General features: G+C 70.1%; 41 protein-coding genes and 1 pseudogene. 19 read left to right on the top strand and 23 right to left on the bottom strand.

Annotation, left to right across the window (positions count from 1 at the left end; genetic code table 11):
- Nucleotides 1–533: 533 nt before the first annotated feature.
- From V6U90_RS25210 to V6U90_RS25235, 6 genes are all read left to right on the top strand, one after another.
- Nucleotides 534–1,604 carry a LacI family DNA-binding transcriptional regulator gene (locus tag V6U90_RS25210; RefSeq protein WP_334441442.1) on the top strand — a complete coding sequence of 357 codons (1,071 nt, stop codon included), beginning with the start codon at nt 534–536 and terminating at the stop codon, nt 1,602–1,604.
- Between the two features lie 35 nt (nt 1,605–1,639).
- Complete coding sequence (locus tag V6U90_RS25215; protein ID WP_334441444.1) at nt 1,640–2,911, top strand: sugar ABC transporter substrate-binding protein; 1,272 nt, start codon at nt 1,640–1,642, stop codon at nt 2,909–2,911.
- Nucleotide 2,912: 1 nt separating this feature from the next.
- A complete protein-coding gene (locus V6U90_RS25220; RefSeq protein WP_334441446.1) occupies nt 2,913–3,842 on the top strand; it encodes a carbohydrate ABC transporter permease in 930 nt (309 codons plus the stop codon).
- 10 nt (nt 3,843–3,852) lie between these two features.
- Entirely contained in the window at nt 3,853–4,749 is an 897-nt protein-coding gene (locus V6U90_RS25225) for a carbohydrate ABC transporter permease (protein WP_334441449.1), read from the top strand.
- A gap of 11 nt (nt 4,750–4,760) precedes the next feature.
- Complete coding sequence (locus V6U90_RS25230; protein WP_334441452.1) at nt 4,761–6,305, top strand: glucoamylase family protein; 1,545 nt, start codon at nt 4,761–4,763, stop codon at nt 6,303–6,305.
- 138 nt (nt 6,306–6,443) lie between these two features.
- Nucleotides 6,444–8,294 (top strand): GH39 family glycosyl hydrolase, encoded by a 1,851-nt coding sequence (locus V6U90_RS25235; protein ID WP_334441454.1) that lies wholly within the window; start codon nt 6,444–6,446, stop codon nt 8,292–8,294.
- Nucleotides 8,295–8,426: 132 nt separating this feature from the next.
- Here V6U90_RS25235 and V6U90_RS25240 read toward each other — a convergent pair whose 3' ends face one another.
- The 6 genes from V6U90_RS25240 to V6U90_RS25265 all read right to left on the bottom strand — a co-directional run bounded on the left by V6U90_RS25240 (nt 8,427) and on the right by V6U90_RS25265 (nt 11,945).
- Nucleotides 8,427–8,831 carry a hypothetical protein gene (locus tag V6U90_RS25240; RefSeq protein WP_334441457.1) on the bottom strand — a complete coding sequence of 135 codons (405 nt, stop codon included), beginning with the start codon at nt 8,829–8,831 and terminating at the stop codon, nt 8,427–8,429.
- Between the two features lie 180 nt (nt 8,832–9,011).
- Nucleotides 9,012–9,185 carry a hypothetical protein gene (locus tag V6U90_RS25245; protein WP_334441459.1) on the bottom strand — a complete coding sequence of 58 codons (174 nt, stop codon included), beginning with the start codon at nt 9,183–9,185 and terminating at the stop codon, nt 9,012–9,014.
- Nucleotides 9,182–10,117 carry a peptidoglycan-binding domain-containing protein gene (locus V6U90_RS25250; RefSeq protein ID WP_334441461.1) on the bottom strand — a complete coding sequence of 312 codons (936 nt, stop codon included), beginning with the start codon at nt 10,115–10,117 and terminating at the stop codon, nt 9,182–9,184. Before V6U90_RS25250 ends, V6U90_RS25245 begins: the two co-directional genes overlap by 4 nt.
- Nucleotides 10,114–10,665 carry a hypothetical protein gene (locus V6U90_RS25255; protein ID WP_334441463.1) on the bottom strand — a complete coding sequence of 184 codons (552 nt, stop codon included), beginning with the start codon at nt 10,663–10,665 and terminating at the stop codon, nt 10,114–10,116. Before V6U90_RS25255 ends, V6U90_RS25250 begins: the two co-directional genes overlap by 4 nt.
- Nucleotides 10,662–11,252 (bottom strand): MauE/DoxX family redox-associated membrane protein, encoded by a 591-nt coding sequence (locus V6U90_RS25260; protein WP_334441466.1) that lies wholly within the window; start codon nt 11,250–11,252, stop codon nt 10,662–10,664. The genes V6U90_RS25255 and V6U90_RS25260 overlap by 4 nt, the downstream gene beginning before the upstream one ends.
- Before the next feature lie 6 nt (nt 11,253–11,258).
- Nucleotides 11,259–11,945 carry a hypothetical protein gene (locus tag V6U90_RS25265; RefSeq protein WP_334441469.1) on the bottom strand — a complete coding sequence of 229 codons (687 nt, stop codon included), beginning with the start codon at nt 11,943–11,945 and terminating at the stop codon, nt 11,259–11,261.
- A 152-nt stretch (nt 11,946–12,097) separates the two neighbouring features.
- Between V6U90_RS25265 and V6U90_RS25270 the strand changes: the two genes are divergently transcribed.
- A complete protein-coding gene (locus tag V6U90_RS25270) occupies nt 12,098–12,730 on the top strand; it encodes a hypothetical protein (RefSeq protein WP_334441471.1) in 633 nt (210 codons plus the stop codon).
- Nucleotides 12,731–12,842: 112 nt separating this feature from the next.
- Here the strand turns inward: V6U90_RS25270 and V6U90_RS25275 are convergent, their stop codons facing one another.
- The 3 genes from V6U90_RS25275 to V6U90_RS25285 form a co-directional block, all read right to left on the bottom strand.
- A complete protein-coding gene (locus tag V6U90_RS25275; RefSeq protein WP_334441474.1) occupies nt 12,843–14,321 on the bottom strand; it encodes a hypothetical protein in 1,479 nt (492 codons plus the stop codon).
- Between the two features lie 88 nt (nt 14,322–14,409).
- Nucleotides 14,410–15,408 (bottom strand): glycoside hydrolase family 25 protein, encoded by a 999-nt coding sequence (locus tag V6U90_RS25280; protein ID WP_334441476.1) that lies wholly within the window; start codon nt 15,406–15,408, stop codon nt 14,410–14,412.
- 266 nt (nt 15,409–15,674) lie between these two features.
- Entirely contained in the window at nt 15,675–16,652 is a 978-nt protein-coding gene (locus V6U90_RS25285) for a DUF2804 domain-containing protein (protein ID WP_334441479.1), read from the bottom strand.
- A 711-nt stretch (nt 16,653–17,363) separates the two neighbouring features.
- Here V6U90_RS25285 and fmdA point away from each other — a divergent pair.
- Nucleotides 17,364–18,620 (top strand): formamidase, encoded by a 1,257-nt coding sequence (gene fmdA / locus V6U90_RS25290; RefSeq protein ID WP_334441482.1) that lies wholly within the window; start codon nt 17,364–17,366, stop codon nt 18,618–18,620.
- Between the two features lie 266 nt (nt 18,621–18,886).
- Here the strand turns inward: fmdA and V6U90_RS25295 are convergent, their stop codons facing one another.
- Both V6U90_RS25295 and V6U90_RS25300 read right to left on the bottom strand, forming a co-directional pair.
- The gene (locus tag V6U90_RS25295; protein WP_334441485.1) at nt 18,887–19,498 is read right to left on the bottom strand and encodes a TetR/AcrR family transcriptional regulator; all 612 of its coding nucleotides are present in this window, start codon (nt 19,496–19,498) and stop codon (nt 18,887–18,889) included.
- Nucleotides 19,479–20,015, bottom strand: coding sequence for a sugar O-acetyltransferase (locus tag V6U90_RS25300; protein WP_334441487.1), 537 nt, complete (start codon nt 20,013–20,015; stop codon nt 19,479–19,481). Before V6U90_RS25300 ends, V6U90_RS25295 begins: the two co-directional genes overlap by 20 nt.
- 294 nt (nt 20,016–20,309) lie before the next feature.
- Between V6U90_RS25300 and V6U90_RS25305 the strand changes: the two genes are divergently transcribed.
- Nucleotides 20,310–21,482, top strand: a complete 1,173-nt coding sequence (locus V6U90_RS25305) for an ROK family transcriptional regulator (RefSeq protein ID WP_334441489.1) — start codon at nt 20,310–20,312, stop codon at nt 21,480–21,482.
- A gap of 126 nt (nt 21,483–21,608) precedes the next feature.
- Nucleotides 21,609–22,067: an SRPBCC family protein gene (locus tag V6U90_RS25310; RefSeq protein WP_334441492.1), complete on the top strand. Its 459-nt coding sequence runs from the start codon at nt 21,609–21,611 to the stop codon at nt 22,065–22,067.
- A gap of 20 nt (nt 22,068–22,087) precedes the next feature.
- On the opposite strand, the gene V6U90_RS25315 is transcribed toward V6U90_RS25310, so the two are convergent.
- On the bottom strand, nt 22,088–22,495 hold the full coding sequence (locus V6U90_RS25315) for a hypothetical protein (protein WP_334441495.1): 408 nt from the start codon (nt 22,493–22,495) through the stop codon (nt 22,088–22,090).
- A 164-nt stretch (nt 22,496–22,659) separates the two neighbouring features.
- Between V6U90_RS25315 and V6U90_RS25320 the strand changes: the two genes are divergently transcribed.
- The 3 genes from V6U90_RS25320 to V6U90_RS25330 all read left to right on the top strand — a co-directional run bounded on the left by V6U90_RS25320 (nt 22,660) and on the right by V6U90_RS25330 (nt 27,637).
- Entirely contained in the window at nt 22,660–23,385 is a 726-nt protein-coding gene (locus V6U90_RS25320) for a YsnF/AvaK domain-containing protein (protein ID WP_334441498.1), read from the top strand.
- Between the two features lie 863 nt (nt 23,386–24,248).
- On the top strand, nt 24,249–26,225 hold the full coding sequence (locus V6U90_RS25325; protein ID WP_334441501.1) for a hypothetical protein: 1,977 nt from the start codon (nt 24,249–24,251) through the stop codon (nt 26,223–26,225).
- 185 nt (nt 26,226–26,410) lie between these two features.
- Nucleotides 26,411–27,637 carry a cytochrome P450 family protein gene (locus V6U90_RS25330; RefSeq protein ID WP_334441503.1) on the top strand — a complete coding sequence of 409 codons (1,227 nt, stop codon included), beginning with the start codon at nt 26,411–26,413 and terminating at the stop codon, nt 27,635–27,637.
- 5 nt (nt 27,638–27,642) lie between these two features.
- On the opposite strand, the gene prfH is transcribed toward V6U90_RS25330, so the two are convergent.
- The 5 genes from prfH to V6U90_RS25355 all read right to left on the bottom strand — a co-directional run bounded on the left by prfH (nt 27,643) and on the right by V6U90_RS25355 (nt 32,745).
- A complete protein-coding gene (prfH, locus tag V6U90_RS25335) occupies nt 27,643–28,347 on the bottom strand; it encodes a peptide chain release factor H (protein ID WP_334441505.1) in 705 nt (234 codons plus the stop codon).
- Nucleotides 28,344–29,543: an RNA ligase RtcB family protein gene (locus tag V6U90_RS25340; RefSeq protein ID WP_334441508.1), complete on the bottom strand. Its 1,200-nt coding sequence runs from the start codon at nt 29,541–29,543 to the stop codon at nt 28,344–28,346. The genes prfH and V6U90_RS25340 overlap by 4 nt, the downstream gene beginning before the upstream one ends.
- 197 nt (nt 29,544–29,740) lie before the next feature.
- Nucleotides 29,741–30,526 (bottom strand): SIR2 family NAD-dependent protein deacylase, encoded by a 786-nt coding sequence (locus V6U90_RS25345; RefSeq protein WP_334441510.1) that lies wholly within the window; start codon nt 30,524–30,526, stop codon nt 29,741–29,743.
- A gap of 133 nt (nt 30,527–30,659) precedes the next feature.
- Complete coding sequence (locus V6U90_RS25350) at nt 30,660–31,976, bottom strand: family 43 glycosylhydrolase (protein WP_334441513.1); 1,317 nt, start codon at nt 31,974–31,976, stop codon at nt 30,660–30,662.
- 214 nt (nt 31,977–32,190) lie between these two features.
- Entirely contained in the window at nt 32,191–32,745 is a 555-nt protein-coding gene (locus V6U90_RS25355; protein ID WP_334441516.1) for a GlcG/HbpS family heme-binding protein, read from the bottom strand.
- Between the two features lie 165 nt (nt 32,746–32,910).
- Between V6U90_RS25355 and V6U90_RS25360 the strand changes: the two genes are divergently transcribed.
- The 3 genes from V6U90_RS25360 to V6U90_RS25370 are packed head-to-tail and all read left to right on the top strand — an operon-like array spanning nt 32,911 to nt 35,356.
- Nucleotides 32,911–34,053, top strand: a complete 1,143-nt coding sequence (locus V6U90_RS25360) for a sensor histidine kinase (protein WP_334441518.1) — start codon at nt 32,911–32,913, stop codon at nt 34,051–34,053.
- A complete protein-coding gene (locus tag V6U90_RS25365) occupies nt 34,050–34,682 on the top strand; it encodes a response regulator transcription factor (protein ID WP_334441521.1) in 633 nt (210 codons plus the stop codon). The genes V6U90_RS25360 and V6U90_RS25365 overlap by 4 nt, the downstream gene beginning before the upstream one ends.
- Nucleotides 34,679–35,356 carry an ankyrin repeat domain-containing protein gene (locus V6U90_RS25370; RefSeq protein ID WP_334441524.1) on the top strand — a complete coding sequence of 226 codons (678 nt, stop codon included), beginning with the start codon at nt 34,679–34,681 and terminating at the stop codon, nt 35,354–35,356. The genes V6U90_RS25365 and V6U90_RS25370 overlap by 4 nt, the downstream gene beginning before the upstream one ends.
- Here the strand turns inward: V6U90_RS25370 and V6U90_RS25375 are convergent.
- From V6U90_RS25375 to V6U90_RS25395, 5 genes are all read right to left on the bottom strand, one after another.
- Nucleotides 35,323–35,592, bottom strand: coding sequence for a hypothetical protein (locus V6U90_RS25375; RefSeq protein WP_334441527.1), 270 nt, complete (start codon nt 35,590–35,592; stop codon nt 35,323–35,325). The genes V6U90_RS25370 and V6U90_RS25375 overlap by 34 nt on opposite strands.
- A gap of 64 nt (nt 35,593–35,656) precedes the next feature.
- On the bottom strand, nt 35,657–38,146 hold the full coding sequence (locus V6U90_RS25380; RefSeq protein ID WP_334441543.1) for an ABC transporter permease: 2,490 nt from the start codon (nt 38,144–38,146) through the stop codon (nt 35,657–35,659).
- 5 nt (nt 38,147–38,151) lie between these two features.
- On the bottom strand, nt 38,152–38,931 hold the full coding sequence (locus tag V6U90_RS25385; protein WP_334441530.1) for an ABC transporter ATP-binding protein: 780 nt from the start codon (nt 38,929–38,931) through the stop codon (nt 38,152–38,154).
- Between the two features lie 195 nt (nt 38,932–39,126).
- Nucleotides 39,127–39,792, bottom strand: coding sequence for a response regulator transcription factor (locus tag V6U90_RS25390; RefSeq protein ID WP_334441532.1), 666 nt, complete (start codon nt 39,790–39,792; stop codon nt 39,127–39,129).
- Nucleotides 39,789–41,015: a sensor histidine kinase gene (locus V6U90_RS25395; RefSeq protein ID WP_334441533.1), complete on the bottom strand. Its 1,227-nt coding sequence runs from the start codon at nt 41,013–41,015 to the stop codon at nt 39,789–39,791. The genes V6U90_RS25390 and V6U90_RS25395 overlap by 4 nt, the downstream gene beginning before the upstream one ends.
- A 254-nt stretch (nt 41,016–41,269) precedes the next feature.
- Here V6U90_RS25395 and V6U90_RS25400 point away from each other — a divergent pair, with 254 nt between their 5' ends.
- Both V6U90_RS25400 and V6U90_RS25405 read left to right on the top strand, forming a co-directional pair.
- The gene (locus V6U90_RS25400) at nt 41,270–41,521 is read left to right on the top strand and encodes a helix-turn-helix domain-containing protein (RefSeq protein ID WP_334441535.1); all 252 of its coding nucleotides are present in this window, start codon (nt 41,270–41,272) and stop codon (nt 41,519–41,521) included.
- A complete protein-coding gene (locus tag V6U90_RS25405; RefSeq protein WP_334441537.1) occupies nt 41,518–42,015 on the top strand; it encodes a Clp protease N-terminal domain-containing protein in 498 nt (165 codons plus the stop codon). The genes V6U90_RS25400 and V6U90_RS25405 overlap by 4 nt, the downstream gene beginning before the upstream one ends.
- A 31-nt stretch (nt 42,016–42,046) precedes the next feature.
- Here the strand turns inward: V6U90_RS25405 and V6U90_RS25410 are convergent, their stop codons facing one another.
- Nucleotides 42,047–42,256 carry a hypothetical protein gene (locus V6U90_RS25410; protein ID WP_334441540.1) on the bottom strand — a complete coding sequence of 70 codons (210 nt, stop codon included), beginning with the start codon at nt 42,254–42,256 and terminating at the stop codon, nt 42,047–42,049.
- Nucleotides 42,257–42,336: 80 nt separating this feature from the next.
- Between V6U90_RS25410 and V6U90_RS34010 the strand changes: the two are divergent.
- Nucleotides 42,337–42,552 (top strand): annotated as a pseudogene (locus V6U90_RS34010) (hypothetical protein); the annotation flags it as partial.
- Nucleotides 42,553–42,588: the final 36 nt, after the last annotated feature.

Here is a 42,588-nt window from a genome sequence, read left to right on the forward strand (position 1 = left end):
TCAACTTTTACCGATCACCACCACGCCGGACATCCATCACAACCGGGCACCTTCAGCCCATACGAAACACGGCCTAGGTCCCGGTGGCCCTGCCCGCCGCAGAGCAGTTGGCCGACCTGGACCGGGGCCGCCGGCAGGGAGTGAGCTCGATCAGTGCGCGGCGACCGTGCGCCGCGTTATCCGTGGGTGCATGAGCATCTCCTCGACAAGGATCCGCAAGCAGATTGCGCCCGCAGTGGACTGGTCGTTCGGCTTGACGAGGCGACCGGTCCACTGCCGCCGCCGATGGACCCGGCGAGGCACGAGCCCGACCGGAGCTTGTCGGCTCGACAGTGGTGGCGGGCCAGGTCGGGCATCGGCGCTGTGCTGGTCGAGCTAGCGCAGGCGCGGGCTGGCGCAGCCGGCGGTGGACGTCGGGGACAGCTCCTCGTCGTCGGAACGTTTCGGGCCGTGTGGTTGTGAAGTACGGGCGGGCTGCCTATGGTGCTGCTGTAACCGGTTTCAGTGACCGAGACGAATGAATCGGTGGTGGCATGGGCAACAGGCGCCTGACGGTTCGGGAGATCGCGCGGCTGGCCGGGGTCTCGGTCGCGACAGTGTCCCGGGTCTCCAACGGCACCGGGCAGGTGTCCGAGGAGACCCGCCGCCGGGTGCTGCGGGCCATTGAGGAGCACGGCTACCGGCCGCACCATCTCGGTCGTGCCCTGGCGGCGCGCCGGCACGGCGCGGTCGGCCTGGTCTTTCCGGGGCTGTCCGGCCCGTACTTCTCCGAGCTGATCCAGGGCTTCGAGTCGGAGGCGGTGAAGACCCGGACCAGCGTCCACATCCTCTGCACCCATCTGCGCGCCGACTCCGATGCCGAGGTCATCGAGATGGCTCACCGGGTCGACGGTCTGGCCGTGCTCGGCGGCACCGTCTCCCACGACACGATCTCCGAACTCGCCGCCATGCTCCCGATCGTCGTACTGGCTGGCGACGGACCTGCCGCCGTGCCGGCCGTACGGATAGACAACACCGCTGCGGCGGCCCTGTTGACCCGGCATCTGCTGGCCGACCACGGGTTGCGCCGCCTGGAGTTCGTCGGTGACCCGAGTGGCTCGCCGGATGTGACCGAGCGCTGGGAGGGATTCCGTCAGGCGCACCGGCAGTTGGAGCTGCCGCTGCCCCGGGCTCCGATCCGGGTTGGGCTGCAACAGCCCGACGGCGTCTTCGCCGCCGAGCAGGTGCTGCGCCGGGCGATCCCCCCGCAGGGCGTGGTGTGCGCCAACGACGAAACCGCGCTCGGGGTCCTCGTCGGCGCCACCGGGCGTGGTGTGCGGGTGCCGGAGGACCTGGTGATCACCGGCTTCGACGACATTCCGATGGCTGCGTTGGTCACTCCGCCGCTGACGACCGTACGGCAGCCGGTGCGGGAACTGGCCGCGCGGACCGCGCGGCTGCTGCTGCAGGTCACCGCAGGCGAGCCCGGGCAACCCGAGACCGGGCTGGTGCTTCCCACCGGACTCGTCATCCGGGGCAGTTGCGGCTGTCCCACGAGTACCGACTCCCCAACCACCGGTCGCCACCGCACCACCTCCACATCGCGGCGCAGCCGCGCGATGTGAACGAGCGGCGGCGGTCACTCCTCGAAGGAGAGGTCATGAAGCACTGGAGGTACCTGACAGCTATGGTGGTCGCCCTCGCGCTGGGCGTGACCGGCTGCGGCCGGGACGAGGGCGGCTCGGGTTCCGGCGGCCAGCCGGCCGGCAGGGCGATCGCGGAGGGCAAAGCCAAGGGCGAGATCACGGTCTGGGCCATGGGCGCCGAGGGTGAGAAGCTGACCCAGTTGGCCGCCGACTTCACCAGGGAGAACCCGGAGGCCAAGGTCAACGTGACGTCGTTCCCGTTCGACGCGGCCCACGACAAGATCGCCACGGCCATCGCCGGCCGGCAGACGCCGGACGTCAGCATGATGGGTACGACCTGGATGGGCGAGTTCGCCAAGACGGGCGCGTTCGACCCCGCCCCCACCGGGCTGTTCGACAAGAGCAGGTTCTTCGAGGGCGCCTGGAACACCACGGTGGTCGACGGCACCTCCTACGGGGTCCCGTGGTACGTCGAGACGCGGCTGATCTTTCACCGCAGCGACCTCGCCGCGAAGGCGGGCGTGCAGAAGCCGACCAGCTGGCAGGGGCTCACCGACTTCGCCAAGGGGATGAAGGACAGGGGCGGTGCCACGTGGGGCCTCTACCTGCAGCCCGGCGGGACCGGCGCGTGGCAGACCTTCATGCCCTTCGCCTGGCAGTCCGGCGCCGACATCATGCGGGACGGCAAGTTCACCCTCGACACCCCGGAGATGCAGAAGGCGCTGGAGTACTACGCCTCGTTCTTCAAGCAGGGACTCGCGTCGGCGCAGCTGGCCCCCGAAGCCGTGGGACCCGGCTTCATCAAGGGTGAGGTGGGTTCCTTCGTGTCCGGCCCGTGGCACATGGGCATCCTGCGCGAGGACGGCGGCGCGGCGCTCGAGGGTAAGTGGGACGTCGCGCAGATGCCCCGGGAGAAGGCCGGCACCTCCTTCATCGGCGGCTCCGACCTGGTGGTCTACAAGGACTCCAAGAACCGCGACACGGCCTGGAAGTTCGTCCAGTTCCTCACCACGCCCGCGGCGCAGCAGAAGCTGTACGACCTGGTCGGCAGTCTCCCGTCGGTGCAGGAGACCTGGCAGTCCGGCAAGCTGGCCGACGACCCGTTCCTGAAGGCGTTCGGCCAGCAGCTCAAGGACGCGAAGTCGGCCCCGGCGATCGCCACCTGGGAGCAGGTCGCCGACGTCATCGACGACGGCATCGAGCGGGTGGTCCGCGGTGTCTCCGATCCCGCCACCGCCAGCAAGGAGATGCAGGCCAAGGCGTCCTCGATCGGCACCGGGAGCTGAGATGACCTCCGCCACCGTGCGACCCACGTGCACCGGCGGCAACCGGACGACCACGGGCAGACGCCGGGAGGGCATGGCGGGTTGGGGCTTCGCGCTCCCGTTCCTGCTCGTGTTCACGGTGTTCATGGCGGGCCCGGTGCTGGCCTCGCTCGCCATGAGCTTCACCGACCTGCGCAGCGCCGACCTGCGCGACCCGCTCGGGGTCAACCCGGTCGGCCTGGACAACTACGTCAAGCTGTTCGGTGACGACACGTTCCGGCAGGCCGCCCTCAACACGGCGTACTTCGTGCTGGTCGGGATCCCGCTGACGATGGTGCTCGGGCTCGCGGCCGCGGTCGGCCTGGACGCGGGGATCACCAGGTTCCGGACGTTCTTCCGGGTCGGCTACTACCTGCCCGTCGTCACCAGTATCGTGGCCATCGCCGTTGTCTGGCGCTTCGTGCTCGAGCCGGACAGCGGTCTGGTCAACACGCTGCTGGGCTACGTCGGCATCGACGGCCCGAGCTGGCTGACCGACCCCACGACGGCCATGCCCGCGCTCATCCTGATGGCGGCCTGGCGGAACATGGGGTACCTGATGGTGATCTTCCTGGCCGGGCTGCAGGCGATTCCCGGGGAGCTGTACGAGGCGGCGGCCATGGACGGCAGCGGCGCGTGGTCGCGGTTCCGCCACGTCACCCTGCCGCTGATGCGGCCCACGCTGCTCTTCGGCGGCGTCATCACCGGCATCGGCTACCTGCAGTTCTTCGAGGAGCCGTTCGTGATGACCAACGGTGGACCGCTGGACAAGACGCTGTCCGTGGCCTTCTACATCTACAACCAGTTCGGCTTCGGCAACTACAGCTACGCCGCGGCCGTCAGCTACGTCCTCTTCCTCGCCATCCTCGTCCTCACCCTGGTGCAGTTCCGGCTGCTCCGCTCGAAGACGTGAGGGAGCCGTCATGACCACGTCCGTACATACACCGGCCCCGTCCGCACCGCGCCGTACCGGCAGAAGGCGCCGGGTCGTGGGTGGCACGCCGGAGGCCCGGGGCCACCTGTGGGTGTACGCGGTGCTCGCCGGTGGGCTCGTCCTTCTCGTGGGGCCGTTCGTGTGGATGCTGCTCGGCTCGTTCAAGACCAACGCCGAGGTCCGCCGGGTGCCACCCACCTGGCTGCCCGAGTCCCCAACGGTGGAGAACTACCGGCACCTGTTCACGCAGTTGGACTTCCCGCAGTTCTTCCTCAACAGCACGGTGGTGGCCGTCGCCATCACCCTGGGCAATCTCGTCTTCTGCTCGATGCTCGGCTATGCCCTGGCGAAGCTGCGGTTCCCCGGCAAGCGGGTGGTGTTCGCGCTCGTGCTCGGGATGCTGATGGTGCCGGGCATGGTCACCTTCGTCCCGCTGTTCATGCTGGTCAGCAAGCTCGGCATGGTGAACAGCTATGCCGGGCTCATCCTGCCGTGGCTGGCCCAGCCGCTCGGGGTGTTCCTGATGCGCCAGTTCATCCTGGGCCTGCCCGACGACCTGATCCAGGCGGCCCGGGTGGACGGTGCCGGAGAGTTGCGAATCTTCGCCAGGGTGATCCTGCCGCTGTGCGGACCGGCCCTGGCCACGCTCGGGATCCTGCAGTTCCTGGCCACCTGGAACAACTTCCTCTGGCCGCTGGTCGTCGCCCAGTCCGAGGACAGGTACACCCTCCCCGTGGCGCTGGCGCTCTACGCCATCGGGGAAAACAACACCCGGTACGGCCTGCTGATGGCGGGTGCTGTGGTGACCATCCTGCCGATCCTGCTCATCTTCGTGCTGCTGCAACGCTACTTCGTGCAGGGCATCGCCATGACCGGCCTCAAGTAAGGAGTCCTGACATGCGATCCAGAAACCGTCTGACTGCCGCCGCCGGCGTGATCATGTCCGTTGGACTGGTCGTCGCCGCCGCCCCCGCCGCCGCTACACCCCTCTCCCCCGCTGCACAGGCCACCGCAGGACGTAACGCCGTCCTGCACCAGTACCTCACCGACACGTGGCGATCGTTCGCCGCCATGGTGGATCCGGCTACCGGCCTGGTTGCCGACAACATCGGCGGTGACCTCGACCCGGCCGACCGGTCGGCGTACACCTCGCCGACCAACATCGGCGCGTACCTGTGGAGCACCGTCGTCGCCCGGGAGACGAAGCTGATCTCGGCCGACGAGGCCCGCGCCCGTATCGCCCCGACCCTGCGGACGCTGGCCGGGCTGGAGATCCACGAACCGTCGGGCATGTACTACAACTGGTACGACCCGTCCACCGGTGCGAAGCTCACCAGCTGGCCGGTCGACGGCAGCGCCGTGCATCCGTTCCTGTCCAGCGTCGACAACGGCTGGCTCGCCACCGCCCTGACCATCGTCTCCGACCAGGTACCCGAGCTGGCGGCGCCGGCCGGCGCACTGCTGCGCCGGATGGACTTCGGGTACTACTACAACCCGGCCGAGCGACAGATCCGCGGCGGCTTCTGGGTCGAGCCGCCGCCGGGATGCGCGGTGGCCGGCAACTACCGCGGCGACCCCGACGTCTACTACACCTGTCACCACTACGGCGCCCTCAACACCGAGCCGCGCATCGCCAGCTACCTGGGCATCGCCGCCGGCCAGATCCCGCCCGAGCACTACTTCGGCATGTTCCGGACCTTCGCGCCGGAGGGCTGTGACTGGTCGTGGTCGGAGCAGCGGGCGGTCGGGCAGTGGCGCACCTACCTCGGGGTGCGGCTGTTCGAGGGCGCCTACCGCTACCGCGGCATGCAGCTGGTGCCCACCTGGGGCGGGTCGATGTTCGAGGCGCTGCTGGTGCCGCTGTTCGTACCGGAGGAGAGGTGGGGCACGCGCAGCTGGGCGATCAACCACCCGACGTACGTGCGGGCGCAGATCGAGCACGGGATGCGCGAGGCCGGTTACGGCTACTGGGGATTCTCGCCGTCGAACAACCCGGCGGGCGGATACCGGGAGTACGGTGTGGACCCGATCGGGATGGACGCCGGCGGATACACCTCCGACCAGGAGCGCACGACCGTCGACTACGGGTACGGCGAGTGCCGGCCCGCGCAGCCGCTGCCCACGGCGTACGGACAGGGTGTGGTCACCCCGCACGCCTCGTTCCTGGCGCTGCGCTACGCCGAGGACGAGGCCCTACGGAACCTCGCCAACCTGCGGCGGGACTTCGACGCGTACGGCCCGGGCGGCTTCTACGACGCCGTCAACGTGACCAGCGGGCAGGTGTCGAAGCGCTACCTGGCGCTGGACCAGGGCATGGTCATGGCGGCGCTGGGCAACACGCTCGCACACGACGTGCTCCGCAAGCCGTTCAGCCACGGTGCCATGAAGCAGCACGTGGCCCCGCTGCTGCGGATGGAGGAGTTCTCCCTGCCGCGCCCCTGACCGGAGTCGACGGCCCTGCGGTGCAGGAAGCGCCGGCACCGCAGGGCCGGTCCACGATGCCTCGGCTGTTCCGTCGACCGACGTGAAACCGGTTACAGCCCGCTCACGGATTCGCTGAAACACCAGGAGGTAACCTCGGTGACCCGCGCAACCGGCCCATCCCCGAGCAACGACGCCCGCTCCGACTGGGAGGCCCGTATCTCCCGGCGCAGCGACGACCGCGAACGCCCGGGCACACCCGACCTCCCCCCACCCGCCGACCTGCGCGCCGAGGCCGGGGTCGGCCACGTCCGGCTGTCCTGGTCGCCGGTAGACGGCGCGGTCGGCTACCTCGTCCATCGCGCACCGGCCGAGGCCACCGGGGTGCTCACTCCCGTGGACCACCTGGGCGGTGACGTACTCGCCATCCCCGACCCGTGGTACGTGGACACCACCGGCGAACCCGGGCGCGCCTACACCTACGCCGTGGCCTGCGTACCGGAAGTAACCGTGACCGGTCCGCTCTGCGAGCCGGTGACCGCCACCGCACTGTCCACGACCGGTGAGCCCCCGACCGTGTCCCTCCGGGTGGACGCGACCGCCCCCGGCACCGTCCTGCACCGGCCGTGGCAGCCGATGATCGGCAGCGAGCGGCTGTCCCAGCTGCTGTGCCGGGACCGCACGGGCGGGCGGGAACTCGGCACCGAACTGCTCGCGGCGTTGCGCCGGGTACGCGACGAGATCGGTGTCGAGACGGTACGGGCACACTCGATCCTGCACGACGACCTCGGCGTCTACCGCGAGGTCGACGGGGAGCCCGTGCACGACTTCACCCGCGTCGACGACACGTACGACCTGCTGCTCTCCACCGGGCTGCGGCCAGTGGTGGAGATCGGTTTCATGCCACGCGACCTGGCCCGGGACCCCGAGCGCACGGTGTTCGAATACCAGGGCATCATCTCGCCCCCCAGGGACTGGCAGCGGTGGGCCGACCTGGTCCGGGCGCTGGTGCGTCACCTGCTCGACCGGTACGGCGACGAGGTGCTCGGCTGGGACTTCGAGGTCTGGAACGAGGCCAACCTGGAGGTGTTCTGGTCCGGCACCCGAGCGGAGTGGCTGCGGCTGTACGACGTCACCGCCCAGGCGGTCAAGGACGTCGACCCGCGCATCCCGGTGGGCGGGCCGTCGTCGGCCGCCGCCGGCTGGGTGGACGCCCTGCTCGACCACGCCGCCGTCAGCGGCGCGCCGGTCGACTTCGTCTCCACCCACACCTACGGCAGCCCGCCGCTGGACCTGCGCCCCACGCTGCGTCGCCTCGGCTTCCCCGACGCGCGCATCCTGTGGACCGAGTGGGGTGTCACCCCCACCCACTTCCATCCGGTCAACGACGGCACGTTCGCCGCGACGTTCCTGCTCACCGGTATGCGGTCGGCGGCTGGCCGGGTGGACGCGCTGTCGTACTGGGTCGCCAGCGACCACTTCGAGGAACTCGGCCGCCCGCCGCGGCTGCTGCACGGCGGGTTCGGACTGATCACCGTCGGTGGAATCGCCAAGCCCCGCTATCACGCACTGTGGATGCTGTCCCGCCTCGGCGACACCGAGCTGCCGGTGCGGGCGGGCGGTGACGGCGCCGAAGGGCTCGTGCAGACCTGGGCCAGCCGGCACGACGATGGCTCGCTCGCCGTGCTGGTGTGGACATCCACGCTGGACCAGTCGAAGCGGGACGGGGATCCGGCGTTGGCCCGCCGGGTGGCACTGACCGTCGACGGCGCGGCCGGGCGGCCGGTACGTCTCACCCGGCTCGACCGACACCATGGCGACATCACGACGCTGGCCGAACGGCTCGGCGTGGACGGATGGCCCGATGCGGCGCAGTCGGAGGCGCTGCGCGAGGTGGACACCCTGGACGCCGAGCCGGTGGACGTCGTCGAACGCAACGGGAGCATGGTGCTGGAGCTGGAGGTGCCACAGCCGGGAGCGGTGCTGGTCGAGGTGGGACCGCCGTGGTGACGGCCCCGCTCGGCTGCGCCGGCTGACGTGGGTCAGGCAGACTCGTGGCTGCCGCCCTTCGTCGACCTGATCCGCCGTCGACGAACGTGGACATCGTCGAACAGAAAACGGCAATGGCGCGGAGTTGAGGTTCTACAGCTGCCGCACGGCTAACACGCTGAAGGCAGCCACAAGCACGACGCCCGCTGTGACGGTAATCGTCCGAAGCCGTACCCGGAGATCCGCATCCCACCTGTCGCCGGTGCCAGCGGCGCGGCGGGCCAGCGGAGTCAGCGCGCGCCCGGCGCCGAATCCGACCCCGGCGAGCATCGCGACGTGCAGGCGTTGGCCGCCGAGCAGGAGAGCAACGGCCAGCACATACGGGGCACTCGCGGAGACGTAGGTGCGGACTCCGGTGCCGAGTTCGAAGCCGAACTGCAGTGCCCCGCGCGGCAGGCTGCGCTGAAGCACGTCCTGCGGTACCTGCCGGGCATTCTGCGGCAGCCGGATCGGTACCAGGCCGAGCTCGCGGAGTAATCCCAGCACCGCTACCGCCACGATTCCCGCATACCGCCACCGGCCGGGCAGGGGTGCGGACAGCCCGGAGAGCAACCCCAGTGTCAGCCCGCTGAGCAGACCACCGGCGATCAGCCCTGTGACGAACAGGGCGAGGACGACGCTCTGCCGATCTCGATCTCGCCACCCGGGCGAGGCCAGCGCGTGCGCGCTGTTGTGCGTTCAAACCGAGCCGGAGAGTGTGTAGCCGGCGAGCCCACCGATCATCGCCCAGGTCAGCACGTGCCCGTACGCGGCTGCGGCGAGCGCGCCGACGGTGAGCAGCAGGAGGGGTACGAGCGGGTCGGCGCCCCGGCGGCGGGCTGCCCGGACGGGCCAGGGCAGCGTTCGGGTCATACGGCGGCGCCGGTCAGGGTCCGCCAGGTGTTCTGCCCGATGACACCGTCGGCGGTGAGCCCGTTCTGCCGCTGGAAGTCCCGCGTCGCGCTGTCGGTACCCGCGCCGAAGACCCCGTCGACCACCAGCCCGTAGGCGTGCCGGTTGAGCTGGCGCTGTGCGCCGCGGACGGCGTGGCCGGTGTCCCCGGAGCGGACCGTGAGCACGAGCGCCGGCCAGGTGGTCGCGTCGACGATACCGGTGGCCGCGATACCAGCCGCCGCCTGGAAGCTCTTCACCTTCGCTTCGGTGTCGCTACCGAAGATCCCATCGACCGTGGTCGCGTGGCCCCGGGCGGTCAGCAGGTGCTGCACCGTGTAGACGTTCACCCCGGTGTTGCTCCGCCGGGTGGTGGGCCAGCTGATCGTGCTCAGGCATCCGCACCGGGTGTTCCAGCGGCAGATCGACTTCACCCATCCCGAGCTTGTCTTTCGGTATCCGTCGTGGCACCGGCGTTCGACAGAGCAGGCACAGGCGCCGCACGCCCCCTGGTAGAGCCACAGCCAACCGTCGTACGTGCCGGCGTAGCACTCGTTCGGCCGCAGGATCCAGGTGACGCCGTCGTTCTTGTGGAACCCCGTGTACGTCCCGCTGGTGTTGCAGGCGTCGGCGAAGATCGCGCTCGGCCCGCACCCCGGCGAGCAGTTGTGATCGCTGGCGTACGTCGGGCAGCCGCCGTAGATCGTGTATCCGTCGGCGTACGCGCGGCGGGCAGCCGGAAAGACGCTGAGTGCGGCCATACCCACCGCGGTGCCCGCCCGGAACAGGGCGCGGCGGGACAGTTCCCAGCCCATGCGTTTACGGCCAACCGAATGCACCGGCACACGCCGGACGGCGGACCCGGTCCCCGGGTCGGCTCCGCGCAGCCAGGGCACAGCGTCGAGAGCGGTCATGCCCGACCTTCCCGTTGATTCGTGGCGACCGCAGGTCCGGAGCCGCCGGGTGGGTTGTCGAACTCGTCGAGCAGGTGGCGCAGTGCCGCGCGGGAGCCGAGCGGCGCGGAGCGGAGCACCCGTCCGGCCCGGTCGACAACGGTGGCGAACGGGGTGGCGAGGGCGTCGTACCGCTCGAACAGCTCCGCCTGCCCGCCGAGCACGGTGATCGGCGGTCCCGCAGCCCGCGCTGGCGCGCTGTCCCGGTAGAGGATCCGGAACTCCAGGCCGCGACGGTCGGCCTGGTCGTTCGCCTCGGCCAGCACCTCGGTGCAGGTCCCGCAGTCGGGGTCCAGGAAGAGCAGCACCAACGGAACCGCCGGCACCGCCGGCGCCAACTGGGCGAATCCGGGGGCTGGCGCTCCCGGCCGTAGGCCGACCGACTCCGGGCGACGCGGGACCATCCCGCTCGACAGCGCGTGCACCTGGCGTACCAGGCCCGACACCACGAGAGCCAGCAGGAGGATCGCGATCCAGCTCAGGATCAGCGCACTGGTCTGGAAGCTCATCCGGGTAGGCCCCCCTCTGCCGTGCCGATGGACCGACCGGTCGGGGACCGTCCGGTTGTCGCCGTACCCGGATCGTTCATCGCGGCAGGCAGATGCCACAGCAGCGCGGTGAACGTGGCGGAGGCCAGCAGCACGACGGCGAGCGGGGCATCGGTGCGCTCCGGCGGAATGGTCGAACCGGACAGGAACAGTCCGATCAGTGCCAGGCCGGCGAGGACGGACGCGCGCGCCACCACCCAACCGGTCATCGGCAGTTCCATCCGGGAGCACCCGCACGACCCGGTGCGCCCGGTCGATATCAGGTACAGGCCGTAGCCGGCGTACAGGCCGAGTAGCGCGAAGCTACCGACCAGGACCGCGCTGAGCAGGCCCTTGCCGTTGTCGTGGAGCAGTGCCACGATCCCGGTGCCGGCGAGCACACTCTCGCTTGCGATGACGAGAGCGGCGACCGTGACCGGCGCCGGAAGAACCCGGTGCGCGGCCAGTGCCCCGGCGAGCGCCGCCGGTCGTGACAGGTGCTCGGCGCTGGCGACGAGCAGGGTGAACAGGACGGTGCACGTCGCCACGCCGCCCAGCAGTCCGGACATCACGACCTACCCGGCTGTCTGGACGCGGAGCCGGTTGACCAGAGCGGGCACCTCTGCCACGTCCGTGTCGGCGAACGGCACCAGACTGAGCCAGGTGTCCGCCGTGGCGAGTACGAAGTAGGGCTTCCCGTCGGGGAGTACGTCCCGGAAGAGTTCACCCGCCTGCGTCTGCAGGCCCCGCCAGGACGGCAACTGCCCGGCACGCTGCTTGGTGAGCGGCGCCATCTCCAGCAGACCGAGTCCGGGGACCTCTTTGAGCACGGTGGCCGGTGCGACGAACTCGGCGCCGACCTTCGAGGTCGGGTGCAGGGTGAGGCCGTCGTCGTGCTCCTCGACACGCAGGGTCCGCAACACCCCGAGGAGGTCGGTGGTCGACGACCCGTACATCTCGGTGAAGAAGCAGTGTCGCCGCCCCCGCCAGACCGCCACGAGCCGGTCCTCGGTCAGTTGGATCTGCCGGTCGTAGGGTCGGGTACGCGCGGTCAGCAGCGCACCGCCCTGGTAGGTGAGTTCCTCGTCGAACGTGTCCACGCCGAGTGCCCGGGCCACGTCGTCGGCGAGCCCGATCGAGCCGGCCGTGAACTCGTGCAGCCGGCCGCTGATCGTCACGTCGGCCACGGACGTGAACGGTGCGCTGAGATCGAGCGAACCGTCGAGCAGGAAACGACGCCCGTCGACTGCTCGATGTGCCACCGGTAACCCTGCGGCTGCCATCCGACCAACCTCCGCTCGGGTCCGGTGTTCCACCAGCGGAATGGTATCGGGAAATGTCGATATTCGACAAGGTTGTCGTGCCCCGCAGCCGCTTGACGATCCCGCGCAGTCCATGTGACATCCTCGCCGTCATGCCGGAGATCCCCGTTCCACCCTTCACCGGGCACGACGACGCACGCCGCTTCCACCAGTTGCTGATGCTGCATCTGTCACAACTGAAACGGCCGGGCGAGCCGGTCGGTGTGCACCAGTTCCTGCTCGGCCAGGTACTCGCACCGCACGAACCGCGCGGGGACGCCGGCACGTCCTGCGCCGAGTGTGAGCGCCCCTACCCGTGCCGGACCGTCCTGCGCGTAGCGCTCGTCAGTCGCTTCGGCGCCGACTGGAGCCCGCTCGGGCTGGTCCGGCTGCTGCGCGACACCCGCATCTGGGGCGCCCGTTTCGACGAGGTCGAGTTGGGCGAGGAGGGGTTCGCCTGGGAGTTCGAACCGAGATTCACCGCCGAGCGCCGGCCCGGTGGGGGCTGGGTCGTCACCTCGACCGAGCGCGGCTCGTCCCGCGTGCGGGCCGAACCGGCCGATGACCGGGCGATGGTCGAGTTCATCGCCGACCAGGTGCGGGAGCGCCCGTTCCCGTTCGGCTGGCGGGTGCCGGAGGAGTTTCCGGCGATGGTGGCCGACGGTGCCCGCGCCGCAGCCGGCTGGTGGTCGGAGCACGGCCGCCTGCCGTACCTGTCCCGGCACGACGAGAGCGGCAGCTGGTGATCCGCTGATCAGCACAGGGTGGGCGCGCGTCGAGCGCCCGGCGGGCCCCGGAGCGGATGAGGTCGTGGGCGAAAACAGGGCGCATGGGGAATCGACGCCCGGCTACCGAGTGTTACGGCGGTGGCATGTACATGGCCCGGACCGTGACCCGCGGGCTGGGTGCCGACTCCTGGCCGGCCGCGTCGACAGCGACGACCACGTACTCGTGGGTGGTGGCCGCACCCACCGAAAGGGTCAGCGAGGTACCGACGGTCTCGCCAACCGTTTTGGCTCCCTCGTACACCCGGTATCCGGTGGGTGGCTCCCCGACTGGCGACGGGGACCAGGCCAGGGTCACCTGTGCCGCGGACGGCCAGACACCCGGGACGTTGCCGGAGACGACGAGGGAGGCGGGCGCCGCCGGGCGCGCCGCCGGGCCGTCCGGGGTGGTCACTTCGACGCGTCGGCTGCGCGGGCTCTCGCCGCACTCCTGCGCGAGGGTTGCGACGACCCGGTACGCGTGCTCCGACGCGGAGGGCAGCCCGGTCAGGACCACCTCCGGGTACCGCGTGGTGACAACCGGGGTGTCCCCATCGAAGACGGTGTACGAGGCGGCGGCGGATTCGAAGGTCCAGGAGAGTCGCACCGAGGAGGGGGACGACCCGACGACCGTCATTGCCGCCGGCCGGGGTGGCTCGGTCAGGCAGTTCTCGGTCCTGGCTGTCACGGCGGGACTGTGTGCGGACTCGTTGCCTGCGGCGTCCAGGGCGGCGACCGTGAACCGGTGCCCGGTGGCGTGGTAGAGCCGATCCACCACCGCCGTCGGGTCAGCGGTGACGGCGACCAGCGTCGCGCCGTCATAGATCACGTAACGGGCCGGCGGCGGCCCGGGCGGAGCAGTCCAGGACAGGCCGACGGTGGAGTCGGTCCGGCCGGCCACGGTGAGCCCGGAGGGGGCCTCCAGGCGTACGTTGTCGCCAGGTGCGGTGGTGGCGGTGATGGATGCGACGCGGTAGAGGCCGCCCGTAGCGCACCGGTTGTAGCGGTAGAGGGCGATCTGGTGGGCCGTTCCGGGCGTCAGGCCACCGACGCGGGCGCTGGTCGATGACATCCAGCCCAGGCTGCGGTCATCGACCCGCAACTCCAGGTCGCCGCCGAGTGGGTGCCGCGTCCACGCGAGCGCGACCGCCGACGCGGTGACCTCGGTGACCGTGATCGAAACTCCCGGATCCGGCATGCACTCAGGGTTGTAGCCGTACAGCCAGGACCGCCCGGTCACCGGGCCGGTGCGGACGGACTCCCGGCCTCGGCGGTCGACCGCCACGACGGTATAGGTGTGCGACGAGCCGAACGGAACCTCCAGGTACGTAGCAGTGGTGCTCGTCCGTGCTGCCACCTCGTCGTTTTCGTACACGCGGAAGGAGGTGGCCCGGGAGCCCGTGCGCGGCTGTTCCCAGGCGAGCGAGATGCCGGTACCGATCGTGCTCGCCCACAGGCCGGTGGGCGTGGCAGGACCGGTTGATCCGGCCGAGGCGGAGGGTGCGGTGGTGACGACGGTGGCCAGCACGGCGGCTACGAAGACCGCGGCACGGCGGCGGAACGGTGGACTCACAGACATCCCTCCAGATTCGCGGCTATCAATAAGCTCATCGAATCTGCGCGGTGACGCACTGTCAAACCAGGTAAACGCCACGGGAGTGTCAGTCCCACTGGTCCTGGTTGAGGAACCGGGCGAAGCCCCGCCAGGAGTTCGGCCCCATGACACCGTCGATCGGGCCGGTGTAGCCCCAACCGGAGGCGAGTCGCTGCACAGCCTTCCAGGTGTTCGGACCGGGTACACCGTCGATCGGGCCGGTGTAGCCGGAGGTGATCCGCAGCCAGTTCTGTGCCCGCATCCACATGATCGGCCCGGGAATGCCGTCCTGTTCGGTTGTGGTCTTGGGCAGCGGGTCGTCTGCGGGCGGGTCGGTCGGTACACCCTTGACGATCTCGAAGGCTTCCGGCTTGGCCACGTTCAGGTCCACCCGTGCGATACCGCCGGTCGATCCCGACGAGGTGTACTGGTGCGCGCTCCATGTCGGGTAGGCGCCACCGAGATTCGGCTCGCCGGGGTAGCTGCCGTTGTTGGCGCCCCACATCGCCACCCAGAGCTTCACACCGGCTGCGATCGTCCGCAGCCACGTTCCGGCGCGCAGGTCGGCCACGCCCATGTACAGCCAGGGAACATGGTCGCCGATCCGGTCGCGCATCCGCTGGAAGAACGCCGCGACCTCGGTGTCGTTCCACAACCTCGTCGAGTCGTCGAGCACCTCGTTGTCCAGCGCGATCACGTCACCGGGCCGGTAGTCCTGCAGGTGACCGGCAAAATAATCGGCGGCCTGCACGGGGGTCTGGAAGTCTCCGGCCAGCCAGTAGTGGCCGACCCTGAGTCCTGCCGCCCGCGCGCCGTTCACCTGGGTCGTGTACTGCGGCGCGACATACGGGCCCTCTGACAGCTGGGAGCCGCCGGCCTTCACGATCACGAACTGGTGGCCATCGGCACGGACGTCGGCGAAGTCTATGCCGGCCTGCCAGGTGGAGACATCGATGCCCGACACCGTGCCGGCCGGCGCCGCCGCAGCGGGTGTCGCCGCAATGCTCACCGGCAACGCGAGGGCAACTGCAGCTACCAACGCGAGTCGCCCAAGGAAACGGGTCATGTCGAGTCTCCTTCTGAAGATCCTTCATCGGAGCGTAGCGATGAAACCGACGTATTGATATCGTCTGCCGTCAATTTGGCCTGAAGGTGCCAGACAGATACACGTCGCTCCGTTGATCGATCCCCCGGTCACCGGCGGGCGCATCCCGCACCGAGCACAAGGAAGCACAGTGCGATCGGGGTGCTGGCCCGCTCGGACCCCTCGCGGTTCGTCGTCGGTCGGCAACTCCTGTCCGCCCGCTTGCGTCCTTCGAGTGGTCGGCAGTACTACCAGCGGTTGCGTGCCTCTTCCGCCCAGCCGACAAGACCGTCGAGGTCGACCATTTCACCGCCGTCTGTGCACGCCCAGCCGGAGAATTGCCCGAAGCACTGGTGGGTCTCGTTCGCCAGCACGACCAGGTTGGTACGCGCGACCCGCTCGTGGAACGGATGGAACGTCACGTCCACACGGTCGCCGGTGATCCGCCACGGCCGCAGCCAGTCGGCGCGGTCGTAGCTCCAGGCCAGGTCGGCGCCGATCTTGTGCAGCCGCCCGTCGACGAACAGCGCGTTCTCGGTCGAGCCGGTCCCGTCGGTCCACCTGCCGCCGAGTTGGATCGCCCGGCCGGGTCCGCTACCGGCCGCCCAGTTCCACCGGATGGCGTACGGCCACCTGCCACGACCGTGATCGAGTACGGCGAACGAGTCCTCCTCAGTGATCGGATACACCGTGCCTTTGACCCGCAGCGTGCCCCGCACCGGCCGGCCGACGTCCTTGACCGTGTACTGGAACCGGCGGGTGCTCCACGGCACCACGACGCCGAGCGACTCGTGACCCGGCCGCAGCGGTATCTCCAGGCCGATCTCGACGCCGGGCGCGGTGGCCCGGATCGTGCTGCCGTCCGGGCGCTGGTCGATGTCGATCGCCAGTCCGCGTCCGCGTGCCCGCACCAGGCCCGCGCCACTGACCGGTGGAAACGCCTCGCGGGCGAACGGCACCACCACCTCGGAGTTGATCTCGACACGGGTTCGGCGATCGAGGACGTAGACGCTGTGCACGCCGGCGTAGTCCAACGACGACGCGACCAGACCCAGGATGTGCGTCGAGGTGACGATCCCCCAGTACTCCCACCGCTTGGTGCGTCCCCAACCGCGCAGGTTGGCCCGGTGCAGCGGCCGGCGGCTCCAGCCCACCGCCGCCGGGTTCAGCCGCCCGCTCGGCAGACACAGGTCAACCGGCTCGGTGATCTCGCGCTCGTGCGTCACGGTGGCAGGCTACGGCTCACCGCTGACGCTCGACCCGGTAGGCCGAGCGTCAGCCGGACGCGTCCACCAGCTCGGGATCGGTTGAGGTCCGCACGGACGGCGCATCAACCGCAGCCCGGCGACTGATCAAGGTGAATTGACGTTCTCTCCACCTTCGAGGGCGGAGAAGACGTCAAGGCTGGGGTGCTGCCCCTCCCGTCGTTGGCCGAGGAGCGAGAAGTTTCGGTTCGTACGGGGAGCTACCGGTCCGACTGCTGCGGATTTGTCGTTTTGGGCTATTTTATGCTGATAGTCGCTCACAATTGAGGGGTCAGGGCGAGCCGGATTCAGGCCGGCCGCCGTCGGTACGGGAGGCGGTGACAGAGGGCGGCGATGGCCACCTACGAGTATCGGTGCCAGCAGGACGGCATTTTCGACACCACGCTCCCGATCGGGACGGCCGGCGGGTCGATGCGCTGCCCGTACTGCGGGGCCTGGGCCGAACGCGTGTTCTCCGCGCCGGGGCTCGTCCGTACACCAACGGCGCTGCGCCGGGCGATCGACCGGGCGGAGCGCAGTGCGGAGACACCGGGCGTGGTAAGGCGGGTGCCAGGCGGCCCGCCCCGCCGATCGCCGAATCCCGCCCACGCCGCACTGCCCCGATGGTGACCGGACTCGCCCGGTCGGGCCCACCTGCCCCGGCCCGCCGGGACGAACGAAAGGCAAAACGCCATGCCCGAACTGTTGTTCGGCCTCGACTCCGCCAGAAGTTTCACCGATCAGGAGAAGATCGGGCACAACCGGTGGCACCCCGACATCCCCCCTGTGGCAACCGTACGACCCGGCCAGTCGTTTCGCGTTCACTGCCGGGAGTGGTTCGACGGAGCGATCCACAACGACGACTCGGCCGAAGACGTCCGTGACGCCCCGCTGACCAGGGTCCACGCCCTCAGTGGCCCCTTCGCCGTCGAGGGCGCCGAGCCGGGCGACCTGCTCATCGTCGACATCCTCGATCTGGGCCCGATCCCACAGGAGGACTCCGGTCCACTGGCCGGGCAGGGCTGGGGTTACACCGGTATCTTTCCCACCGGCAACGGCGGCGGCTTCCTCACCGAACAGTTCCCCGACGCCTACAAGGCCATCTGGGACTTCACCGGTCAACGAGCCACCTCCCGGCACATCCCCGGGGTCTCGTTCACCGGCATAGCGCATCCGGGCCTGATGGGCACCGCCCCGTCCGCAGCACTGCTGGCCACCTGGAACCAGCGCGAAGCGGCCCTCCGCGCCACCGCACCGGATCGGGTGCCACCCCTGTCCCTACCGCCCGAGCCCCAGGACGCGATCCTCGGCACGCTGACGGGCGCCGCATTCGACCGGGCAGCCGCGGAAGCCGCGCGCACCGCTCCACCCCGAGAGAACGGCGGCAACCAGGACATCAAGAACCTGACCACCGGATCCCGGGTCTTCTACCCGGTCTACGTACCCGGCGCCAACCTGTCCGTCGGCGACCTGCACTTCTCACAAGGCGACGGGGAGATCACCTTCTGCGGCGCCATCGAGATGGGCGGCTTCATCGACCTGCACGTCGACCTGATCAAGAATGGCATGCAGACATACGCTGTCACCGAAAACGCCATCTTCCTACCAGGAAACACCCCACCACAGTTCAGCCAGTGGCTGGCCTTCTCCGGCGTCTCGGTCACCCTCGACGGCCAGCAGCGATACCTCGACTCACAACTGGCCTACCAACGCGCCTGCCTACACGCCATCGACTACCTGACCCGCTTCGGATACCAACCCGAACAGGCATACCTCCTGCTCGGCGCCGCACCGATCGAAGGCCGATTCTCAGGCGTGGTAGACATCCCCAACTCCTGCGCCACCGTCTACCTACCCACCGAGATCTTCGACATCGACATACGCCCTTCCACCACCGGCCCCACCACAATCGACCCAGGCCCCGGAGCCCCGAAAGCCAGCATGGCCTGATACTCCAGCCAGTGCTGCTCGACCTGGAGTTTCAGCAGTTCCAGAACGCCGACTTCGTCCACCTGCGTGCCGACGATGATGCCGAGGTCCCGTGCCCGGGATCACCCACCTACCAGTTGCCCTCTGCCGCCAACGGGCCTGTCGGGTGGGCCGCCAGCACGTTCTTCAGATCGCTTCGGCGGGGACCGGCCATCCTGCGGGGCGGCACAGGACAGTACCTGCGCATCGATCCGCAGATCCAGCCCTCAGGTGTCGTGCATGCAGCGTCAACGCGCGGCGGTGGTGATCCTCTTGACCGCTACGGCGACCACCGCCGGGTCGTGGGGTTCGGTGTCGAGGGCACGGTGGATGGTCAATCCCTCGATGAGAGCGTCGAGCAGACGGGCGGTGACCGGGTCGAAGTGGTGTTCGAGTGCGCGGCGGCTACAAGCCATCCAGACGTTGGTGATGTCACGGTAGGCAGGGTGGCGCGCGGCCAGCGTGTACAGCTCGTGAGTCAGGACGAGGTCGCGTCGCGTGCCGAAGACGTCGTTGGTGATGATCGCGATGACGGCCTGCGCTGCGGCTTCGCGGCTGGTCGCCTCCGCCATCCGCCGTTCGAACTGGTCACTGACCGTACGCGCGAAACGCGTGAAGGCTTCGCACAGCAGCTCGTCCATGCCGGCGAAGTGGTAGGTCATGGACCCGAGCGGGACATCGGCGGCTGCGGCGACCCTGCGGTGCGACGTACCAGCGACGCCGGCCTCGGCGATGACGTCCAGGCAGACGTCGATGATCCGATCGCGACGCTCGGGATCGGTCCGACGGCCGGCGCCAGCGTCCCGCCCCTGGGGTCTGCGCACAGTTGGCACGCTGGTCTCAGATGTCCCGGATAACACGGGCGGGATTGCCCACGGCCACGACGTTGGCCGGGATGTCTCGGGTGACGACCGAGCCGGCGCCGATGACGCTGTTGTCGCCGATCGTCACGCCGGGGCCGACGATCACGCCACCGCCGAGCCAGACATTGTCTCCGATGGTGATCGCCTTGGCGGCCTCCAGCTTGTCCCTGCGGGGCTGCGGCTCGATCGGATGCGTGGGGGTCAGGAGTTGAACGTTCGGGCCGATCTGACAGTCGGCGCCGATCGTGATGGGCGCGACGTCCAGGGCCATGAGGTTGTAGTTGACGAAGGTACGGGCACCGATGTGGATGTGCTCACCGTAGTCGACGAACAACGGCGGCTTGACGAACGCGTCCTCCCCCAGGCTCCCCAGCAGTTCGGCCAGGATCGCGCGGGCCGCCGCAGGCTCATCGTCAACCGTCGCCCGGTAGTAGGCGTCCGCGAGCCGGACCGCCTGTTTGGCGCGCCGTTCGTTCTCCGGGTCGTCGGCGATGTAGAAGTCGCCGGCGAGCATCCGCTCGCGGTTCGTACGCGGATCACCTGCGAAGTAGTCCATTGACATGCGCATGATCATACGGGAATAGTGTACAGTCGTACGCATCTAACCGCCGAGAAAGACGCGGGCATACCGATGCAGCGCAAGCGGCCGCCCTCCACCCCGCCAGTCCTCGGCCGACGAAGCAGGCGCACGCCCTGCCTCGCAACGACGGGTTCTGTGCCGCTGCGGAACCGGACGACGCCGGAGGTCATTGTGTTCCCGGGGGAGATCCGCCGACGCCATCTCGGCACCCTGCTCCGGCATGTCCACATGGACGGATCCGTGTCCCGTACGGCGTTGGGTGAGCGGATGGGTGTGAACCGCAGCACCATCATGGCGCTGACGGCGGAGCTCACCGCTGCGGGCCTGGTCCGTGAGGAGGCGCCGACGGACACGGGGCGGGCAGGCCGGCCGTCGCTGGTGGTGCGGCCCGAGGCCACCGGGGTGTACGTGCTGGCGTTCGATGTCGCCGTGGACTGGCTGGTCGCCGCCCGGGTCGGGTTGGGTGGCGTCATTCTGGACCGCCGCCGGACGGCCCGGCCACGCGCCGGAGCCGACCTCGACCGGGTGGTCGAGGTACTCGCCGGTTTCGGTCGTCAACTGCGCGAGGCGGCGCCACCTCAGGCGGTGTGCGTCGGGGTCAGTGCGTCGTACTGCGGAATGATCCGGCCGGGCGACGGTATGGTCCGTTTCGGGCCGGACATGGGCTGGGTGGACCAGGCGTTCGGCACCGAGCTCGGCCGTCGGCTGGGGTTCGGTCTGCCGGTGACGGTCGGCAACGAGGCGCACCTCGGGGCATTGGCCGAGCAGCAGCGCGGGGCGGGCGGCGGCTTCCAGAACCTGATCTACCTGCATGGTGACGTCGGCGTGGGCGGCGGGATCATCGTCGGCGGCAAACTGCTCAACGGTGACGGCGGGTACGGCTGCGAGCTGGGGCACATGGTGGTAAACCCCTACCACGGGCGGCCGTGCGGGTGCGGCTCCCGCGGTTGCCTGGAGGCTGAGGTCGGCGAGCGGGCCCTGCTCGATGCTGCCGGACGGCCGGCCGAGCTGTACGGCCGCGACGCCCTGCAGGATGTGGTGACCGACGTCGACCACGGCGACCCGGTAGCTCAGGGCGCGCTGCACCGCATCGGCGACTGGCTCGGCATCGGGGTGGCAAACCTGATCAACCTGTTCAACCCGGGCATCGTGATCTTCGGCGGGATGCTGCGCGACGTGTATCCCGCCGCGGCGGACCAGGTCCGGGCCCGCATCGTCAGCAATGTGCTACCCGTGGCGAAGGAACGGGTGCGGCTGCGCACCTCTGCGCTCGGCGACGATGCCACCCTCGTCGGCGCCGCGGAACTCGGCTTCTCGGAACTGCTGGCCGATCCGTTGGGCGTACTCGCGTCGAGGGCAACGTCCCGCGCGAGGGCGGCGACAGCCCGGACGGGATCCTGACGACGAGGCCATGTTCGTGGCCTCGGCCTGATGTCCGCCGGTGCGGCCCTGGCGGCAACGGAGACCATCGGTGCGAGCCGAGCCAGGTGCGGAACCACCGGGCGTGTGCGCAGGAGTGGAGTGAAGATGGCAGTCACGTACCGCCGCATGGTTCAGGTGGCCGCGCCGGCCGAGGTGGTTGCGCGGGTGTTGCTCGACGTGGCGGAATGGCCGCGCTGGAACGCGTCCGTGGCCTGGGTTGATCGACCCGGCACGGGTCCGCTCGCGGTCGGGGAGAAGATCCGACTCAAACAGCACCGCCTGCCCACGAACACCTGGACGGTCACCGACCTGGACCCGACCGGTTTCGCCTGGACAGCGATCAGTACGGGCGTACGCAGCACCGGCGACCACCGGGTACGGCCGGTCGGCGCGGACCAGGCCGAGGTCACCCTGCAGTTGACCCTGGACGGGCCGTTGGCCCGGCTCACCGCTGTCGTCGGCGCCCGGCTGATCCGGCGTTACCTCGGCATGGAGGCTGAAGGCCTACGTCGTACGGTCGAGCGCAGTGACGTGGGCTCCGCAGACCGGACACCTCCTGGCTAGGCATCCGCCGAGGAGGAGCTTCATCGAGGCAGCTTGTCGCGGAGATCCTCGACCTGGCGTTCAAGTCGGTTCACGGCGTCCTCGTTGTTGAGGAAGGTCGTGACGCCGGCAGCGAAAGCGAGGGCAATCAGAACGGCCAGCAGGCTCAGTACCAGGCCGCCGATCGCGACGCCGCGACCGGTCACGCCGGGCCGTCGAGCCATCCGCATACCCACGATGCCCAGGATGAGGCCGATGATCCCCAGGAGCAGGCCTACTGATGACAGGATCACGGTCAGCACGCTGATGAGAGCCGCTACCCCGAACACCAGGGCGAACGCGGCGGCGGCGCTGGTCTTCGCCGCCGGAGCGGCTCTGCCCGATGCGGGCCGGATCGGATGATCAGGGGCTTGACGGGAGACCCCGCCCGGGGGGTTGGACGCCGTCATGTTTCCACCTTTCCTCGCAGCCACCAAAGTCTGTGCGCGAATCCCCACTGAATCCGACTTCATGCCCCCGAGTGCTCCCGCGTGCGCGGCAGGTCGGCCACGGCGCGGGGAATGGTCGGGATCTCGTCGGGTAGGCGTCAGGTGACACACGAGAGGAGACGATCGTGCAACTCACTGATCAGCAGGTGCGTTCGCTGCCCGGCCAGGCCGTGCAGGACCGGTCAGGCGCCAAGATCGGCAGTGTGGGCCAGGTATGGGCCGACGCTGCGGGTTCTCCTACCTGGGTCAGCGTGAAGACCGGCGTCAAGGGTCACCACGAGTCGATGGCACCGCTGGGCAACGCCCGCCTGCAGGACGGCAGTTTGACGGTCGCCTACGACAAGGCGACGATCACGAGCGCCCCGGCCGTGCAGGCGGACGCGGACACCCCGCTCAACGCCGAGGAAACCGCACAGTTGTACGCGCACTATCAGATGCAGCCGCAGCAGCAGGCACCCAAGCGCACTTCCAAGGGCGGCGAGGACCTCATCCGCTCGGAGGAGCGGCTGCGGGTGGGTACGGAAAGCCGACCTGCGGGAGCCGCGGTGCTGCGCAAGTACGTGGTCACCGAGGACGTGCACACCACCGTGCCGGTCGAGCACGACGAGGTGTTCGTCGAGCGGGAACCGATCACCGCCGCGAACGCGGGCAGCGTCCGCTGGGACATCGGTGAGGCGCAGCAGGAGATGCCCCTGCGTGCCGAGCGCCCGGTGGTGGCCAAGGACCAGGTGCCCGTCGAACGGGTCCACCTGGCCAAGAACGAGGTGATCGACAACCAGCCGATCGACGAGCAGATCCGCCACGACGAGATCGAGGCCAACATTCCCGAAAGTGGCCGCCGCCGGCGGTGACCGGGTGAGTTCCCTACCGCCAGCAGGGCGTGTCGCTGAAGGGGTGGCGGGTCAGTTGACCCGCCACCCCGCACGCGGGCTGGCGCGGATGTGACGCTCCGCAGTACATCCCGATGGCGATCAGCCCGGAGGTATTCGAGGCCGTAGAACCAGGCGTGACCGGGAGCGGCCCCCACCGATCGTCGTCGCCGCGGTACTCCCGGTCCTTGGCGAAGTGCCGGCCCCCGTCCCGGCCCACCAGCAGGGACGAGATGAGGGTCGGCGATATGTTGCCCGGCTGGGCGACCGGCAGGGAGCCGTCCGAGCCGACGGGCCCTTGACCTGCCTCCGCAGCCACGCCTCCGGATTCTCCAGCCGGGCGAACCGCCGGGGCGCAGCCAATCCCCTGGTGAAGGCCTCCTGGACCGCCTCCTGTGCCTCGTTGACGTCCCCGCTCACCGCGTTCGGTTGGACGACCAGCCGTCGGAAACAGCCTGCGTACACCTCGGAGATCAGTTCACCGTCGGACACCGTCACCTCCCTTCTCCACCACTTTCACTCACGAGCGGGAGGAGAGGTTCCGCGGGTGCGGTCAGAAGATGTCGACGGACGGCAGCGCGAGTAGACCCGTCACGCCGTACGCACGTGCGGCGGAGCGGTCACACCCGTACCGGCCTCCCTGCACGGCTGAACCCAACCGACGACGGGGTACGTGAATGGCCGTACCGAGCCCCCCGGCACCCATCACCACAATGGGTCCCGCCCGAAAGCCAGTACCTGACGGTGACACCTGCGGTCCTCCGGCAACTTCTTCCTTGACCTGGGCAGACACCCGACAATAAGGTCCAGTCCGTAATCAGAAGGAACAGTGGACGGAGACAACCATGCCCCTGAGCCGCCGATCACTCCTGGCAGGCACCGGCCTCGCCGGCACGGCACTCGCGCTGGGACAGGGCCCGGGTGGCACGCCGGCCTTCGCCGAGGTCCAGGAAACCCAGAACGACGCCCTCGTCCCGGTCAACTACGGTCCGGCGGCGCTGACCGCTGCGGTACGCGGTGCGGCGATCATCGGGGACAGCATCTTCATCACGTCGCGGTTCAACACGCCCGAAGGCAGGATGCGCCTGGGGCAGTTCGACATCCACACCGGCGAGATGCGCTCGGTCGACGATCTGGCCATCCCCAGCAACGGCGGACAGAAGCTCGCCGCAGACGGTCGGTACATCTACATCGGCCCGGCCGGCAGCGCCCACGTCTGGCGCTTCGACCCGCAGACCAAGGAACTAATCGCCTGGTCCCAGGCCGGTGGCACCACCACCTGGTACTACGACATGGTGGTGCACGGCGAGTACCTCTACATCGGCACGTACCCGGACTGCACCGTCAAGCGCATCCGGCTGGCCGACGGCACCGTCCAGACGTACGGTCGGATCTCCACCTCGCAGTACGCGGCGGCCGTCGCGGTCGACGACGAGTACGTCTACGGCGGATCTGCCGCACCGGGCACCCTGCTGATGTGGCCGAAGGACGGCGGCACCCCGACGAACCTCACGCCGTACCTCAGTGCCTCGCCGGTCGGCATCCTCGACATGACCGTCAAGGACGGCACGCTCTACGTCGCGAGCGGCCGCCAGCTCATCTCGTTCCAGCGGGACGGCTCCGGACGGGTGTCCCGGGACATCCCCGTCGAGGACCGCTACATCGACCAAATCACCATCGGCAGTGACGGCAAGGTCTACGCGCTGACCCGGCTCACCACCAACCTGTACGAGGTGACCGCCGACGCCCTGGTCAAGGTCGGTCAGCCGCTGGCGGACGTGGAGAACCAGTTCCTCGCCCCGCTGCCCGGCGGCGACCTGTTCGGCGTCAGCGGGCTCGGGCACATCTGGAAGGCGACCCCGGGTGGGGCGGCCAGCGTGTGGCAGACGGCGACCCGTGGCTTCGGCTACCCGGAGACGGTCCAGTCGATGATGCGGCACGGGCGGGGCACTGTCTGGGTCGGCGGGCACTACGCGATGACCGTGCACCGGCCGGAGGCAGGTACCAGTACCCGGTTCGACATCAACGGTGAAGTGAAGGCGATGGCCGAGGGGAAGGCCGGCACGGTCTACGCCGGCCTGTACCCGAGCACACAGATCGTCTCGGTCGACCCGGACAGTCACCAGATCACCCTGCTCGGGCTGCTCGGCAACGAGCAGCTACGCACCAAGCGGATCCACTTCGACGGCCCACGCAACCAGCTCCTGGTGGCCTCCAGCCCGCAGACCACGAAGCACACCGGCGCGCTGACCTTCATCGACCTGGCCACCAACACCTTCGACACGCACCGGGAGTACCTGCCGGAGCAGAGCGTGATGGACGTGGCGGTGCAGGGCAGCACGGCCTACCTTGTCGGTGACACCTACGGCGAGGGCACCAGTGGCCCGATCCGCAAGACGGCACAGGTCGCGGCGGTGGACATCGTCACCCGCCAACTCCTGTGGCGCGAGGAGATCAAGCCCACCTGGCTGTCGTACGAGAGTGTCTACATCGTCGGCAACCTGCTGTACGCGGTCGGCCGGCGTCCACGCGGCGCCTGGTTCGCCTACGACCTGCACACCCGCACCATCGTGATGGAGGGCGACCTCGGCGGGTACGGCGGACTCAGCGGTGTCGACGGCCGGGTCTTCTCCTGGGTGCACTGGACCAACGACATCACCGAGCTGCCCACGGTCCCGGGCGGCGAGGTGACCACGCTGTACGACAACGTGCCGCGCGGCTGGTACAACAACCCGTGCTTCAACTTCACCCCCGAGGACAAGGCCACCTGGGGCATGCTCGGCACCGATCTGGCCCGCTTCCCGCTGCCGAAGGCCAAGTAGCCACTGATCCACCGAGCGTCACCGGGTGCCCCGGCTGGATGTACCAGCCGGGGCACCCGGCGCCTGGGGTCCCACAGGCGCTGCGCCAGGGTGGCGCCGCCGAACTCGTCTCGCTTCCGATCCGAGCCTTGTCAGGCCATAGCGCTCCGTGTCGTACTGGAGTTCGGACTGTGATGGAGGTGCTGATGGACGACCAGAGCCGCCTGGTGATAGATCCGAAGGGCCACGACATCCACGGAGAGGCCGCCCGTCTACGCGAGAAGGGACCGGTGGTCCGCGTCGAACTCCCCGATGGGGTCGAGGCCTGGGCGGTCAGCAGTCCCGATCTGCTGCGGCAACTGCTCACCGATCCACGGGTCTCCAAGGATCCGCGTCGGCACTGGCCGGCCTGGATCAACGGGGACATTTCCCCACAGTGGCCGCTGTTCACCTGGGTAGCGGTGCAGAACATGTTCACCGCGTACGGGGTGGAACACAAGCGGCTGCGGACGCTGGTGGCCAAAGCGTTCACCGCGCGCAGGACAGCCGCCCTGCGGCCGCGCATCGAGGAGATCACCGTGGACCTGCTGAACCAGGTCGCGGAGGCGGGGCAGCGCGCCGGCGTGGTGGACCTACGGGAGGAGTTCGCCCGTCCCCTGCCGGTTCAGGTGATCAGCGAACTGCTCGGCCTTCCCGATGACAAGCGCGAGGAGCTGCGGTCCATCGTCGACAGCGTCTTCCACACCTCCGCCGACCCGGAGGAGGTCACCGCCACCTATGCCCGGCTGTACGCCGTCCTCGGGGAACTCGTCGCCATCAAGCGGACGTCACCCGGCGACGACATGACCAGTGGCCTCATAGCCGCGCACGAGGACGAGGGCGGCACCCGGCTGAGCGAGCAGGAACTGCTCGACACCCTGCTACTCATGATCAGCGCCGGCCACGAGACCACGGTGAATCTGATCGACAACGCCATCCACGCACTGCTCACCCACCCCGAACAGCGTGCGCACGTAGTGGAGGGCCGCGCCTCGTGGGACGACGTGATCGAGGAGACGCTACGACGGGACGCACCGGTCGCCAGCCTGCCGCTGCGGTACGCGGTGGAGGACATCACGCTGGACGACACCGTCATCCGCAAGGGCGAGGCCATCCTGGCCGCGTACGCCGCTGCGGGTCGCCATCCCGAACGGTACGGCGCGGACGCCGACCGCTTCGACGTCACCCGGGCCGACAAGGAACACCTGGCCTTCGGGTACGGCGTACACCACTGCCTCGGCGCTCCGCTGGGCCGTCTGGAGGCGCGTATCGCGCTGCCGGCGCTCTTCGAGAGGTTTCCCGGCCTCACCCTGGCGGTGCCGCCGCAGGAGTTGCAGCCCGTCGAGTCCTTCATCTCCAACGGACACCGCGCACTGCCCGTACGTCTCTACTGAGTCGGTCACCGACCACGGGGACTGGTCCCTGGCCCTGCCTGCCGGCCAGGCTGTCGCCGCTGCTGGCGCCCCTTCTCCTGCGGCGGGTCCTGATCCGACGTGGCCGGACGTTCGATGCGGGTGGGGTTGCCGCGTACCAGCTCATCGTGGAGGCGCCAGCGGGCGGTGGTGACGGCACGTCCCGCCGCCTCGTCGCCGTGCTCGAGGCGCTGTCGCAGCAGTTGCAGGGCGATGCGGCGGTTGAGGCTGAACTGCCGCTCGGTGTCGACCACGACGACGATCCCGGAGGGGCGGTGGGTTGCCCGGACGGCCGTGCTCGCCTTGTTCCGGTGTTGGCCGCCGGGCCCCCCGGTGCGGCAGGCGACGATGTCGACGTCGGCTTCGGTGAACGTCGTACGCGGGGTGTCGACCTGGCAGGGCTGGGCGGTCACGTACCAGTTCTTGCGGCCGGCGCCGGCCCGGTAGGGGCTGGGGGCCTGCCAGCACAGGGTTCCGGTCCACGAGGCGGCGAACGCCTCGGCGCCGGCTCCGGTGATCCGGACCAGGACCGACCGGTAGGTGCCGGGCCGGTCACCGGCAACGGTCTCGACCCGGTGGGTCGCCAGACCCTGCCGGTGGGCGTCGGCTTCCAGGCGGCGCAGCAGCCGCGCCAGCGCCCACGCGCACTCCTGCGGGCCCCGCCCGGCCGACAGGAGCAGGTGGACGGTCACGGCCGGCCACGCCGGGGACGGTGGTCCCGACGGTCCCGCCGGGGCGCCGGCCCGAGGTCGGGCGTCTTGTAGGTGACCAGGGGGACGGTGGTGGCCACGGGCGCGGCCAGGTCGTGGTCGACGAGGTCGGCGATGACCTGCTCGATGCGCTTGTAGGCCGTCGGTGCCTCCTCGAACAGCAACTGGCGGTCTCCGCACACCACCAGCGACCCCACGGGTGTGCGGCGCAGTTCCTCGACCGTGTGCTTGGCCCGGCCCCGGCGCAGGGCGTCGGCGCGCGACATTTTGCGGCCCGCGCCGTGCGCGACCGAATGGTTGGCGTCCGGGCCGGCGTGGGCGGCGACGAGGTAGGAGTGGGTGCCCCGGGTACCGGCGATGAGCACGTCACGGCCGTCGCCCGGTGCCGCCCCCTTACGGTGCAGGTAGACCCCGTCGCGGACCTCGACCAGGTTGTGGCACTGGTCGACGATCGGCGCGGTGGGCTCGGCTCCGAGGGCGTGGGCGACGCGGGCGGCCATCAGCCGCCGGTTGAGTGATCCCCAGCGTACGGCGTCGTCGTGCATCGCCAGGTAGGCGGCGGGGTCAGGGGCGGGGCCGGCGCCGTGGACGGCGGTGTGCGCGCGCAGGATCTGTTCACCCAGTCCTCGGGATCCGCTGTGCACGATAAGGACGAGGTCGCCGGTGGTGAGACCGAGACGGCTGGCGTGGTCCGGTTCGAAGACCGTCTCGATCCGCGCCAGCTCGACGAAGTGGTTCCCCCGGCCGACCGTCCCGAGGCCCTCGACGTGACCGGCGGGAATGTCGCCCTCCACGACGGCCCAGGCGGGGTCGTCGGCATCCTGCTCGGGGCAGAGCGCGCGGTCGAGGTCGGGGAACCGGGCGGCGAGCTTCTCGGGTACGGCGCGCTTGAGCCTGATGGGGAACACGGCTATGCCGCAACCGATGTCGGAGCCCACCAGGAGGGGGTACAGCACGGTCGACGACATGGCGGCGCCGATCGGGGCGCCCTTGCCGGGGTGCAGGTCCGGCATGGCGGCGACGTGGATCATGCCGTCGAGGGCGGCCACCTGGTGGCACTGCGTGAGGGCATCGGACTCGATCCAGCTCGTCGGGGAGGCGAAGACACTGACGGTGGCCGGACCCGTGGTCGGGGTGGGCTGTGGCAGGGGCTCCTGCCGGGTGGGTTGCGCAGACAAGGACGCTCTCTTCGCTGAAAAAGGGGTACGGGCGGACGGCATCGCGGCGCGGTCGGCGCCGTGGGGCCTCACCGGGGCGGGGTGCGGTCCGTCAGAACGTCATGGGCACCACGGTGCCGAAGCCCGCCTTGTGCAGCAACCGGTTTTCGACCGACCGGGCCCGGGTGCATTCACGCACCGCTGTCGACGGACGGGTGTCAGCGGCTGACCGGGGTGGCGTCCGGTGGGGCAGCGGCGAGGGCTGCGGTGATCCGGGGCAGGGCGACGCCGATGGGTTCCCGTACCAGCCCGACCGCCAGGTGGTCGTACGGCGTGGGATCCCGGTTGACGATGACGAGCCGGGCGCCGGCGTTGACCGCGACGGCACACAGTGACGCGGCCGGCTCGACCTGGAGGGAACTGCCGACGGCGAGCATGAGCTGGCACGCCTGGGCGACCTTCTCCGCCAGGGCAACCGTGTTCGGGTCAAGGTTCTCACCGAACAGGACCACGCCCAGTTTGAGGATCCCGCCGCACGCGGTGCACCGTGGGTCCGCCTCCCCCGCCGCGACCCGTTCCAGGGTGTCGGCCGTGGGTGTTCGGGTGCGGCAGCCGGTGCAGACCACCTCGCGCATGCCGCCGTGCAGCTCCAGCACCTTACGCGGCGCTGACCCGGCCTTCTGGTGCAGACCGTCGATGTTCTGGGTCAGGATCCGTATTGCGGGGCCGTTGCTCTCCAGGGCTGCCAGGGCGCGGTGGGCGGGGTTGGGTTCAGCGTGCCAGGCTGCGTGTCCCAGATAGGTGCGCCAGAAGCGGGCGCGCACCGTCGGGTCGGACATGAAGCGGGTGCAGGTGAAGACCTCCGCAGCAGCCGGGTCTCGGGTCCACACCCCGTTCGGGCCGCGGTAGTCGGGGATGCCGGAGTCGGTGGAGATACCCGCCCCGGTCAGGACCGCGACCCGGCTGACATCCCGCGTGCATTCGGCAACTACGTCGTCGTTCACGACCGCCGATGCTAGGCAGCCACCACCTCGGGGGCGAACCGTTTACGGGCACACTCCCCTGCCGCTGGTGGTGTGGGGCGGATGGCCGCTGCCCGCCCGGTGGTCACCGCGCGGCCGCCCTCGGTGCATCCGGCTATGCGACCTCGATGAAGTCGATCTCGGCCCAGCGGCTGAGGTGGTTGAGGCGCAGGGTGTTGAAGCCGGCGTTCAACGTGATGTTGGCGCGGACCTGTCGCCAGTTCTCCCAGCCCGAGTTGGGGTAGTTGACCACCTGGGACGCTCCGCCGTTGACGGTCAGCGTGTGCTGGGCGTCGCCGTAGCCGGCGGCGTACGCGATGTGGGCCGTGTACCCGCCGGAACGTGGGGCGAAGACGGTGATGTCGACCCAACTGTCGGCGTAGTCGAGGTAGGCCACCACCTGACCCTGCGAAGCGCTCGCGGTGTTCCGCGCCGAGCAGTGGTTCAGCACCCCCCGCTCCGCTTCGTACCGCACGCGACTGCCCCGGACGACGGGGTACTCTCCGGCCCAGCCGAGTGCAGCCACGTACATCCCGCGGGCGGTGTAGTTGTTGATCCAGCCGTGGAAGACGAGATGGTCGCCGCCGGCCTCGCGGACGACATCGGCGCCGCCGGGACCGCGTACGGCGCCGTCCAGGCTGGCGGTGGTCAGCAGCGAGCGGTAGGCCTTGGTGTACGGGCCGGTAAGCGAGGACGAGGTCGCGTAGCTGGTCTGGTACCCGTCACCGCCGTACCCGCCGAGCGAGTAGAACAGCACGTAGCGCGCGCCGACCTTGGTCAGCACCGGTGCCTCCACGATGCCGGCCTCCTCCGGGTTGCCGCTGCGCACCAACTCCACGCGGGCACCCTGGAGTGTCACCCCGTCGGCGGCGACCCGTTGCAGCCACAGGCTGGTCGGCTGGCCGATCGCGTTGCCGTCGTCCTTGTAGAGCAGGTACCGCAGTCCGTCGGTGTCGGTGAAGCTGGATGCGTCGATGTCGCCGCCCTCGGCGCCGTTGCAGATCAGCGGCCCGGTGCCGACGGCGACGAAGGGGCCCAGCGGCGAACTGGCCACCGCCGCGCCGATGCACTGCCGACCGACGGCCGCACTGCGGGCGGTGTAGTAGAGCAGGTACCGGCCGTCGGCGCGTTGGGAGACATCGGGAGCCCAGGTCAGGCCGCCGCTGGCCCAGGCGCCGAGGGTCGGGAGCGCATTCGCCCGTCGTGTCCACGGCCCGGTCAGCGAGGTGGCCGTGGCGACCGGCACGTTCCCGAAGCTGTTGTTGGTCGAGTAGGCGTAGTAGGTGCCGCCGACCTTGATCACGTCAGGGTCGGGGAAGTCACTGGCGATGACCGCCGAGGGGGGCGTGGTCGTCGCGGAGGCGCTTCCCGCGCTGACGACGAAGGGGCTGATGACGAGCGCGGCTACCACGCAGGCAAGACCTCGACGCATGAAGGAATTTAACCATGTCAATAGAATTACTGAAAGGCACCTACCGACCCGAAGCTGACGGCGACGCGGCCTGCGGACGGACGGGGAGTCGCACCGGGTGGGCAGCGGGAGCCGGCAGGAGATGTCGTTGCGGATGTCCGGCCAGCATGGGCACGTACCTGGTTCGGGGCTCCGGGCGGGCTGGCCGGAGCCCCGACCACAGTCCGACGACAGGTCAGCGGAGGGTAGCCGCGCCAGCGTTGGCGTACTGCTCGTCGAGTTCACCCGAGGGTGCGCCGCCGACTCCGATGGCCCCGACGACCTGACCGTCGACGGTCACGGGCACCCCGCCGGCGAGGAACAGCGTGCCGGGGATGTCGCGCAGGGTGGCTCCCGTACCGGTGACCCGACCCGCGAGGGCGGAGGTCGACTGCCCGAACGAGGCGGACGTGAACGCCTTGCGCTTGGCGGACTCGGCCGTCTGCGGGTTGGCACCGTCGCCCTTGAGCTGTACCTGGACGGTGCCCGATCGGTCGAGGATCACCACGGTGACGCGGTGGCCACCATTCTCGGCCGCCTTGAGCGTCGCTTCGGCAGCGCGCAGCGCCGCATCGATGTCGAGGGACGGGTTGGCGACGACGTCGCCCGAGGCGGCCGCTACGTTCGACGCGGCCGCCGGCTCGGCGGCGTTGGCGGCGACGGTGACGCCGCTGACGGCGGTGACGGCAGCCACACCCAGCAGGCCAGCGGCCAGGCCGAGCGCCCTCCGGCGGCGGATGTTGTCGATCATTGACGTACTCCTTCGTCGAGTTCGAGTCGCGGCGACAGTGCCCAGCCTGGCCGTTGCGCAGGGCGTGGGCATGGCACGCCGGATCGACCCGCGATACATCAGATGGTTGATACATCCCGCTCACACCTGCCGTACGCTGGGAAGTTGCCAAGATCAGATATCCGGATGAGGTGGGCGGCAGTGCGGGAGGACCGGCTCGGCGCGACGATGCGGTGGGGCTTTCTGCTCCTGCTGGCCGCCGCTGCCTCCCGTTACGTCGTGCGGCACGGCTGGGGAGCCGAGACCGCCGGCGTGCTGACGCTGGCCGGGGTACTGCTGGCCGCGTACGCGGTGAACGAGCTGGGGAGCTTCGCGCCGGGCGCACGCTTCGCGGTGGTGACCGTGGCGTTTCTCGCGCTGGTGTTCGCCGCGCCGAGCTTCGCACTGGTGGCGATCCCACTGTTCTTCATGGGCCTGCGCCAGCTCCCGCCGCGCGCAGTCTGGCCGTTGGTCGCACTGCTGACCACGACGGTCGTGATCGCCCAGATCCGGCTGGCTGACCGGTTCGACCCCAGCCTCGTGCTGGGTCCGGTAGGCATCGCCGCGATCACCACCGTCGTCTTTCTCGAACTGGATCGGCAGAGTCGGGCCCGGCAACGGGCGCTCGACGACCTGGTGGCCGCCCGCGACGAACTGGATCGCAGCCAGCGCGAGGCCGGGGCGCTGGCGGAACGGGCCCGACTGTCGCGGGAGATCCACGACACCCTCGCCCAAGGCCTGTCCAGCATGAACCTGCTGCTGCAGGCCGCCGACCGGGAATGGGACGCAGAGCCCACACAGGCACGCGGGCACGTGCGGGAGGCCGCGGCGACCGCACGGGACAACCTGGCCGAGGCGCGACGTTTCATCCGTGGCCTGGCCCCGCCGGCGCTCGACAACGCCTCGTTGACCGACGCTCTGCGGCGGCTGTGCGCGGCGACCGAGCGCGACACGGGTACGCCGGTCCGGTTCACCGTGGTGGGCACGGTCGCACCGCTCGGCGTCGACAACGAGATCGCCCTGCTGCGGGTCGCGCAGAGCGCCCTGGCCAACGTCCGCCGTCACGCGCGTGCCCGACAGACCGCGGTGACGCTGACCTACGGCGGCCGGGAGGTGATCCTCGACGTGTACGACGATGGCGCAGGCTTCGACCCTGAAACCACCACCGGTTTCGGGCTGACCGGCATCCGGGAGCGGATTGCGCATCTCGGGGGCGGGGTCACCATCGAGAGCGCGCCCGGAGAGGGCACCGCACTCGCCGTCAGCCTGCCGATGCGGGAGGCCCGATGACGGACCCACTGCGGCTGATCCTGGTCGACGACCACCCGGTGGTCCGGGCCGGGCTGCGCGCGCTGTTCGGGAGCCGGCCGGACATGACCGTGGTCGCCGAGGCGGCCACGGCCGCCGATGCCGTCCGGCAGGCTGCCGCCCTGCACCCCGACGTGGTACTGATGGATCTGCAGCTCGGCGATGGCGTCGACGGCGTGGCGGCCACCGGTCGCCTCCTCGCCCTACCCGACCCGCCCCGCGTCCTGGTGCTGACGATGTACGACACCGACGAGGACATCATGCGCGCGGTCGAAGCCGGCGCGACGGGATACCTGCTCAAGGACCTGCTGCCCGACGAGCTGTTCCGCGCCGTGCACTCCGCCGCCGCCGGACAGACCGTCCTGTCACCACCGGTCGCCGCCCGGCTGATGGACCGGATGCGCGACCCGCAGACCACGCTCAGCGCCCGCGAGGTGGAGATCCTCACGCTGGTCGCCCACGGCCACGCCAACAAGGAGATCAGCCGGCGGCTGTTCATCAGCGAGGCCACCGTCAAGACCCACCTCGTCCACATCTACGCCAAACTCGGCGTCGACTCGCGTACCGCAGCGGTGCACGCCGCCGTCGGACGAAAGCTGATCAGGCTGTGACGCGCCGCATCCTGCTCGCGCTCGCCCTCTTTCCCGTGGCCGGCTGCACCCGGCCCGACACCACACCACGCCGGGAGTACTCCATGACCAGCCCCGCCAATCGCGATCTGCTCGGCGCAGCGATCGCGGGAGACGCCGCAGGCGTACGCGCAGCCCTGGCTGCCGGCGCGGAACTCGAGGCCCGCGATGCGCACCGACGTACCGCACTGTTGCTGGCCGCCGCGAACGACCACGTCGAGGTCGCCCGCGTCCTGGTCGACGCCGGTGCGGACCCCGACGCGGTCGACGACCAGCACGACACCCCGTGGCTGGTGACCGGGGTGACGGGCAGCGTGGCCATGCTCGAGGTTCTCCTGCCTGCCCGGCCGGATCTCACGGTCGTGAACCGCTACGGTGGGATCTCGATCATCCCCGCCAGCAAGCGCGGGCACGTCGAATACGTCCGACGCGTCGTCCAGACCGGCATCAATGTCAACCACGTCAACGACCTCGGCTGGACGGCGTTGCTGGAATGCGTGATCCTCGGTGACGGCACCAGGCCGTACCAGCAGATCGCGGAGATCCTCGTGGCTGCGGGCGCGAACGTCCGTCAGCCCGACAAGGACGGCGTCGACGCGCTGCAACACGCACGTACCCGCGGCTACCACGAGATCGTCGGCATCCTGTCGCCCTGAACAGGAAGATGCGCCCTCTCCCCACCGGACCACGGTCGGCGGGCACCGCGTGGACCGCCAGTCGGCGGCGCCTGCGCGACCACCCGACCGTCCTTCATCGCCACGATGTTCTCCGGCGCGACCAGCCCCTGGGGCAGGAACCCGACCGGCAGTGCGACCGGCGCGAGCAGCATCTGCGCGGCGCACGACGGCCGGGAGCCGGGTCCGGTGGTCCGGGCGCCGCCTCCGTCGGGCATGCCGACGCAACGACCACGCCGGCCGGAGCCCGTCGGGCTCCGGCCGGCGTGCCGGGCAGCCGGGTCAGTCCCCGGCCAGTGCCTCGACCACAGGTCGGCTGGCGGCGCGGCGGGCCGGCAGGATCGACGCGGCCAGCGCGGCCAGCACCGCAGCCGCCAGGATCAGGCCGATCTGCCCCCAGGGCAGCACCACGTCGAAGTCCCCGCCGATCCGGTTGATGACGGCCATCGCGCTGGCGCTGACCGCCGTACCGAGGCCGACGCCGAGCACGGCACCGACCATCGCAATCAGCACCGCCTCGACGGCCAGCATCGCGCGCATCCGACCCCGGGTCAGCCCGACGGCACGCAGCACCGCGTTCTCCCGGGTCCGTTCCACCACCGACAGGGTCAGCGTGTTGGCCACCCCGACCAGGGCGATCACCACCGCGAGGCCGAGCAGCGCGGTGACGAAGGCCAGCAGCATGTCCACCGTGCCGGTGAGCATCTTCTTGTACGCCGACTGGTCCATCACGTTGACCGTCGGGTACCGGCTCACCACCGACTCGATCACCTCGCGGGCCTGCTGCACGGAGATACCGTCGACCTGCTGGACCTCTGCCAGCCGGCCCCGCTCGGCGGGGAACAACCGGGTGAAATCGGCGTCGGCGACCTCGATGATGTGCCCGGCTGCCACCGGGCTGCCGTCCAACACCGGCCCTTCGGTGTTGGTTACGGCCACGGCAGCGATCCGCAGTGGCGTACCGGCGACGGTGACGGTCGAGCCCACCGTCCAGCCCCGCGCCTCGGCCAACTGCGGATACACCAGAACGGTACCCGGACCGAACTGGCCGACGTCACCGGCGACCACCCGCTCCACGGTGCGCCCCACCAACTCGGGGTGGGCGGCCCGTACCTGGACATCATCGCGGGCCACCGCCCGCCACTCGTGGACCACGCCCAACTCCGGCCGGGCCTGCAGTTCGTCGATCAGCCCGGCGGGCAGGTCCGCGCTGACCGCAGTGACCAGGAAGTCGACCCCGACCTGGGCATCCACGCTGCGCTCGATGCCGTCCTTGGTGCTGCGTGCGCCAACCACGAACGCGGAGACCAGCCCGATGCCGATCACCAGGGCGGTGGCGGTGGCGGCGATCCGGCGCGGGTTACGGATCGCGTTGGCCACTGCCAACCGGGCGGTGGCCCCGAGCAGGCGGCGGGCCGGCCAGCCCAGCACCCGGACCAGCGCCGGAACGAGCAACGGCCCGAACAGCACGATGCCGAAGAAGGCCAGCACTCCCCCGAGCGCGACAAACAACAACTGGCCGGCGGCGCCGGCCAGGGCGAGCGCGGCCACGCCGGTGCCGAGGACCAGCGCGCCCACGGTCAGTCGGGGCCACCCGGCCCGGCGGGTGGTCTGCACGGCGGCATCGCTGAGCGCGGCCACCGGTGGCACCCGGGTGCCATGCCAGGCTGGCATGATCGCCGAGCCCACCGTGATCATGGTGCCCAGCAGGAGACAGAGCAGGACGGTCGGCGTGGTGAGGGTGATCCCGCCGAAGAACGGGGTGTCCAGGGCCGCCGCCCCCACGCTCAGCCCGGACGCCAGGCCGGCGCCCGCTGCCACTCCGACCAGCGAGGCCACGAGGCCGATCACCGCCGCCTCCAGCAGCGCCGCACGGAACACCTGACCGCGCGTCGCGCCGACCAGGCGCAGCAGTGCGGTACGGCGGGTGCGCTGGGCCAGCACGATGGCGAAGGTGTTGGCGATGACGAACCCGGCCACCACCGCCGCGACCCCGGCGAAGATCAGCAACACCATCGTGAACTGCTCCAGGTCACGGACCGCGTCCTCGACCGCAGCGTCGAGCAGTTGCTGCCGGGTCTGCACGGCGGCCTCGACGCCGGTGATCCCTGACTCGACGCGGGCCGCCAGTTCCGGGTGGGAGACCCCCTGCGCCGCAGCCACCAGGATCCGGGCGTAGCCCTCAGCCCCGGCGACCCGCAACGCGTCCGGGCCGACCAGTCCGATGTACGGGCCACCGACATCCCGGCTGGTGCCAGCCACGTCAACCGTGCCGACCAGGGTGAACGGCTGGGCTGCTCCGCCGGCGCCGCCGACCGAGACCGGCGTGCCGAGGCGGAAGCCCTCGTCAGCCACGGTGCCCTCGTCGAGCACCACCTCGCCGGGGCGCTCCGGCAGCCGCCCGGCCACCAGGTCGTACGACCGCAGTGCCGGCTCGGTCGGGATGCTGACCAGCACCGCGTACCCGAGCACGGGTTTGCCGTCGGTGCCCAGCAGCCCGCCGGAGCCGATGAACTCGCCGTCTGCGGCGCGTACCCCCGCCACCGTCCGGACCCGGTCGACGGCGCTGGGCGGGATGGTCGTCGCGTCCGCTACGACAGCGACGTCGGTGTACCGGTCGAAGGTGCCGGCCCGTTCGTACGCGCCGGCCTTCATGCCGTCGGTGAACATCAGCGTCCCGGCGATGAACGCGACTCCGAGGACGATGGCCAGGGAGGAAAGCAGCAGTCGCAATGCGTCGGCACGCAGCAGACGCAGGGTCAACCGGACCATGCCGTTCACCGCTGCCCCACCGACGCGCCGGCGTCGTCCAGGTGACCGAGGACGTCCAGCACCTGCTCCGGGCTGGGCCCGACCAGGTCACGGACCAGCCGTCCGTCGGCGAGGAAGACCGCCCGGTCGGCGTACGCGGCGGCCACCGGATCGTGGGTCACCATGATCACGGTCTGGTCGAGGGTGTCGACCGCCTCGCGGAGCAGCCGCAGCACCTCGGCGCTCGACCGGGAGTCGAGGTTCCCGGTCGGCTCGTCGGCGAAGATCACCCACGGTTTGGTGATCAACGCCCGGGCCACCGCGACCCGCTGCTGCTGGCCGCCAGACAGTTCGCTGGGCCGGTGCCGGAGCCGGTCGGCCAGCCCCACCGCAGCCACCACCTGACGCAACCACTCGGTAGCCGGACGCCGGCCGGCGATGGCCAGCGGCAGCAGGATGTTCTCCTCAGCGGAGAGCGCCGGCAGCAGGTTGAACTTCTGGAAGACGAAACCGATCCGGTCGCGTCGCAGCAGGGTCAGTCGCCGGTCGTCGAGTCCACCGATGTCGGTGCCACCGATGCGGACCGCGCCGCCGGTGGGCCGGTCGAGCCCGGCCAGGCAGTGCAGCAGGGTGGACTTGCCGGAACCGGAGGAGCCCATGATGGCGGTGAACCGGCCGGCGCCGAACTCGACGTCGACGCCGTCGAGCGCGACGACCGCGGCCGGGCCGGTTCCGTACCGCTTGGTCAGGTTTCGGGCGGTGACCGCGACGCCGGCGGCGGCCGGCGCGGGGGGTGCGACGGGCACGTGGAACTCCCCGTGGAGAGATACTGACTGGACCCTTCCGACGCTAGGGAACGGACCGGTCAGTTGATCTCCATCTGGCCGCTCGACCTTGATCCGCCTCAGGTCGCACCCGGCGACCTGCGGCGTACGCCTCAGGTCGTACCCGGGCGGGGTGCAGCCCGGCACAGGTCGTACCCGGGCAGGCTGACTGCCGGCTCAGCCGCCCGGGGTGACCAGGCCGCTCTCGTACGCCAGCACCACCGCCTGCACCCGGTCCCGCAACTGCAGCTTCGCCAGGATCCGGCCGACGTGGGTCTTCACCGTGGCCTCGGCGACGTGCACCCGGCCGGCGATCTCGGCGTTGGACAACCCCTGGGCCACGAGCAGCAGGATCTCCCGTTCCCGCTCGGTGAGCTGGGCCAGCCGGGGATCGGCAGCAGGTCCGGGGCCGAGCTGGTCGGCGAAGCGGTCCAGCAGCCGGCGGGTGATCGACGGGGCGACCACCGAGTCCCCGGCCGCGACCACCCGGATCGCGGCGAGCAACTCCTCCGGCGGGACGTTCTTGAGCAGGAAACCGCTGGCTCCGGCACGCAGCGCGGCGAAGGCGTCGGCCTCGGTGTCGAAGGTGGTGAGCACGAGCACCCGGGGCAGGCCGGCAGGCCGGTCGGCGCAGAGTCGCCGGGTCGCCTCCACTCCGTCCATGGTCGGCATCCGGATGTCCATCACCACCACGTCCGCCTCGGTACGGGCCAGGACGCGCAACGCGTCGGCGCCGTCGATCGCCTCGCCGGCCACCATCATGTCCGGCTGCGAGTCGAGCACCATCCGGAAACCGGCGCGGACCAGCGGCTGGTCATCCACGATCACCACGCGGATCGTCACGTCGTGCTCTCCTTCGTCGTCGGCGTCGCCGACGGTACCGGCAACCGGGCGGCGACCCGCCAGCCCCCGGCCAGGCGGGGACCGACGGTCAGCTCACCCTCGTACACCGTCACCCGTTCCCGCATGCCGACCAGGCCGTGTCCGCCGGAGGGAGCCGGCGTCACCACCGGGTGGCCCCGTCCGTCGTCGACCACCTCGACGGTGACCAGCCCGGCCGTGGCATGGTCGAGGGTGACCTCGACGGCGGCTCCGACCCCGGCGTGCTTGAGGGTGTTGGTGAGCGCCTCCTGCACCACCCGGTAGACGGTGAGTTCGAGCCCGGGCGGCAGGGCTGCGGCCGAGCCGCGTACGGTGTGCCGCACCCGTAGCCCGGCCACCTCGAACCGCGCCAGCAGCGCGGGCAGCTCGACCAGCGCGGGGCGCCGGTGCTCCGGCTCAGCGGCCACCCCGGCATCTGCCGGTGCCGGCCGATCGAAGGGCTCGACCGGGGTCGGTTCGCGCAGGACACCGACCAACCGCCGCATCTCCTCCAGTGCCTGCCGGCCGGTGTCGGCGACCACCCTCACCGCCTCGCGAGCGGTCGCCGGGTCCTGGTCGAACATGAAGCGCGCACCGTCGGCCTGCACGATCATCACGGCCATGCTGTGCGCCACCACGTCGTGCAGTTCCCGGGCGATCCGGGTGCGTTCCTCGGCCACCGCGGCCCGCGCCTCGGCCTCCCGCTCGCGCTCCAGCGTGGCTGCCCGCTCCTCTAGGCTGAGCACGTAGAACCGGCGGGTCCGCACGTTCAGCCCGACCAGCCAGACCGCGCTGGTGACCAGCCCGAGGTAGATCGTCGCCGCCCACCAGGGTGCCGCTGCCATCTGAAGGGAGCCCAGCAGTACCCCGACGGCGGCAATGACCCCGGCGATGATGCCGTCACGCAGCCGGTCGGCGTACTTGACCACGCTGTAGAGCGCGATCAGCACCGCGACGTCGTACACCAGTGGCCCCCACCCGGCGGCCACCTGGATCAGTGCGAACACCGCCACCACCGCGGTCACCACGGACGGATAAGCCCGCCGGAACAGCAACGCCACCGCCATCCCGATCCCCACCAGGGTGGCCAGCCAGCCGCCCGGCTGGGCCACGATGCCGGCGACGGCGAACAGCGCCACCGAGCCGGCCACGGCCACGTCGAAGGCGACGCTGCGCAGCGGACGGCCCAGGATCGTTCGGTTCATGATTTCCCAGCCTACGAGGTCACGCCGCCAGTCCCGGCCACCGGCGGACCATGACCTACCACAACCGCGGTGACCAGCCGGTGACGGTCGTACGGGTGCCGTGAAACAACTCCTGGCGGCTGTCCGCGTACATCGAGAACCCGGACGGCACCGTTGGCGCCGTGCCGCCGCGGTCGGTGCCGGGTCGACCCACCTCGCCGACTGTCATCAACTTTTGTTGACGGAGGATCATGTCATCAACTAAAGTTGACAGCATGATCGACCCCGCGGAGATACCTCAGCCGGACGACCCGGAAGCGGCATTTGCTGCGGTGACAGCCCTGCGCCGGCTCGCCAACCAACTGGAACGCGCGGCCGTCACTCACGCCCTGAGCGACGGGTGGACCTGGGCCCAGATCGGTCAGGCACTGGGAATCAGCGCCCAGGCCGCCCACAAGAAGCTCGCACCCCCGAAGGGAACCAAACCCGACACCCCCGCGCCCCGAGCAAGGAGAGCCAACACGTGAAACTGCCCCGCGCCCTACGGGACATCCGCACCATCAAGACCCTCCTGACCAACGCCGAAACCGAGGCCACCAATGGCGGCGACGACCTACCCGGACCGGAACACCTTCTGTTGTCCACCATCGGCCTGCCCGACGGCACCGCCCGACGCGCATTCCAGAGACTGGGCATCGAGCCTGACCACCTCCGGACCGCCATCAACGACGTACACCAGGAGGCACTCGCCCGGATAGGCGTCACCGCACACGGTCACCTGGAGCCCGCCACCCCCAACGCACCGACCGGCCCACACCGCATGACCGCGCCGGCACAGCAGGCATTCCACAGCGCCGTCGCACTGTCCAAGACGACCAGGCCCGCGCTCCTACGCGGAGGCCATATCGTCATCGCCGTCTGCGAACAGGAACACGGCACCGTCACCCGCGCCATCAAGGCCCTGGGCATCGACCGCGCGGCCCTGACAGCCGCCGCCCACGAGGAACTGGCAGCCGGCTGACCGTGTGCGGGTGAGATGGACAGGGTCTCTGTCAGGGCGGTCGACCCGGTGGGGACGACGTCCAGTCCGCAGGCAACTGCCGGGACCGGGCCGCATCCGGCACCATCCCCCGCAGGTCGGCGAGCTGGTCGGTGGCCCGGACATCCCAGGGGCCGGCCCGGCACTTCGCGAGCTGCCGCTGTTCGCGGTGCCCGATGGCTGGCCCCTGGCCGACAGGGTGACGACACCGGTGCCGGGTCATGCCTACGTCGTCAAGGTGGTGCCGATGCCCGGCGCCTGCTGCGTCGTCCCGGGGACGCCTGACGCCAGGTCGATCACCCCGGGGTGCTACCCGGACTGCTCGTACTGGTCCCGTTGTGGTGGTCATGGTCGTTGTTCGCCTGGCTGGGCAACCGGGTACGCGCCAAACTACGGCCTGGCCCGACTGACCTCCTGACCGCGACACCGGTGATGTTCGTACTGGCGGTCACCCACCCGGGAGGCGTTTCAGGACTTCCCCTGCGGCATCTTGGTCAAGTCCTGTGGAGTGGTGTTTAGCGGTTGTTGCGTGATCGTTTGTTGTTCGGTGGGTTG

The organism is Micromonospora sp. CPCC 206060, from assembly GCF_036906895.1.
Lineage (GTDB): Bacteria > Actinomycetota > Actinomycetes > Mycobacteriales > Micromonosporaceae > Micromonospora.

Bases quoted from the DNA above. Each gene is read 5' to 3' on its own strand.
- V6U90_RS25210 (WP_334441442.1), top strand. From the start codon at position 534: ATGGGCAACAGGCGCCTGACGGTTCGGGAGATCGCGCGGCTGGCCGGG.
- V6U90_RS25215 (WP_334441444.1), top strand. From the start codon at position 1,640: ATGAAGCACTGGAGGTACCTGACAGCTATGGTGGTCGCCCTCGCGCTG.
- V6U90_RS25220 (WP_334441446.1), top strand. From the start codon at position 2,913: ATGACCTCCGCCACCGTGCGACCCACGTGCACCGGCGGCAACCGGACG.
- V6U90_RS25225 (WP_334441449.1), top strand. From the start codon at position 3,853: ATGACCACGTCCGTACATACACCGGCCCCGTCCGCACCGCGCCGTACC.
- V6U90_RS25230 (WP_334441452.1), top strand. From the start codon at position 4,761: ATGCGATCCAGAAACCGTCTGACTGCCGCCGCCGGCGTGATCATGTCC.
- V6U90_RS25245 (WP_334441459.1), bottom strand. From the start codon at position 9,185: ATGACCCGAACGCTGCCCTGGCCCGTCCGGGCAGCCCGCCGCCGGGGC.
- V6U90_RS25250 (WP_334441461.1), bottom strand. From the start codon at position 10,117: ATGACCGCTCTCGACGCTGTGCCCTGGCTGCGCGGAGCCGACCCGGGG.
- V6U90_RS25255 (WP_334441463.1), bottom strand. From the start codon at position 10,665: ATGAGCTTCCAGACCAGTGCGCTGATCCTGAGCTGGATCGCGATCCTC.
- V6U90_RS25260 (WP_334441466.1), bottom strand. From the start codon at position 11,252: ATGTCCGGACTGCTGGGCGGCGTGGCGACGTGCACCGTCCTGTTCACC.
- V6U90_RS25270 (WP_334441471.1), top strand. From the start codon at position 12,098: ATGCCGGAGATCCCCGTTCCACCCTTCACCGGGCACGACGACGCACGC.
- V6U90_RS25280 (WP_334441476.1), bottom strand. From the start codon at position 15,408: ATGACCCGTTTCCTTGGGCGACTCGCGTTGGTAGCTGCAGTTGCCCTC.
- fmdA (WP_334441482.1), top strand. From the start codon at position 17,364: ATGCCCGAACTGTTGTTCGGCCTCGACTCCGCCAGAAGTTTCACCGAT.
- V6U90_RS25300 (WP_334441487.1), bottom strand. From the start codon at position 20,015: ATGCTCGCCGGCGACTTCTACATCGCCGACGACCCGGAGAACGAACGG.
- V6U90_RS25305 (WP_334441489.1), top strand. From the start codon at position 20,310: ATGGACGGATCCGTGTCCCGTACGGCGTTGGGTGAGCGGATGGGTGTG.
- V6U90_RS25310 (WP_334441492.1), top strand. From the start codon at position 21,609: ATGGCAGTCACGTACCGCCGCATGGTTCAGGTGGCCGCGCCGGCCGAG.
- V6U90_RS25315 (WP_334441495.1), bottom strand. From the start codon at position 22,495: ATGACGGCGTCCAACCCCCCGGGCGGGGTCTCCCGTCAAGCCCCTGAT.
- V6U90_RS25325 (WP_334441501.1), top strand. From the start codon at position 24,249: ATGCCCCTGAGCCGCCGATCACTCCTGGCAGGCACCGGCCTCGCCGGC.
- V6U90_RS25330 (WP_334441503.1), top strand. From the start codon at position 26,411: ATGGACGACCAGAGCCGCCTGGTGATAGATCCGAAGGGCCACGACATC.
- V6U90_RS25350 (WP_334441513.1), bottom strand. From the start codon at position 31,976: ATGCGTCGAGGTCTTGCCTGCGTGGTAGCCGCGCTCGTCATCAGCCCC.
- V6U90_RS25355 (WP_334441516.1), bottom strand. From the start codon at position 32,745: ATGATCGACAACATCCGCCGCCGGAGGGCGCTCGGCCTGGCCGCTGGC.
- V6U90_RS25360 (WP_334441518.1), top strand. From the start codon at position 32,911: ATGAGGTGGGCGGCAGTGCGGGAGGACCGGCTCGGCGCGACGATGCGG.
- V6U90_RS25365 (WP_334441521.1), top strand. From the start codon at position 34,050: ATGACGGACCCACTGCGGCTGATCCTGGTCGACGACCACCCGGTGGTC.
- V6U90_RS25375 (WP_334441527.1), bottom strand. From the start codon at position 35,592: ATGCCCGACGGAGGCGGCGCCCGGACCACCGGACCCGGCTCCCGGCCG.
- V6U90_RS25380 (WP_334441543.1), bottom strand. From the start codon at position 38,146: ATGGTCCGGTTGACCCTGCGTCTGCTGCGTGCCGACGCATTGCGACTG.
- V6U90_RS25395 (WP_334441533.1), bottom strand. From the start codon at position 41,015: ATGAACCGAACGATCCTGGGCCGTCCGCTGCGCAGCGTCGCCTTCGAC.
- V6U90_RS25400 (WP_334441535.1), top strand. From the start codon at position 41,270: ATGATCGACCCCGCGGAGATACCTCAGCCGGACGACCCGGAAGCGGCA.
- V6U90_RS25410 (WP_334441540.1), bottom strand. From the start codon at position 42,256: ATGACCCGGCACCGGTGTCGTCACCCTGTCGGCCAGGGGCCAGCCATC.